The organism is Actinoplanes cyaneus (assembly GCF_016862095.1).
In the GTDB taxonomy this organism is placed as follows: Bacteria; Actinomycetota; Actinomycetes; order Mycobacteriales; family Micromonosporaceae; genus Actinoplanes; species Actinoplanes cyaneus.
The window spans coordinates 170,692-226,759 of sequence record NZ_BOMH01000028.1 but is presented as its reverse complement, the minus strand read 5'-3'; the positions used below and the strand labels follow the sequence as shown (position 1 = coordinate 226,759).

55 protein-coding genes and 1 pseudogene (2 of these 56 running past the window's edge) are annotated in these 56,068 nt (G+C 71.2%); 39 read left to right on the top strand and 17 right to left on the bottom strand.

Annotation, left to right across the window (positions count from 1 at the left end; genetic code table 11):
* Positions 1-427: the 3' end of a phytoene desaturase family protein gene (locus Acy02nite_RS18920; protein ID WP_203742304.1), read on the top strand. Its footprint begins 1,163 nt before the window's first position; the window shows 427 of its 1,590 coding nt (coding positions 1,164-1,590); its start codon lies beyond the left edge, outside the window; it ends in the stop codon at positions 425-427.
* A 46-nt stretch (positions 428-473) separates the two neighbouring features.
* Here Acy02nite_RS18920 and Acy02nite_RS18915 read toward each other — a convergent pair whose 3' ends face one another.
* Positions 474-902, bottom strand: coding sequence for an SRPBCC family protein (locus Acy02nite_RS18915; RefSeq protein ID WP_307872285.1), 429 nt, complete (start codon positions 900-902; stop codon positions 474-476).
* A 232-nt stretch (positions 903-1,134) separates the two neighbouring features.
* Between Acy02nite_RS18915 and Acy02nite_RS18910 the strand changes: the two genes are divergently transcribed.
* From Acy02nite_RS18910 to Acy02nite_RS18890, 5 genes are all read left to right on the top strand, one after another.
* Positions 1,135-2,328, top strand: a complete 1,194-nt coding sequence (locus Acy02nite_RS18910; RefSeq protein ID WP_203742300.1) for a glycosyltransferase — start codon at positions 1,135-1,137, stop codon at positions 2,326-2,328.
* An 88-nt stretch (positions 2,329-2,416) separates the two neighbouring features.
* Positions 2,417-3,319, top strand: coding sequence for an ABC transporter ATP-binding protein (locus Acy02nite_RS18905; RefSeq protein WP_203742298.1), 903 nt, complete (start codon positions 2,417-2,419; stop codon positions 3,317-3,319).
* Between the two features lie 2 nt (positions 3,320-3,321).
* Positions 3,322-4,062 carry an ABC transporter permease gene (locus tag Acy02nite_RS18900; RefSeq protein WP_203742296.1) on the top strand — a complete coding sequence of 247 codons (741 nt, stop codon included), beginning with the start codon at positions 3,322-3,324 and terminating at the stop codon, positions 4,060-4,062.
* A 70-nt stretch (positions 4,063-4,132) separates the two neighbouring features.
* Positions 4,133-5,380 (top strand): sensor histidine kinase, encoded by a 1,248-nt coding sequence (locus Acy02nite_RS18895; RefSeq protein ID WP_203742294.1) that lies wholly within the window; start codon positions 4,133-4,135, stop codon positions 5,378-5,380.
* Positions 5,377-6,009, top strand: coding sequence for a response regulator (locus Acy02nite_RS18890; RefSeq protein ID WP_203742292.1), 633 nt, complete (start codon positions 5,377-5,379; stop codon positions 6,007-6,009). The genes Acy02nite_RS18895 and Acy02nite_RS18890 overlap by 4 nt, the downstream gene beginning before the upstream one ends.
* On the opposite strand, the gene Acy02nite_RS18885 is transcribed toward Acy02nite_RS18890, so the two are convergent.
* Positions 5,992-8,799 (bottom strand): NACHT domain-containing protein, encoded by a 2,808-nt coding sequence (locus tag Acy02nite_RS18885; RefSeq protein ID WP_203742291.1) that lies wholly within the window; start codon positions 8,797-8,799, stop codon positions 5,992-5,994. The genes Acy02nite_RS18890 and Acy02nite_RS18885 overlap by 18 nt on opposite strands.
* Before the next feature lie 117 nt (positions 8,800-8,916).
* Here Acy02nite_RS18885 and Acy02nite_RS18880 point away from each other — a divergent pair, with 117 nt between their 5' ends.
* Complete coding sequence (locus Acy02nite_RS18880; RefSeq protein ID WP_203742290.1) at positions 8,917-9,777, top strand: AraC family transcriptional regulator; 861 nt, start codon at positions 8,917-8,919, stop codon at positions 9,775-9,777.
* Complete coding sequence (locus tag Acy02nite_RS18875) at positions 9,770-10,183, top strand: VOC family protein (protein ID WP_203742289.1); 414 nt, start codon at positions 9,770-9,772, stop codon at positions 10,181-10,183. The genes Acy02nite_RS18880 and Acy02nite_RS18875 overlap by 8 nt, the downstream gene beginning before the upstream one ends.
* A 161-nt stretch (positions 10,184-10,344) precedes the next feature.
* Here the strand turns inward: Acy02nite_RS18875 and Acy02nite_RS18870 are convergent, their stop codons facing one another.
* On the bottom strand, positions 10,345-10,848 hold the full coding sequence (locus tag Acy02nite_RS18870) for a hypothetical protein (RefSeq protein WP_203742288.1): 504 nt from the start codon (positions 10,846-10,848) through the stop codon (positions 10,345-10,347).
* Between the two features lie 286 nt (positions 10,849-11,134).
* Positions 11,135-12,184, bottom strand: a complete 1,050-nt coding sequence (locus Acy02nite_RS18865; protein WP_203742287.1) for a class I SAM-dependent methyltransferase — start codon at positions 12,182-12,184, stop codon at positions 11,135-11,137.
* Positions 12,185-12,280: 96 nt separating this feature from the next.
* Between Acy02nite_RS18865 and Acy02nite_RS18860 the strand changes: the two genes are divergently transcribed.
* The gene (locus tag Acy02nite_RS18860) at positions 12,281-14,821 is read left to right on the top strand and encodes an ATP-binding protein (protein WP_239174990.1); all 2,541 of its coding nucleotides are present in this window, start codon (positions 12,281-12,283) and stop codon (positions 14,819-14,821) included.
* Between the two features lie 57 nt (positions 14,822-14,878).
* Positions 14,879-15,502 carry an MBL fold metallo-hydrolase gene (locus Acy02nite_RS18855; RefSeq protein WP_239174989.1) on the top strand — a complete coding sequence of 208 codons (624 nt, stop codon included), beginning with the start codon at positions 14,879-14,881 and terminating at the stop codon, positions 15,500-15,502.
* A gap of 122 nt (positions 15,503-15,624) precedes the next feature.
* Here Acy02nite_RS18855 and Acy02nite_RS18850 read toward each other — a convergent pair whose 3' ends face one another.
* On the bottom strand, positions 15,625-17,262 hold the full coding sequence (locus tag Acy02nite_RS18850) for a RecQ family ATP-dependent DNA helicase (RefSeq protein ID WP_203742286.1): 1,638 nt from the start codon (positions 17,260-17,262) through the stop codon (positions 15,625-15,627).
* An 18-nt stretch (positions 17,263-17,280) separates the two neighbouring features.
* Positions 17,281-17,427 (bottom strand): hypothetical protein, encoded by a 147-nt coding sequence (locus Acy02nite_RS18845; protein ID WP_203742285.1) that lies wholly within the window; start codon positions 17,425-17,427, stop codon positions 17,281-17,283.
* Between the two features lie 140 nt (positions 17,428-17,567).
* On the opposite strand from Acy02nite_RS18845, the pseudogene Acy02nite_RS18840 reads away from it, so the two are divergent.
* Positions 17,568-18,827 (top strand): annotated as a pseudogene (locus Acy02nite_RS18840) (glycoside hydrolase family 3 protein); the annotation flags it as partial.
* 944 nt (positions 18,828-19,771) lie between these two features.
* Here the strand turns inward: Acy02nite_RS18840 and Acy02nite_RS18835 are convergent.
* Complete coding sequence (locus Acy02nite_RS18835; RefSeq protein WP_239174987.1) at positions 19,772-20,059, bottom strand: GNAT family N-acetyltransferase; 288 nt, start codon at positions 20,057-20,059, stop codon at positions 19,772-19,774.
* A 61-nt stretch (positions 20,060-20,120) separates the two neighbouring features.
* On the opposite strand from Acy02nite_RS18835, the gene Acy02nite_RS18830 reads away from it, so the two are divergent.
* The 7 genes from Acy02nite_RS18830 (at position 20,121) to Acy02nite_RS18800 (ending at position 24,422) form a co-directional block, all read left to right on the top strand.
* The gene (locus Acy02nite_RS18830) at positions 20,121-20,429 is read left to right on the top strand and encodes a hypothetical protein (protein WP_203742283.1); all 309 of its coding nucleotides are present in this window, start codon (positions 20,121-20,123) and stop codon (positions 20,427-20,429) included.
* Between the two features lie 44 nt (positions 20,430-20,473).
* Complete coding sequence (locus Acy02nite_RS18825) at positions 20,474-21,298, top strand: DUF1206 domain-containing protein (RefSeq protein WP_203742281.1); 825 nt, start codon at positions 20,474-20,476, stop codon at positions 21,296-21,298.
* A gap of 166 nt (positions 21,299-21,464) precedes the next feature.
* Positions 21,465-22,649, top strand: coding sequence for a mechanosensitive ion channel family protein (locus Acy02nite_RS18820; protein WP_425548148.1), 1,185 nt, complete (start codon positions 21,465-21,467; stop codon positions 22,647-22,649).
* A 66-nt stretch (positions 22,650-22,715) separates the two neighbouring features.
* Positions 22,716-23,147 carry a phage holin family protein gene (locus tag Acy02nite_RS18815; protein WP_203742279.1) on the top strand — a complete coding sequence of 144 codons (432 nt, stop codon included), beginning with the start codon at positions 22,716-22,718 and terminating at the stop codon, positions 23,145-23,147.
* Positions 23,148-23,208: 61 nt separating this feature from the next.
* Entirely contained in the window at positions 23,209-23,592 is a 384-nt protein-coding gene (locus Acy02nite_RS18810) for a DUF3618 domain-containing protein (protein WP_203742277.1), read from the top strand.
* The gene (locus Acy02nite_RS18805) at positions 23,592-23,864 is read left to right on the top strand and encodes a DUF4235 domain-containing protein (RefSeq protein ID WP_203742275.1); all 273 of its coding nucleotides are present in this window, start codon (positions 23,592-23,594) and stop codon (positions 23,862-23,864) included. Before Acy02nite_RS18810 ends, Acy02nite_RS18805 begins: the two co-directional genes overlap by 1 nt.
* 354 nt (positions 23,865-24,218) lie before the next feature.
* Positions 24,219-24,422 carry a cold-shock protein gene (locus Acy02nite_RS18800; RefSeq protein WP_011905669.1) on the top strand — a complete coding sequence of 68 codons (204 nt, stop codon included), beginning with the start codon at positions 24,219-24,221 and terminating at the stop codon, positions 24,420-24,422.
* A 145-nt stretch (positions 24,423-24,567) separates the two neighbouring features.
* Here Acy02nite_RS18800 and Acy02nite_RS18795 read toward each other — a convergent pair whose 3' ends face one another.
* Together Acy02nite_RS18795 and Acy02nite_RS18790 are read right to left on the bottom strand one after the other, a co-directional pair.
* Positions 24,568-24,816 carry a hypothetical protein gene (locus tag Acy02nite_RS18795; RefSeq protein ID WP_203742273.1) on the bottom strand — a complete coding sequence of 83 codons (249 nt, stop codon included), beginning with the start codon at positions 24,814-24,816 and terminating at the stop codon, positions 24,568-24,570.
* Positions 24,810-25,787, bottom strand: coding sequence for an aldo/keto reductase (locus tag Acy02nite_RS18790; protein ID WP_203742272.1), 978 nt, complete (start codon positions 25,785-25,787; stop codon positions 24,810-24,812). The genes Acy02nite_RS18795 and Acy02nite_RS18790 overlap by 7 nt, the downstream gene beginning before the upstream one ends.
* A 71-nt stretch (positions 25,788-25,858) precedes the next feature.
* Here Acy02nite_RS18790 and Acy02nite_RS18785 point away from each other — a divergent pair, with 71 nt between their 5' ends.
* On the top strand, positions 25,859-26,596 hold the full coding sequence (locus tag Acy02nite_RS18785) for a trans-aconitate 2-methyltransferase (protein ID WP_203742271.1): 738 nt from the start codon (positions 25,859-25,861) through the stop codon (positions 26,594-26,596).
* Positions 26,597-26,606: 10 nt separating this feature from the next.
* Complete coding sequence (locus Acy02nite_RS18780) at positions 26,607-27,632, top strand: adenosine deaminase (RefSeq protein ID WP_203742270.1); 1,026 nt, start codon at positions 26,607-26,609, stop codon at positions 27,630-27,632.
* 329 nt (positions 27,633-27,961) lie between these two features.
* Here Acy02nite_RS18780 and Acy02nite_RS18775 read toward each other — a convergent pair whose 3' ends face one another.
* The 4 genes from Acy02nite_RS18775 to Acy02nite_RS18760 all read right to left on the bottom strand — a co-directional run bounded on the left by Acy02nite_RS18775 (position 27,962) and on the right by Acy02nite_RS18760 (position 32,729).
* Positions 27,962-28,105 (bottom strand): hypothetical protein, encoded by a 144-nt coding sequence (locus Acy02nite_RS18775; RefSeq protein WP_203742269.1) that lies wholly within the window; start codon positions 28,103-28,105, stop codon positions 27,962-27,964.
* 55 nt (positions 28,106-28,160) lie between these two features.
* Positions 28,161-30,374: an RICIN domain-containing protein gene (locus tag Acy02nite_RS18770; protein WP_203742268.1), complete on the bottom strand. Its 2,214-nt coding sequence runs from the start codon at positions 30,372-30,374 to the stop codon at positions 28,161-28,163.
* Positions 30,375-30,642: 268 nt separating this feature from the next.
* Positions 30,643-32,037 (bottom strand): HAMP domain-containing sensor histidine kinase, encoded by a 1,395-nt coding sequence (locus Acy02nite_RS18765; RefSeq protein ID WP_203742267.1) that lies wholly within the window; start codon positions 32,035-32,037, stop codon positions 30,643-30,645.
* A gap of 2 nt (positions 32,038-32,039) precedes the next feature.
* Positions 32,040-32,729 carry a response regulator transcription factor gene (locus tag Acy02nite_RS18760; protein ID WP_043525920.1) on the bottom strand — a complete coding sequence of 230 codons (690 nt, stop codon included), beginning with the start codon at positions 32,727-32,729 and terminating at the stop codon, positions 32,040-32,042.
* Between the two features lie 96 nt (positions 32,730-32,825).
* Between Acy02nite_RS18760 and Acy02nite_RS18755 the strand changes: the two genes are divergently transcribed.
* From Acy02nite_RS18755 to Acy02nite_RS18745, 3 genes are all read left to right on the top strand, one after another.
* The gene (locus tag Acy02nite_RS18755; RefSeq protein ID WP_203742265.1) at positions 32,826-33,737 is read left to right on the top strand and encodes an ADP-ribosylglycohydrolase family protein; all 912 of its coding nucleotides are present in this window, start codon (positions 32,826-32,828) and stop codon (positions 33,735-33,737) included.
* Positions 33,738-33,790: 53 nt separating this feature from the next.
* Positions 33,791-35,788 (top strand): threonine--tRNA ligase, encoded by a 1,998-nt coding sequence (thrS, locus tag Acy02nite_RS18750; protein ID WP_203742264.1) that lies wholly within the window; start codon positions 33,791-33,793, stop codon positions 35,786-35,788.
* A gap of 91 nt (positions 35,789-35,879) precedes the next feature.
* On the top strand, positions 35,880-36,404 hold the full coding sequence (locus Acy02nite_RS18745) for an HIT family protein (protein WP_203742262.1): 525 nt from the start codon (positions 35,880-35,882) through the stop codon (positions 36,402-36,404).
* Here Acy02nite_RS18745 and Acy02nite_RS18740 read toward each other — a convergent pair.
* Entirely contained in the window at positions 36,367-36,963 is a 597-nt protein-coding gene (locus tag Acy02nite_RS18740; RefSeq protein ID WP_203742260.1) for a TetR/AcrR family transcriptional regulator, read from the bottom strand. The genes Acy02nite_RS18745 and Acy02nite_RS18740 overlap by 38 nt on opposite strands.
* A gap of 54 nt (positions 36,964-37,017) precedes the next feature.
* Between Acy02nite_RS18740 and Acy02nite_RS18735 the strand changes: the two genes are divergently transcribed.
* Positions 37,018-38,187: an FAD-dependent monooxygenase gene (locus tag Acy02nite_RS18735; protein WP_203742258.1), complete on the top strand. Its 1,170-nt coding sequence runs from the start codon at positions 37,018-37,020 to the stop codon at positions 38,185-38,187.
* Here Acy02nite_RS18735 and Acy02nite_RS18730 read toward each other — a convergent pair.
* Positions 38,180-40,339 (bottom strand): elongation factor G-like protein EF-G2, encoded by a 2,160-nt coding sequence (locus tag Acy02nite_RS18730; RefSeq protein WP_203742256.1) that lies wholly within the window; start codon positions 40,337-40,339, stop codon positions 38,180-38,182. The genes Acy02nite_RS18735 and Acy02nite_RS18730 overlap by 8 nt on opposite strands.
* A 171-nt stretch (positions 40,340-40,510) precedes the next feature.
* Here Acy02nite_RS18730 and pgsA point away from each other — a divergent pair, with 171 nt between their 5' ends.
* The 4 genes from pgsA to Acy02nite_RS18710 are packed head-to-tail and all read left to right on the top strand — an operon-like array spanning position 40,511 to position 43,725.
* Positions 40,511-41,131, top strand: coding sequence for a phosphatidylinositol phosphate synthase (gene pgsA, locus Acy02nite_RS18725; protein ID WP_203742254.1), 621 nt, complete (start codon positions 40,511-40,513; stop codon positions 41,129-41,131).
* Positions 41,128-42,000, top strand: coding sequence for a phosphatidylinositol mannoside acyltransferase (locus Acy02nite_RS18720; protein ID WP_203742252.1), 873 nt, complete (start codon positions 41,128-41,130; stop codon positions 41,998-42,000). The genes pgsA and Acy02nite_RS18720 overlap by 4 nt, the downstream gene beginning before the upstream one ends.
* An 8-nt stretch (positions 42,001-42,008) precedes the next feature.
* Entirely contained in the window at positions 42,009-43,145 is a 1,137-nt protein-coding gene (locus tag Acy02nite_RS18715; RefSeq protein WP_203742251.1) for a glycosyltransferase family 4 protein, read from the top strand.
* A gap of 43 nt (positions 43,146-43,188) precedes the next feature.
* Positions 43,189-43,725 (top strand): hypothetical protein, encoded by a 537-nt coding sequence (locus tag Acy02nite_RS18710; RefSeq protein WP_203742250.1) that lies wholly within the window; start codon positions 43,189-43,191, stop codon positions 43,723-43,725.
* Positions 43,726-43,792: 67 nt separating this feature from the next.
* Here Acy02nite_RS18710 and pdxS read toward each other — a convergent pair whose 3' ends face one another.
* A complete protein-coding gene (gene pdxS, locus Acy02nite_RS18705) occupies positions 43,793-44,689 on the bottom strand; it encodes a pyridoxal 5'-phosphate synthase lyase subunit PdxS (RefSeq protein WP_203742249.1) in 897 nt (298 codons plus the stop codon).
* 186 nt (positions 44,690-44,875) lie between these two features.
* Here pdxS and pdxT point away from each other — a divergent pair, with 186 nt between their 5' ends.
* The 3 genes from pdxT (at position 44,876) to Acy02nite_RS18690 (ending at position 46,994) form a co-directional block, all read left to right on the top strand.
* Entirely contained in the window at positions 44,876-45,481 is a 606-nt protein-coding gene (pdxT, locus tag Acy02nite_RS18700) for a pyridoxal 5'-phosphate synthase glutaminase subunit PdxT (RefSeq protein WP_203742248.1), read from the top strand.
* 15 nt (positions 45,482-45,496) lie between these two features.
* Positions 45,497-46,249, top strand: coding sequence for a YebC/PmpR family DNA-binding transcriptional regulator (locus Acy02nite_RS18695; RefSeq protein WP_203742247.1), 753 nt, complete (start codon positions 45,497-45,499; stop codon positions 46,247-46,249).
* A 175-nt stretch (positions 46,250-46,424) separates the two neighbouring features.
* Positions 46,425-46,994 (top strand): Uma2 family endonuclease, encoded by a 570-nt coding sequence (locus Acy02nite_RS18690; RefSeq protein ID WP_239174986.1) that lies wholly within the window; start codon positions 46,425-46,427, stop codon positions 46,992-46,994.
* Here Acy02nite_RS18690 and Acy02nite_RS18685 read toward each other — a convergent pair.
* A complete protein-coding gene (locus Acy02nite_RS18685; protein ID WP_203742246.1) occupies positions 46,991-47,530 on the bottom strand; it encodes a hypothetical protein in 540 nt (179 codons plus the stop codon). The genes Acy02nite_RS18690 and Acy02nite_RS18685 overlap by 4 nt on opposite strands.
* 96 nt (positions 47,531-47,626) lie before the next feature.
* On the opposite strand from Acy02nite_RS18685, the gene ruvC reads away from it, so the two are divergent.
* From ruvC to Acy02nite_RS18645, 8 genes are all read left to right on the top strand, one after another.
* Positions 47,627-48,154: a crossover junction endodeoxyribonuclease RuvC gene (ruvC, locus tag Acy02nite_RS18680; protein ID WP_203742245.1), complete on the top strand. Its 528-nt coding sequence runs from the start codon at positions 47,627-47,629 to the stop codon at positions 48,152-48,154.
* Positions 48,151-48,753: a Holliday junction branch migration protein RuvA gene (gene ruvA, locus Acy02nite_RS18675; protein WP_203742243.1), complete on the top strand. Its 603-nt coding sequence runs from the start codon at positions 48,151-48,153 to the stop codon at positions 48,751-48,753. Before ruvC ends, ruvA begins: the two co-directional genes overlap by 4 nt.
* A complete protein-coding gene (ruvB, locus tag Acy02nite_RS18670; protein ID WP_203742240.1) occupies positions 48,750-49,808 on the top strand; it encodes a Holliday junction branch migration DNA helicase RuvB in 1,059 nt (352 codons plus the stop codon). The genes ruvA and ruvB overlap by 4 nt, the downstream gene beginning before the upstream one ends.
* Positions 49,809-49,964: 156 nt before the next feature.
* Positions 49,965-50,348 (top strand): preprotein translocase subunit YajC, encoded by a 384-nt coding sequence (gene yajC / locus Acy02nite_RS18665; RefSeq protein ID WP_239174985.1) that lies wholly within the window; start codon positions 49,965-49,967, stop codon positions 50,346-50,348.
* Between the two features lie 164 nt (positions 50,349-50,512).
* Complete coding sequence (gene secD, locus Acy02nite_RS18660; RefSeq protein ID WP_203742236.1) at positions 50,513-52,438, top strand: protein translocase subunit SecD; 1,926 nt, start codon at positions 50,513-50,515, stop codon at positions 52,436-52,438.
* A gap of 1 nt (position 52,439) precedes the next feature.
* Positions 52,440-53,588: a protein translocase subunit SecF gene (secF, locus tag Acy02nite_RS18655; RefSeq protein ID WP_203742235.1), complete on the top strand. Its 1,149-nt coding sequence runs from the start codon at positions 52,440-52,442 to the stop codon at positions 53,586-53,588.
* Positions 53,589-53,654: 66 nt separating this feature from the next.
* Complete coding sequence (locus Acy02nite_RS18650) at positions 53,655-54,218, top strand: adenine phosphoribosyltransferase (RefSeq protein ID WP_203742233.1); 564 nt, start codon at positions 53,655-53,657, stop codon at positions 54,216-54,218.
* Positions 54,219-54,393: 175 nt separating this feature from the next.
* Positions 54,394-56,068: the 5' portion of a RelA/SpoT family protein gene (locus tag Acy02nite_RS18645; RefSeq protein WP_203742231.1), read on the top strand. 785 nt of this gene lie beyond the right edge of the window; only the first 1,675 of its 2,460 coding nucleotides appear in the window; it begins with the start codon at positions 54,394-54,396; its stop codon lies beyond the right edge, outside the window.

Below are 56,068 nucleotides of genomic sequence, written 5' to 3'. Positions count from 1 at the left end.
GTGGGCCTACACCCACCTCCCGCACCGCAGGGACTGGCCGGCCGACCAGATCGCGGCGCACGTCGAGCGGATGGAAGCGGTCGTCGAGGAGCAGGCGCCCGGGTTCCGCTCGCTGATCGTGGGACGCAACGTCTTCGCTCCCGGCGACCTGGAGCGGGAGAACCCGTCCCTCGTGGGCGGCGCGCTCGGCGGGGGGACGTCGGCGGCGTTCCAGCAGCTGTTCTTCCGGCCGATCCCGGGGCTGGGGCGCGCGGACACGCCTGTCGACCGCCTGTTCATGGGCAGCTCGTCGGCGCACCCCGGGGGTGGCGTGCACGGGGCGCCGGGCGCGAACGCGGCCCGGGCGGCGCTGGCCCGGGACCGCGGGCTGACCGGCGACGCGTACCGGATGGTGATCAGCGGCCTGCAGCGGGCGATCTACCGGTAGGGGCGGCGTCCTGCCGGTGGGGGCCGAGCCCCTGCCGGCAGGAGCGTCAGGCCCGTGACTCGGCGATGTCGGCGAGGCGGCGCAGGGCTTCGACGTTGCGCTGGTGCAGCACCAGGTCGTTGATCTTGTTGCGGACCCAGAGCAGGGGACCCGACTGGAAGTCCTCGTGCATCACGACCCGGGTGCGGTTTCCGGCCTCCGGCTCCAGGACGATGTTGACGATCGCCTCGCCCAGCGGCCACAACCCGGCCCGGATCTTGAGCTGCCGATCGGGGACGCACTCCAGGACGGTCGAGGAGTCGTGCAGCGAGAGCGGCCACGGGCCGGCCTTGTGGTGCAGGCGGGAGCCGACCTTCGGCCAGGACTCCTCGACGTTGCGGATGTGGGTGGTGCCGACCACCCAGTCGCTGTACGTCCAGCCGTCGGCGAGGACGGCGAAGACGCGCTCGGGCGGGGCCTGGATGGTGCGGGTCACGATAGCCACCCTGTTGTCTTACCCGGCGGATCCGCGTCGTAACGGCCGCGGTGCACGACGCGGGCCGGAGCCGTCGCCGGCGGGAGCCGTCCGCCACGGCGAGCACCGTGCCGGGCCGGTGGCTGAGCGCGAACCACCGGTCGTGACTGGTCGGGATGTTTACGCTGGAGGTCGACGGGCAACGAAACACGCCGTTGTCACCGTTGCTTTTCCCGTCGCCTTAGGAGACCCCGTGCGGATTGCGATGATCTCCGAGCACGCCAGCCCGCTCGGCGGGGGCGACCAGCACGCCCACGTCGCCGACCTGTCCAAGGCGCTCGCCGATCTCGGGCACGAAGTGCGGGTCTACACCCGCCGGACCGATCCCGGCCTCGTCGAGGTCGCCCCGGGCACGGACGGCGTGCGGGTCATCCAGATCACGGCCGGCCCGCCCCGCCCCGCGCCCTCCGAGGAACTGCTCCCGCACATGGCGGAGTTCGCCCGCCGGCTCGAGGAGCACTGGCAGCGCGACGGCTGGACGCCGGACGTCGTGCACGCCCACTACTGGACCAGCGGCCTGGCCGCGGTCACCGCAGCCAAGCAGCTCAACATCCCGGTCGTGCAGTCGTTCCACGAGATCGGCGCGATCCAGCCGAGCACCGCCGGCCCGTCGCGCACCGGTTACGAGCGGGCGCTGGGCCGCGCCGTCGACCGGGTGGTCGCGCAGAGCCAGGACGAGTTGCTCGGCCTGGTCCGGATCGGGGTGCCGCGGGCCCAGCTGACCGTCGTCCCGGCCGGCGTCGACAGCGAGCGGTTCACCCCGGAGGGGCCGGCCGCGCCGCGCGACCCGGAACGCCCGCGCATCCTGTCGGTCGGCAAACTCGTCGAGCACAAGGGGTACGGCGACGTCATCCAGGCGATGCGCTACGTCCCCGGCGCCGAGGTGGTCGTGGTCGGCGGCCCGCCGGCCGATCAGCTCAGCGGTGACCCGGGCGCGAAGTCGCTGCGCGCGCTGGCCGAGAAGTTCCAGGTCGCCGACCGGTTCCGGCTGGTCGGCGCGGTGCCGCACCGGGACATGCCGAGCTGGTACCGATCGGCCGACCTGCTGGTCGCCGCGCCGTGGCAGGAGCAGTTCGAGCAGTCCGCGCTGGAGGCGATGGCCTGTGGCGTGCCGGTGATCGGCACCGCGGTCGGCGGGCTGACCGAGACCGTCGTCGACGGCCTGACCGGCGATCTGGTGCCGGCCCGCGACCCGCGGGCGCTGGGCGGCGCGGTCCGCCGGCTGATCAACGACAAGGTCCGGCGATTCACGTACGCGACGGCGGCGCTCGACCGGGCCCGTCAGGCGTACTCGTGGAAGCGGGTGGCCGCGCAGGTCGGCTCGGTCTACTCAGCGGTCACCGGGCTGCGCCGGCCGGCCGAGGCGGAACCGGAAGCGGTGGCCTGAGTCCTACTCCTCCATCCACCGGTTGGTGGATGGAGGAGCTCGCTCGCTGGTCGATTCGCGGCGCCCGCTGGTCCGCGACGCTGAATGCATGGCAGTCATCGAGGTCAGCAACCTCAGCAAACGTTACGGGGACACGGTCGCGGTGCGCGACGTGTCGTTCGCCGTCGAGCCCGGCGAGATCTTCGGCATTCTGGGCCCGAACGGCGCCGGTAAGACCACCACCGTCGAGTGCGTCGCCGGGCTGCGGACGCCGGACAGCGGCGACATCACGGTGCTCGGCCGCTCGCCGCGCGATCCCGCGCTGCGCGCCGAGGTCGGGGTGCAACTCCAGGAGTCCCAGCTCCAGGAGAAGCTGACGGTCCGGGAAGCCCTCGATCTCTACAGCGCGTTCTACCGCGACCCGGCCGACTGGCGGGCGCTCGCCGCCGAGCTCGGTCTCGCCGACAAGCTGCGTACGCCGTACGGGAAACTCTCCGGGGGTCAGAAACAGCGTCTCTCGATCGCCCTGGCGCTGATCGGCAACCCGCGGGTCGCGATCCTGGACGAGCTGACCACCGGGCTGGACCCGGCCGCCCGCCGCGACACCTGGGACCTGATCGAGTCGGTCCGCGACCGCGGCGTCACGGTCGTGCTGGTGACGCACTTCATGGAGGAGGCCGAGCGGCTCTGTGACCGGATCGCGGTGATCGACAGGGGTGCCGTCATCGCGCTGGACACCCCGGCCGGCCTGGTCGAGCACGCCGAGGCCGAGCAGACGATCCGCTTCCGCCCGGACAAGCCGCTCGACGACACCCTGCTCACGGCACTTCCCGAGGTGCGGGAGGTGCGTCACACGGGCGGCCGCGTCGAGGTGGTCGGCACCGGCAACCTGCTGCACGCGGTGAGCACGGTCCTCGCCGTCCACCAGATCGTCGCGAAAGAGTTGCGCCTGGAACAGGCCAGCCTCGACGACGCTTTCGTCCGCCTGACCGGCCACACCGACGGGGAGTGACCATGACCATCTTCGCCAAGCTCACGCGTACCGAGATCAAGCTCTTCCTCCGCGAGCCGGTCGGCGCCTTCTTCTCACTGCTGTTCCCGACGATCCTGGTCGCCATCCTGGGCAGCATCAAGGTCTTCCGCGATCCGTCGCCGGAGCTGAACGGCCTGCGCACGATCGACGTCTACGTCGGCATCGCGGTCGCCCTGTCCCTGGCCATGATCGGTCTGCAGGTCCTGCCGATGGTGCTGGCCACCTACCGCGAACGGGGTGTCCTGCGCCGCATCGCCACCACCCCGGTCCGGCCGATCACCCTGCTCGCCGCGCAGTTGACGGCGTCGGTGCTGATAGCGCTGGTGTCCTCGGCGCTGTGCATCACGGTCGGGTACGCCGTCTACGACGTGCCGCTCGCCGAGAACTTCCCCGGCTTCGTGCTGGCCTTCCTGCTCTGCGCCCTCGGGGTGTTCGCGATCGGGCTGCTGATCGCCGCGCTGGTTCCCACCGGCAAGGCCGGCAACGCCGTCGGCACGCTGCTGTTCTTCCCGTCGATGTTCTTCGCCGGGCTGTGGACGCCGCGCGAGTTCATGCCCGACTGGGTGCAGCGGATCGGCGACTTCACCCCGATGGGTGCCGGCGAGCGGGCCCTGCACGACGCGATGAGCGGGACCTGGCCGAACTGGCTCTCCGCCGTCGTCCTGCTCGGCTACCTGATCCTCTTCGGACTCGGGGCCGCGCGTCTCTTCCGCTGGACCTGACCGGACTCCGGGCCGCGCGTTCCTTCCGCTGGACCTGACAGACTGGACGGACGCAGAAGGGGGAGCGTCGATGCAAGAGAGCATCCGGACCGAGTGGAACACGCAGAAACTCACCGCGGTCTCGTTCGCTCTGCTGGCCGCCGCGACCGTGCTCGCCTGGATCGCCCAGGGCTCCGGGCTGAACCAGGAGCGGATGCCCACGACCCTGGTCGTGGTCGCGCTCAGCATGCTCTGGGTCCTGACGTTCCGCCTCCTGCCGATCGCGTTCTACCGCCGGTGGCCGTCGGCAGTGCTCTTCGCGTTCCTGATCCTGCTGAGCGCGGCACTGGTCTGGTGCAGCCCGCTCTTCGGGTTCTTCGTCTGGACCGGCTACCTCTACACCGTCTACGCGCTGCCGGGCTGGTGGCAGGTGGTCGGCGCGGGGTTCGTCGCGGTGACCACCGCGGCGTCCCAGTCCGGCGGCTGGGTGAGCCTGCAATCCACCGGCGGAATGGTCCTCTTCGGCGTCCTGTTCCTGCTCAACGCGGGCATCTCGGCCACCATGACGGTGCTGGAAGGCCGGAAGATGGACAACGCCGTGAGACGTGACCAGACGATCGACGGCCTGGCCGAGGCGAACGCGAAGCTCGAGGAGGCGCTCAAGGAGAACGCCGGCCTGCACGCCCAGCTGCTCGTCCAGGCCCACGAGGCCGGCGTGCTCGACGAGCGGCAACGGATGGCCGGCGAGATCCACGACGTGCTGGCGCAGGGCCTGACCGGCATCGTCACCCAGCTCGAAGCGGCCGAGGCGCACCCCGGTGAGCGCGAACGGCACCTGACCGCGGCGAAACGCCTCGCCCGGGAGAGCCTCGCCGAAGCACGCCGCTCGGTGCAGGCGCTGCGCCCGCAGCAGCTCGACGGCGCCGGCCTGCCCGCCGCGCTCGGCGAGGTGGTGGAGACCTGGTCCGGCCTGCACGGGGTCAGGGCGGACCTCGTCCTCACCGGCACGGCACGGCGACTGCTTCCCGAGATCGAGACGACCCTTCTGCGTACGGCGCAGGAGGCCCTCGCCAACGTCGCACGGCACGCCAACGCGGGACGGGTCGGGCTGACCCTGTCGTACATGGAGGATCTGGTGACCCTGGACGTGCGCGACGACGGCGACGGCTTCGAGCCGGAACAGCCGCGGGAGGTCACCGAGAACGGCGGGTTCGGGCTGAGGGCGATGCGGGAGCGGCTGGCCCGGATCGCCGGGACGCTCGCGGTGGAGTCCGAGCCGGGCAACGGGACCGCGCTGTCGGCCTGCGTGCCGGCAATCGCGATCGGTGGTGCGGCGTGATCGGGCTGCTGATCGTCGACGATCATCCGGTCGTCCGGGACGGGCTGCGGGGCATGTTCGCCGGCGACGACCGGTTCACCGTGCTCGGCGAGGCCGGCGACGGGCGGGAGGCGCTCGCCGTGGCCGCGTCGGTGAACCCCGACGTGATCCTGATGGACCTGCGGATGCCGGTGATGGACGGGGTGAGCACGATCCGGTCGCTCAAGGAGAGCGGGTCGGCGGCCCGAATCCTGGTCCTGACCACGTACGACACCGACAGTGACGTGCTCCCGGCGATCAAGGCGGGAGCGACCGGTTACCTGCTCAAGGACGCGCCCCGCGAGGAGCTGTTCCGGGCGGTCGTGGCCGCCGACCGCGGCGAGTCGGTGCTGTCACCCGCGGTCGCGGGACGGCTGATGGGGCGGCTGCGGGCCCCCGCCCCCGACAAGGAACCGCTCAGCCAGCGGGAGCTCGAGGTGCTGACACTGATCGCTCGCGGCTGCAGCAACCGGGAGACGGCCGGGAAACTGTTCATCAGTGAGGCCACCGTGAAGACGCACCTGCTGCACGCGTACGCGAAACTGGGGGTCAGGGACCGCGCGGCGGCAGTGGCCGCGGCCTTCGAGCGGGGACTACTCGGCCGGGACTGACCGCTCGGTGATCAGCCGGGCGATCTCGTCGAGCGTCGTCTGGCTCGGCTCCACCCGGCAACCGTCCGGGTCCAGCGTCCGTAGCTGCTCGACGGCGGTGGCCGAGGCCGTGAACTGACCCCGGCGCAGGCCGCGCACCAGGAAGAACAGGCCGCGGTCGGTGCGCAGGCCGGTGAGCAGGGCGCGCATGCCGGCGGCGTCCAGCGTGCCGGCCTCGGCGATCCGCCGCCGGTCCCGGCGGGCACGCACCCGGGTGGTGGACTCCTGCGCCGCCCAGGCGACGCCGACGGACAGGATGACGATGGCCATCATCCGCAGGGACTGACGTTCGATCGACTCCGCCGAGACCACGGAATACCAGGTGGAGAGGCCCATGCAGATCAGCAGCGGGATCAGCGTGACGGCCGCCCGCCTCGGCTCCCGCCGCATCCAGCCGACGTTGTCCCGCCAGTCGCTCAGCTCCCGGAGCCACCGGGCCGCCCAGACCACCGGCGCGGCCACGAACCCGGGCAGCGGCAGCGGGCGCGGGCCGGCGGCCACCGCCAGGTAGGTGTGGAAACACAGCGCCAGATAGCCGTAGCCCAGACCGGGGAGCAGGCGCCAGCCGCAGAACGCCGTGACCATCGTGCCCAGCGTCCACACCCGCACCACCGTCGCGGCCACTGCCACCGCCTCCAGCACGTCACGCCACGAGCGCCAGCGGCCGGCCACAGACTCTGCCGCGGACATGCTGACGGCCAGGCACGGGACGAGAACGCCGAGCAGAGCCACCGCCCCGGCGCCCGCCGCGATGATCGGCAGCCGCCACGTCGGGGTGCCGGTGACCAGCACGAACACGACGAACAGCGCCACCACCGCGGCGTCCAGGACCGGAGCGCCCAGCAGCACCGCGATCAATTGGGTGAACGGGCGCGGATCGCGCAGCCGCCGGATCCCGGCCAGGACCGCGTGCCGGTCACGCCACAACCGTCCCCGGCCGGCCCGGCCGATCAGCACCCCGCGGACCTGCCGGGCCAGCGACGGCGGCATCACCCGCAGCCGGCCGACCTGGGCCAGCGCAGACTCCTGCAGGAGCAGGCTCGGGCTGCCGGCCGCGTGGTCCAGCAACTCGTCGCGGTCCGCGTCGGGGGCCGGCATCACGTTCTCGATCGCCCACACCTGGTCGGCGCGGGAGCCGCTCTCGTACGCCCGCCTGAGCAACCGGCCGATCCGCGCGCGCACCCGTGGATCGAGCCGGGTCACCGAATCCTCGTCCAGACCCGCATTGAGCAGCGACAACAGGTGCAGCGCGCCGGTGGGCCAGGTGAACCGGCGGGCCCGCGAGCGAGCCGGGACGACCTCGCGCAGCAGACGTTGCGCCACCTCGAGGAGACCGGCGTCCGGCCGGGTCTGCAGCAGCGTCACCGCCGTCTCCCGCCACTGCCCGGCGGTGAGCAGTCGCTCGGCCGGCACCGAGCCGTCCTCCTGCAGCACCCGGGCCGTGGCGAAGAACTCCTGGAAGCGGCGATGCGCGAAGCTGAACACGGTCCCGCCCGAGGCGAGCTTGACGAAGGCGAGCGCGTCCAGACCGGCCCGCAGGTCCGGCTGCGGGCCGAACCGCCGGACGACCGCTGCCGTCAACTCCTCGTACGACGGGGACAGGCCGAGACCGGGCGACTCCGCCATGCAGAACGCGGCCGTCTCCGCCGCGGACCGCAGCGCGTCCGGGTTCAGGCCGAACCGTCGCAGGACCCGCTCCCGATCCCGGTGCAGCCGGCCGGCGACGAAATCGGAGAACACCTCGTGCGAGGTCCGGGGCAACGCGTCGTTGCGGACCATGTAGTCGGTGAGCAGGCTCAGCAGCAGCGGGTTGTCGGAGAACGGTCCCAGCGTGCTCTCCGTCGAGGTGATGCCGCCGAGCAGCAGCCCCTCCTGTGCCGGGGTGAGCCCGGCCAGCCGGATCAGCCGGCGCTTCTGCCGGGCGGTCAGCCGCAGGACGGTGAAGCGCGGCCAGTCGAACCGTCGCGGGCCGCGGAACTCGCGGGAGGCGACGATGCCCCGGCAGGCGCTCATGGTGTGCAGGAAGGAGTGGATCGCGTCGGCGTACTCCTCCACCATCGGCTCCACCTCGGTGGCGGTCAGGATGTCCGGGATCTCGTCGAACGAGTCGAAGAGGAACAACCAGGTGCCGTCGCGCATGCCGGCGTCCAGCTCGGTGGCGAGGAACTCGGCCACCCCCTCGCTGCGGGACCGGTTCAGCGACGCCAGGACGAACCGCCGGATGGTGGTCGCGTCGACCGGTTCGTCCCCGGCCCGGCGCAGCTCCTTCAGATTCAGGTAGAGCGGGACGACCCCGCGATGCTCGCGCAGCGCCAGGTGCCGCAGCGCGACGGACTTCCCGGCCCCCGGCTCACCCTGCAGCAGGATCAGGCGGTCCCGGCTGCGCCGCAGCGCGCGGGTCAGCGACCGCACCCGGCGTGGCCCGCGACGACCGCTCGTGACCTCCAGTTCCGCCCGCAACTCGGCGAACCGCTCGTCCCGCCAGTTCTCCCTCGCGCTGATCCGGGTGACCTCGGCGGCCAGCGCACCGGCGAAGAGGCGGCGCTGACGCGCCAGATCGGGAGACGGCCGATGGCGTACGCGATCGATCAGCACCGCCGCCACGAACAGCACCGCCAGGACCGCCCAGAGGCGCGGCAGCCACGAGGCCGGCGTGCTCATCGCATTGGTGATCAGGTTGCCGACCAGGGCGAGCGCGATGGTCACGGACGCCGCCGCCAGCGCCCGTGACAGCGAAGGCCGGTTCTCCATCCCACCCCCGTTCGGCCGTCCACGCCGGACATCGAGGATGGTAATCGAGAAGGCCTACCCGGCCGGATCCTCCGATGGCTTGACTCTGTCCCTGGGGGAGGGTGCAGCCTTGGTTCCATGGTGCTTGACCAGACTGTGCTGGATCAATACGTGCAAGGCAGGCCGGCTTCCCCGTTGCGTGGGCACGTGGCGTTCTACTCCGGCTATCGGCAGCGCGGTGTGCCGCCGGGGCGGCATCGGGGCCTGCCGTCGCCCTACCTGACGCTGATCTTCACGATGGACGAGCCGCTGGTGATCGCCGAGCACCCGGACCGGCGGCAGGCGCCGGGCACGTTCGGCGCGCTGCTCGGCGGGCTGCACCGCAGGCCGGCGACCATCACCCACGACGGGCGCCAGTCCGGGGTGCAGGTCGCCCTGCATCCGCTGGGCTGCCGGGCGCTTCTCGGCCTGCCCGCCGGTGAGCTGGCCGACCTCGACGTGGACCCGGCGGCGATCCTCGGCGAGGGGTTCGTCGCCGAGGTGCGGGAGCGCTTGTGCACGGCGCCGGACTGGCCGGCCCGGTTCGCCATCCTCGACACCGTGCTGGCCGGGCTGCTCGGGGCGGCGCCGGCCCCGGCCGGGCTGGAACGTGTCGCCCACGTCTGGGGCCGGCTCCACCGTGGGGGCGCCTCGATCGGCGACCTCGCCGGGGAGGTCGGCTGGAGCGCGCGTCACCTCACCGACCGCTTCCGGGCCGAGCTGGGCCTGCGGCCGAAGGAAGCGGCCCGGATCGTCCGGTTCGACCGGGCCCGCCGCGCGCTGCGGCCCGGGGTCCGGCTGGCCGACCTCGCCGCCGAGCAGGGCTATGCCGACCAGTCCCATTTCGTGCGGGACTTCCAGGCGTTCGCCGGGTGTGCCCCGTCCCGGTGGTTGTCCGACGAGTTCGGTTTCGTCCAAGCGGCCGCGGCCGCCGACGCCCACGATGAGGTGCATGACTGATCAGAAGACAGCACCACCTCCGCAGGTGTGGCCCACGCTGCAGGCGCACGACGCACGCTCGCTGATCCGCTTCCTGGTGGAGGCGTTCGGTTTCGAGGAGACGGTCGTCTACGGCGAGGGTGACCGGGTCGACCACTGCCAGCTCGACTGGCCGCTGGGCGGCGGGACCATGCTCGGCTCCGCGGCGAACCGGGGCCCGGATGATCCATGCTCGCTGCAACCGGGCACCTTCGGGGCCTACGTCGTGACCGACGAGCCGGACAAGCTGGCCGAGCGGGCGCGGGCGGCCGGGGCGAGGATCGTCAGGGAGCCGTTCGACACGGATTACGGCTCGCGTGACTTCGCGGCGCGCGACCCGGAGGGCAACCTCTGGTCGTTCGGCACCTACCGCGGCGCCCCGCGCTGACCGGCTCGTTCCGTCGCGCCGGGCCTGGCCTGTGGTCCTGGCCAGTTCTGTCGTGCCGGGCCTGGCCTGTGGTGCCGGCCCGTTCCGTCGCGCCGGCCCTGGCCTGTGGTGGTGCGGGCTTGCTGTGGTGGCCCGGGCCGGAGCGCCCGGGCCACCCGTGATCAGGCAGCCAGCGCGCTGGCCAGGTGGTCACGGAACGTGCGCTCGTCCTCGGTGACGGCCTCGCCGCCGATGCCGAGCAGGCCACCGCTGGAGGCGGCGCCGACAACCGCGTCGGCCACCTCCAGCAGCCAGTGGCGGTAGGTCTCGGCGTCGGCGACCGAAGCCTTCGACGCGAGCAGGCCGGCGGCCTCGGTCGCGCGACCCAGCACGTCCTTCGAGTAGGCAGCGGGGTCCGCCGGTTCGATGACCGGCGGCTCCTCGCCCAGCTCCGGGTCGCCGGCCTCGGCCACGGCGGCCGTGGCGACCGCAGTGACCAGGGTGCTCGCCGAGGCGCGGGCGTCGGAGATGCGGCTCAGCCCGGCCGCACTCTCCGCCCGGGTCTTGCGGGCACTGTCATGGGTGGCGGCGCTTGCCGCCGTGAGCACCGCGTGCGGAAGGCCGACCAGCAGCCCCCATTCGGCGTCGGTGAAGCCCAGCCGGGCGTAGAGCGGTTCGTCCGTCACTCGGGGTTTCCTTTCGCATCCGTCGGCGGCCGACAGCGCATTCTTACGCACCGGCGGACCGCTCCGGTCCTCACCACCCCTCTACCCGATCATGTCGTTGCTCACCCCAGGCCTGTGTTAAGTCCGCGTTGCGGTTCCGGGACCGGTCGGCTGCGCGGTGACGGCCCGCCGGCTGGTTCCCACGGTGGTCGTTCGTGCCTCCTGACCACCGTGAGAACCAGCCTGCGAGCCGCGGCCGCGCCGCTGCCGTGCCCACCCGCGGGCTGGGAAGATCGGCCGCCGGGCCTCAGGGGCGGGCCTCGTAGACGATGTTGAACGGTGTCTCGGCCGCCCGCCGGAACCGGGTGAAGCCGGCGTCCGCCGTCAGCCGCCGGATCGGCTCCTCGCCCGCCTGCGCGCCCAGCGAATACCCGCCCTCCTGCGACAACGCGCTGGGCACGCACAGGAACGCGGAGAACGAGTAGTAGACCCGCCCCACCGGGTTGAGGTTCGCCGACACCGAGTCCCCCGCGGCCGGCTCCACGATCATCCACGTGCCGTCCGGCGTGAGCTGCGACCGCACGTGCCGGGCAGCGCCGAGCGGGTCGCCCATGTCGTGCAGCGCGTCGAACGTCGTGACCAGGTCGTACGGCCCGCCCGAGAACTCCTGGGCACCGGCGACGGCGAACCGTGCGCGCGATTCCAGCCCGGCGTTCCCGGCCCGCTTGCGCGCCTGCTCGATCGAGCCGGCGTGCGGGTCGGATCCGGTGAAGACGGACGCCGGGTACGCGCCGGCCATCAGCACCGTGGACGCCCCGTGCCCGCAGCCGATGTCCGCGACCCGCGCGCCCGCCTGCAGCCGGGAGACCACTCCGTCGAGGGACGGCAGCCACGACGAGATCAGGTTGGCGCTGTACCCGGGCCGGAAGAACCGCTCGCAGCCACTGAACACGTCCTGGTCGTGCTCGTGCCAGCCGAGCCCGTCCCCGGACCGGAACGCCGCCTCGATCCGCTCCCGCGACTGCAACGCGCCGAGCGCGAGCTGGAACGCCCCGGGCGCGAAGATCGGCCCGTCCGGGTCGGTCAGCGCGAACGCCTGCTCCTCGGTCAGCGAGTACCGGCCGCTCTCCGGGTCGTATTCGACGTACCCGCCGGCGGCCTGCCCCCGCAGCCACTCCTCGACGTAGCGTGGCGCCGTCCCGGTCCGCTCGGCGAGTTCCTCGGGCAGCGACGGCCCGGCGGTCAGCCCGCGGTAGAGGCCCAGCCGGTCCCCGAGGACGACCCCGCCGGCGCCGATCGTGGCGCCCAGGTCTCCGACGAACTTGTGCACGAACTCCATCAGCTTGTTCTCATCCATGCCCCTGTTTCTACTGACGTGCCCGACCGGGCGAATCCGTGTCGGCTACCTACCTTGACGAGCCGATTCACCTAGTTCAGCTCCTAGACTCCGCAGATGGCGCTGCTGGAGCGTGACCACGAGCTGGCCGAGCTGGCCACCGCCGCCCGCGCGGCGCGGGCCGGGCACGGCTCGGTCGTCCTGGTCACCGGCGAGGCCGGGATCGGCAAGTCCAGCGTGGTGGAGGCGGCCCGTGCGGTGCTGCCGGCCGAGGGGCGGCTGCTCACCGGCTGGTGCGACGACCTGGCCACGCCCCGGGTGCTGGGCCCGCTGCGCGATCTGACCGGCCGGGTCGGCACGGCGCTGACCGACGCGCTCGCCGCCGGTGACCGCGGCCGGGTGCTGGAGGCGCTCCGGGCCGAGCTGGACTGGCCGGGTCACCCCACGGTCCTGGTCGTCGAGGATGTGCACTGGGCCGACGACGCGACCCTGGACGTGCTGCTCTTCCTGGTACGCCGGATCGCCGCGCTCCCGGTCGTGCTGGTGCTGACGTACCGCGACGACGAGGTGGCCGCCGGGCATCCGTTGCACCAGGTGCTCGCCCGGGCCGCGCCGGTGCGCCGCCTGCCGCTGGCCCGGCTCTCCGCCGACGCCGTACGCGCCCTGGCGGGGTCCGGTGCCCTTGATCCTGACCGGATCTTCGAGGTGACCGACGGTAACCCGTTCTTCGTCACGGAGGTGCTCGGCGCGGGTGATGCCGAGGCGGTTCCGGCGACCGTCACCGAGGCGGTGCACGCCCGCCTCCAGGCCTTGGACGAGCCGTGCCGTGCCGCTCTGGGGACGCTCGCCGTGGTGCCGCACGCGGTGGAGCGCTGGCTGGTCGAGGCGGTCGTGCCGGGGGGACTGGGCACGCTGGCCGAGGCCGAGCGCCGGGGGATGCTCAGCGTGACGCCGAGGCGGGTCGCGTTCCGTCACGAGCTGATGCGCCGGGCGGTCGGGGCGGCCCTCACGGCGTACGAGAAGATCGTGGCGAATCAGACGGTGGTGAGCGCCCTCCGGGATCGTGGTGGCGTCGATCTGTCCCGGCTGGTGCATCACGCGGCCGAGGCGGGCGACGACGAGCTGATCATCCGGTGGGCGCCGCTCGCGGCGGCCGAGGCGGCCCGGGCCGGGGCTCATCGCGAGGCCGCGGCGCACTACCGGCTGGCGCTGGAGCACGCCGGGAGGTTCGCCCCGGCGGCGAGGGCCGACCTGTTCGAGGGGTACGCCGAGGAGCTGTACCTGCTGGGCGACGCGTCCCGGGCGGTGCACGCGCAGCGGGCGGCCCTGGCGCTGCGCCGGGCCCTGGACGACCCGGCGCGGCTCGGGCTCGCGTTGCGGCGCCTGTCCCGCCTGCACTGGTGGGCCGGCGAGCGACCACACGCCGAGCGGTGCGCGACCGAGGCGGTGTCGGTGCTGGCGGCCGCCGGTGATCCGGGAGCGCTCGCCTTCGGGCTCAGCAACCAGTCCCAGCTGTACGTCCTCAACGGCCAGGCCCACGAGGCGATCGACGTCGGTGAGCGCGCGATCGCTCTCGCCCGATCGTCCGGCGCGGCCGGCGTGCTGTCCCACGCGCTGAACAACGTCGGGTTCGCGCGCTGGGAGGCCGGCCAGGACGAGGCCGGTCACGCGCTGCTCACGGAGAGCCTGGCGGTCGCGCTGGCGGCGGGCGAGACCGATCACGTGTGCCGCGCGTACACGAATCTTGCCTGGCTGATGGTCGACTACCTGCGCCTCGACGAGGCGGACGAGGTGCTGACCGCGGCGATCGACTTCGCGGAGCGCAGCGAGGTGCTCGGGTTCTTGCGCTATCTGCACGTCGGCCGTGGCCGCCTGCACCTGGCCCGCGCCCAGTGGGCGGACGCCGAGCGCGAGGCCGGCTGGGCGCTGGGCGCGCCGCCGAACATGCGCTGCCCCGCCCTGGTCGTGCAGGGGCTGTGCCGGGTGCGGACCGGCCGCCCGGGCGGCGAGGAGTTGATCGCCGAGGCGTGGGAAATCGCGCTGGGGATCGGTGAGGCGCAGCGGATCGGCCCGGCCGGGGCGGCCCTGGCCGAGGCCGCCTGGCTGCGCGGATCCCCGGCGGACGACTCGTGGCGGCGGGCCTATCGCCCGGTCTTCCGCGAGGAGGGCTTCGGTTACTGGCTGCGACGCCTCGGCGTGCCGGTCGAACTCCCCGAGAAGTCCCACTTCTACGGCCTGCAACTGCGCGGCTCGGCGCGCGAGGCGTCGTCGCGATGGGCCGGGGCCGGTTTCCGGTACGAGTCGGCGCTCGCCCTCGGTCACAGCGACGACCCCGCCGATCTGCTCACCGCGATCGCCGCCCTGGACGCGATGGGCGCCGCCCCGCTGGCCCGCCGGTTCCGGCACCGGCTGCGGGAGCGTGGCGTGACCAGGATCCCGCGCGGTCCACGCGCTGCCACCCGTGACAACCCGGCCGGGCTCACCGGTCGCCAGCTGGAGGTGCTGCGCCTGCTCGCCGCCGGCCGGAGCAACCCGGAGATCGCGGCCGAGCTGGTCCTCTCCGTCCGGACCGTCGACGCGCACGTGGCGGCGGTGCTGTCCAAACTCGGGGTCCGCACCCGCAAGGACGCCGTCGTCCGTTACCGCGGCGGCTCTTGAGAGAGCGCAAGGACGCCCTCGTCCGTTACCGCGGCGGCTCTTGAGAGACTGTCCGGTGTGCGCGAAGTGGTCGACGGAGTCTTCGAGCTCCGCCTCGGAATCGTCAACGTCCACCTGATCGTCACCGACGACGGGGTGGTCCTGGTCGACACCGGCCTGCCCGGCCAGGCCGCGGCGATCGAGCGGGCGGCGCGCCCCCTCGGCGAGCTGCGGGCGATCCTGCTCACCCACGCCCACCCGGATCACGCCGGCAGCGCCGCGGCCCTGCGGACGCGCACCGGCGCCCGCCTGATCGCGCACGCGGCCGAGGCGCCGTTCCTGACCGGGCACTTCCAGCCCGCCGAGCCGGAAGGACGGCTGCGCAAGTTCCTCTTCCGGCGGCTCGCCAAGGTCGAGCCCACCAAGATCGACCAGCTGGCGGGGGACGGTGCCGAACCGCTGCCCGGCCTCACCGCGATCCACACGCCCGGGCACACCCGCGGCCACCTGTCGTTCCTGCTCGACCGCGCCGGCGGCGTCCTGTTCACCGGCGACGCGGCGACCAGCAAGAACGGTCAGGTCACCGGCGCCGTGCAAGAGCTCGCCGGGCGCGACTTCGACCACGCCGTCTTCGGCCACGGCCCCGCCATCTCCGGCGACGCCGCCGCCCGCTTCCGGGAAGCCGCACCCCGCCCCGAGTGAGCGCAGGCCGCACCCCCGGGCCGGAATGACGTCGGGCCGCACCCCGGCCGCCTGAGCCCGGGCCGTGATCAGGCCGGTCCGGGCGCGGGCCGGGGTCAGGCCGGTCCTGGCGCGGGCCGGGGTCAGGCCGGGGTGAGCAGGTTCTGGTTCACGACCACGGGCACCGACAGCGTCTTGTACCCGACGGTGTCGAAGAGGACCGTCATCTTCTCCTCCTCGTAGCCCATCACCATCCCGGTGCCCCACTCGGCGTGGCTCACCTTGCTGTGGATCGGGAACGGGCCCTCCTCCTCGACCGCGTTCACCTCCTCCGCGCTGCCGTCGGCGCAGTTGTCGCAGTGCCCGCACATCCGCCGGATCTCCTCGCCGAAGTACGCCAGCAGCGTCTCGGTCCGGCACTGCCGGCTCTCGGCGAACCCGCGCATCATGTCGGTGCGCGACTTGATCACGGCCTGCTGGCGTTCGAACTCGGCGACCGCGGCCGTTGCGGCCTTCGCCGGGAGGGGCGCGCCGGTCGGTGCACTGATCTTGCTGCCTTTTCCGGTACGGGCGGCGCCCACCTGTTCCAGCAGCGCCAGGTACTGCCCGATGCGGCGCGGGCCGAGCCCGGTCTTCTCGGCCAGCGCCGTCTTGGTCGCCGGTCCCTTGTGCAGCACCTTGGCGAGTTCCCGCAGCTCGGTCTCGTCGGGCCCGCCGCCGTTGAAGAAGCGCTGGATCGCCTCGTCCTCGGCGCGCCACAGCAGCAGCACGCGCCCCGGCTCCCCGTCGCGCCCGGCCCGGCCGATCTCCTGGAAGTAGCTGTCCGGCGAGTCGGGCAGCGCCATGTGCGCCACCCAGCGGATGTTCGCCTTGTCGATGCCCATGCCGAACGCCGACGTGGCCACCATGATGTCGACCTTGTCGTTGATGAAGTCCTCGTGGCGCTGCTCACGCAGGCCGCCGGCCATCCCACCGTGGTAGAACTCGGCCGGATAACCCGCCTGGGTCAGCTTCTCGGCCAGTTCCTCGGCGGCCCGCCGGGTGGCGACGTAGACGATGCCCGGCCGCTGCCCCTCGTCGAGCAGCGTGGTCAGCCGCCGCCACCGGTACGCCTCGTCGGGGCAGTGCGTCACCTCGATGAACAGGTTCTTCCGGTCCAGCCCGGACACGTGGATCTCGGGGTTGCGCAGCTGCAACCGGTTGATGATGTCCTCGCGGACCGGCGGTGACGCGGTCGCGGTCAGCGCCAGCACCGGCGGCCGGCCCAACTCCTTGATCATGTCGCCGAGCGCCAGGAAGTCCGGCCGGAAATCCGGTCCCCACGCCGAGATGCAGTGCGCCTCGTCGATCGCGACCAGACCCGGCTTGAGCGCCTTGACCTCGGCGAGCCGTTCCGGGTTGGCGAGCTGCTCGGGCGTGATGAAGAGGAACTCCGCCTTGCCGGAGCGCAACTCCTCGATCGCCTCCTGCTGCTCGCGCGGCGTCTCGGCGGAGCTGACCCGGACCGCCCGGATCTTGGGGTCGGCACGCTCGTTGAGCGCGGCGATCTGGTCCTGCTGGAGGGCGAGCAGCGGGGAGATGACCACTGTCGGGCCGGGGAGCAGCACCGCCGGGATCTGGTAGATCGCCGACTTGCCGGCGCCGGTCGGCAGCACGACGAGCGCGTCCTTGCGGCGCAGCACGGCGCGCATCGGCTTGAACTGGCCGGGGCGCAGGGACGGCCATCCGAAGTGGGTGCGGGCCACCTTGCGCAGGCGGGGCCCGTAGATAGGGAGTTTCATCGGGCCGCCTGTGTACCCCTATTTGCCGCCGAACATGCGACGTATGGCCCAGAGCAGGAAGAGCAGGCCGAGCGCGACGCCGAGCAGCTTGACGGCGTGCACCTCGGACCAGTCGACGGTGCTTTCCGCAAGAGGGGTGGCTTCCGCGAGGAGGGTGGACGGCACGTCGCCACTCTAACGGCTATCGGCCACGGCTAATAGAAAGGTTTGTTGACTAAATGCGGCGGGTGGTGTGACCATAGGTCCCCGGACGGAAGAGAACGTTCACATAGACGTTTGTATATACATTCGGAGGTACGGGGGCCATGTCGAAGCACGGCGAATTGCCGGAACTTGCCGCCGCGGTTCTACAACCCGGATTCGTCGGGACGACCGCGCCGGACTGGATCCGCCGCCGGCTCGCCGAAGGGCTCGGCGGGGTCGCGCTCTTCGCCCGCAACGTCGAATCGCCCGCCCAGGTCGCCGCGCTCACCGCCCAGCTGCGCGCCGAACGGCCCGACGTGATCGTGGCCATCGACGAGGAAGCCGGCGACGTCACCCGGTTCGAGTCGCGCGACGGCAGCTCCCGCCCCGGCAACCTGGCACTCGGCGCGATCGACGACCCGCTGCTGACCGAAGCTGTCGCCCGCGACCTCGGCTGCGAACTGGCCGCGGCCGGCATCACCCTCGACTACGCGCCCGACGCCGACGTCAACAACAACCCCGACAACCCGGTCATCGGCGTACGGGCATTCGGGGCCGAACCGCACCTGGTGGCGCGCCACGCCGCCGCCTTCGTGCGGGGCCTGCAGACCTACGGCGTGGCCGCCTGCGCCAAGCACTTCCCCGGCCACGGCGACACCGCGGTCGACTCGCACCACGACGTGCCGCTGATCGACCGTACCGCCGAAGAACTGGCAGCCAACGAGCTCGTGCCGTTCCGAGCCGCGATCGCGGCCGGCGCCAAGGTCGTGATGACCGGCCACCTGCTCGTCCCCGCCTACGACAACGACCTGCCCGCGACGCTGAGCCCGCGCATCCTCACCGGACTCCTGCGCGACGAGCTCGGCTTCGACGGGCTCATCGTCACCGACGGCATCGAGATGCAGGGCGTACGCCGCCGCTTCGGTCTCGCCGGCGCCACCGTCCGCGCCCTCGCCGCCGGCGTCGACGCGATCTGCGTGGGCGGCGACCACGCCGACGAGGAGACCGCGCTCCACCTGCGCGACGCGATCGTGGCCGCCGTCCTCTCCGGCGAACTGCCCGAGGCGCGGCTGCGCGACGCCGTGGCGCGGGTGCGCGCGCTCGGGGCGTGGACCACCCGTACGCAGAAGGAAGCCGGAGTGGTCCGCGGCCCGCAACCCGCCTCGGAGATCGGCTTCAATGCGGCCCGGCGCGCGGTGCGGGTCACCCGCGCCGAGAGCGGTCCCGAACTGCCCGTCGCCGGAGTGCCGCACGTCGTCGAGTTCGCCCCGCCGCGCAACATCGCGATCGGCGAGGAGACGCCGTGGGGGATCGGGGCGCCGCTCGCCGCACTGCTCCCCGGCACCACCGCCATCCGCCTCTCCGCCGACGACCACCCCACCAGCACCCTCTCCCTCACCGCCCTCCTCCCCACCAGCGGCTTGTCCAACGGCAGCCTGTCCAACGGTCATTCGTCCGCCGACGGCTTGTCCGCCGACGGCTTGTCCGGCGGTGGTTTGCCCGCGGACGGCCTGCCCGCAGACGGCCTGGCTGTCGACGGCCTGTCCAACGGTGATTTGTCCGCGGACGGCCTGTCCAACCGTGGCCTTTCCGCGGGTGACCTTTCCGCCGATGGTCTGGCGGGCCCGGCCGACGCGGCGAGCCTTGTCCTGGCCGGGGCGGCAGGTCGCCCGCTGATCCTGGTGGTCCGCGACGTGCACCGGCACCGCTGGATCGCGGACATCCTGGATGTCGTCCTGGAGACCCGGCCGGACGCGATCGTGGTCGAAATGGGCATCCCGGTCAAGGTCCTCGGCGGCGTCCACGTGGCGACCTTCGGCGCGACGCGCGCGTGCGGCCAGGCCGCAGCCGAGCTGATCGCCGGCGCCAACATCCCCGAGCCCGTAGCCGCCTGACCCACCCCTGACCGCCAGCCCGATCCCGCCAGTCGGCGCTGACCATCAGAATCCATCTCCAACACACCCCTCAGCACCAGCCCGTTCTCCCCAGCTGGTGCTGACGGTTGTGATCCGTCTCCAACGCAGCCCTCAGTGCCAGCTCGTTGTCGCCGGCTGGTGCTGGCGGTTGTGTTCCGTCTCTGACGCAGCCCTCAGCACCAGCTCGTCGTTGCCGGCTGGTTCTCTGGGGTGTTTCGGCGGCTTGATGCACCCGGGAGCGCCAGCCGACCCGTCCTCAATGGCGCTCCGCCCGCCGATGCACCTCTGAGCCCCGGCCGCAAGTTGTCCACACTGGCCGCTCGTCCACAGGCACCGACCTGATCTTGGGCCTTCGCGGGACAATGGCTGTGGGTCGCCCCCCAGGGTGGGTGGGGGTGTGAGTAAGGGAGCTAGTGAGCCACCAACTCCGCGTATTCCGGATGTTCGCTGATGTAGTGGGCGAAGAACGGACAAGCCGGAACGATCCGCTGTCCCCGCTCCCGCAACTGCTCGAGCGTCTTCCGGGCCAGTTCGCCCGCCAGTCCCTGCCCGCGCATGTCCGGGTCGGTCTCGGTGTGCAGGACGACGACCACGTCATCGCCGCGCATCCGGTAGGACGCCAGTGCTCCGACCGAGCCGTCGACTGCCAGCTCGAAGCGGTGTGCCGCAACGTTGTCGTGGACCAGGTGGTCGCTCACGAAGGCCTCCTCGGGGTCGATCCACAGCCTAGGGTGGCTTCGACCTCGTACCGTGGAAAGGGTGTTGATCTTTAAGTCACTTGTCGTCGCGGTGTTCGGCGCCGCATTGTTGACCGGCTGCAGCAGCGACGGCGTCAATTGTGGCGTCGATCAGTGCACGGTCACCATCCAGCGGGAGACGAACGCGAGCGTCGAGGTCCTGGGCGTCGAGGCGGAGTTCGTCAGCGCGGATGACAACACCGTCACTCTTCAGGTCGCCGGTCAGCAGGTGACCTTGACCAAGGGCCAGCAGGCGGTCGAGGTCGGCGGTCTGCAGCTGTCGCTGGAGAGTGTGACGCAGAGCGCGATCCAGGTGCAGGTGTCGCGCTGACACGCGGAGTTTGACGAACGTCGCGTCCGGTCACATTGAGGGGCATGTCCTCGACTGCCTCGAACGTCAAATACCGTGCGTCACGCGCGGCCGACAGCAAGCCCTTGGAGTTCCTGGCCCGGGGCGGCTTCGTCGGCTACGGCATCATCCACCTGCTCTTCGCCTGGATCGCGCTGCAGGTCGCCTTCAGCGGCTCCGACAAGGAGAGTGACCAGTCCGGCGCCTTGCAGGAGCTGGCGAGCAAGCCGTTCGGCAAGACGCTGCTCGTGATCATCGCGATCGGCCTGTTCGCGATGGCGATCTGGCAGCTCTTCGAGGCGATCGTCGGGGAGAGCGGCGAGCAGACCAGGTCCGCGATCGCCGAGCGGGTGTTGTCGGGCGTCCGCGCGGTCCTCTACGTCTACCTCGGCTGGATCGCGATCAAGGTGGTCCAGGGCACGAACGCGTCGATGGGCGACAAGTCGGAGAGCAAGTCGGCGGGTCTGATGGAGTCCACCGGTGGCCGCTGGCTGGTCGGGTTCATCGGCCTGGTGGTGCTCGGCGTCGGCGTCGGCATCTTCGTCTACGGCCTGCGCAAGAAGTTCACCAAGCACCTGAACACGCAGGACATGCCGATGAGCACCCGCAAGCCGATCATCCGGCTGGGCATGGCCGGCTACATGGCCAAGGGCGTCGCGTACACCGTGGCCGGTGTCCTGTTCGTCACCGCCGCGGTCACCTTCGACGCGAACAAGGCGCGCGGCCTCGACGCCGGCTTGAAGACGCTGGCCGGGCACCCGTGGGGTGTCTGGCTGCTGGCGCTCGTCGCGGCCGGGATCGCCGCGTTCGGCATCTACTGCTTCGCCCAGTCCCGCTTCCGCAAGATCTGAGGTCAAAGGCCGATTTCGCCGTACGGCCGCGGCAGTCCCGAAGCGGGTGCCGCGGCAGTGGCCCGGTGTGACGTGTGTCCGACATCCGCCGTAGGGGTGTGTGCGGGCCGTCGATGCGGGCAAGTTGGAGCGCTGGCACAGCACTCGATCGTGGAGAGGAAAGTTCGTGTCCAGCGTTCTGACTGCCGTGCTCGGTGTCACGGGGGCCGCCGTCGCGGCCATCGTGGTCGTCGAGGCGTCGCACTGGGCGATGATCCGGATCGGCCGCCGGTCCGCGCTCGCCGCCGACCTCGCCAAGAACATGCACAAGCCGTTTCTGGTGACCCTGACCCTGATCGCGATCCAGCAGGCCCTCCGGGTCTACGCCGGTGAGTTCCCGGGGCGCGCCGGCGTGATCCACGCGCTCGTCCTGGGCTGCATCGGCGCCTTCGCCTGGTTGATGGCCGAGCTGCTGCTGGTCTGCGAGGACATGGCCCTGGCGCGGTGGAGCACCGACGTGCCGGACAATCTGCGCCGCCGCCGGTTGAAGACCCAGGTGGTGATGCTGCGCCGGGTGACCGTCGCGACGATCGTGGTCCTGACCGCCGGCGTCATGCTGATGACCTTCCCGGGGATCCGCGCGCTGGGCGCCAGCGTGCTGGCCTCGGCCGGTCTGGTCTCGGTGATCGCGGCGCTGGCCGCGCAGAGCACTCTCGGCAACGTCTTCGCCGGCATCCAGCTCGCGTTCAGCGACGCGATCCGGGTCGACGACGTGGTGGTCGTCGAGGGCGAGTGGGGCCGGATCGAGGAGATCACCCTGACCTACATCGCGGTGCAGATCTGGGACGACCGGCGGTTGATCCTGCCCACGTCGTACTTCACCACCAAGCCGTTCCAGAACTGGACCCGCAGCAGCTCCGCGGTGCTCGGCACGGCCGAGGTTGACGTGGACTGGTCCACGCCGATCGAGCCGTTGCGGGCGGAGCTGCGCCGGGCGTGCGAGGGCTCGGACCTGTGGGACCAGCGGGTCTGCGTGCTGCAGGTGACCGAGGCGATCGGCGGGACGATCCGGTTGCGGGCCCTGGTCAGCGCGGCCGACGCCGGCGCGTTGTGGGATCTGCGCTGCCTGGTCCGGGAGCGCCTGGTCGCCTGGATGTGGGAGAACCAGCGCGGTTCGCTGCCGCGGATGCGTACCCAGCTGGACGAATCCGACGACGGGGTGGCGCCGCTGCGGCACACTCGGCGGTCGGACGCGTCGCCGGATGCGCGCGTCTTCAGCGGCGGTGACGACGGCGAGGCCCGCGGCGCGGCGTTCGGCGGCGTGGACGGGCACGCCCCGGCGCCGGGCGATCCGGTTTCCGCCGGGCGGTGACGCGCCCGGGAGGATTGAGTTACCGGTGATCAGGGCATACACCGGACACACCGAAAGGGGGACACGATGGCCGATGTGCTCAACGGCAGGACCGGAACGTTGTCCGATCAATCCACCGCGGAATTGGTCCAGCGTGCGAGCGAACAGCTCAGCAAGCTGGTCCGGGACGAGCTGACCCTGGCCAAGGCGGAGCTTGCCGAGAAGGGCAAACACGCGGGCATCGGGGTCGGCCTTTTCAGTGGCGCGGGCGTGCTCGCGATGTACGGTGTCGGTGCCACGATCGCCACCGCGATCATCGCGTTGAGCCTGGTCTGGCCCCTGTGGCTGGCAAGCCTGGTGATCACCGCCGTGATCTTCGTGGTGGCGGGCGTGCTGGCGCTGATCGGCCGTTCGCAGTTCCGCCGCGCCGTGCCGGCCGAGCCGAAGGCCGCTATCGAGGGCTTCAAGGCCGATGTCGACGAGGTCAAGCAGGCGGTCAGGGATCGAGGCCGGGCATGAGGAACACATTCAGCTCAGTTGGATACTCACGGCGACGCCGGAAGGAAGCGGAGGTGACGGCGTGAGCGAGAACGACGCGACGACCGGGAAGCCGGATCTGGTGGCGCTGCGCGCCGAGATCCAGCAGACCCGGGCGGACTTGGGGGAGACGGTGCAGGCTCTGGCCGCGAAGGCGGACGTCAAGGCCCGCGCGCGCGAGCAGGTGACGCAGACCAGGCAGCGCCTGCTGGAGCAGGCCGCGTTCGCCACGGGCCGGCTGCGCGAGGCTGCCGGGCACGCGACGGCGAACGTGAAGGACGCTGCCGGGCAGACCGTTGTCGCGTCCGAGGACGCGGCCCACGACGTGGCTGTCCGGGTGCGTAACAACCAGCTCCCGGTGCTGCTCATCGCGGCCGGTCTGGCCGCGGTGGCCGGGGTGATCCTGATCGTGCGGGGGAGGCGCTGATGGCGGGGAAACTGGGCAAGGTGGCGTTGAAACCGGTCAACGTGGCGCTGGGCTTCGCAGCCGGCGCCGTGGCCGGGGCGCTGTTCAAGCAGCTGTGGAAGATCGCCTCGGGTGACGACGACGCGCCCGACGCCGGTGACGAGGAGCGCGGCTGGGGCGAGATCCTCGCCGCCGCGGCGCTGCAGGGCGCGATCTTCGCGGTGGTGAAGGCGGCCGTCCATCGTGGCGGTGCGATCGGCACGAAGCGTCTCACCGGGACCTGGCCGGACTGAGTTCCTAGATCATCACCGGTATAGACAGGTGTCGTGACGGCTCCCCACTTCGTAACCATGAAGTGGGGAGCCTTTTCCATATCTGCCACGCTTTATTGGATTCCTACGAGGGGCAGCTTTGCGGGCTGTTTTTCGGGTACAGTGTGGCCAGTTTTTGCGTACGTGGTTCGCTGCTTCCGCCAGGCGGCGCGACACCGACCCGATCCCGGGAGGGTCACAGGTGTCGCAAAGCCGAACGGAGGGGACGTCCTCTGAAAGGGCCGCCTCGCGGCGCCGCTGCTCGAAAACGGTCATCGGCCCCGCGCACCGCTGCCGCGGTCGGGCGGGCCGGCATTTTCAGAAGGAGAGTTCAGCATGGCGCAAGGAACCGTGAAGTGGTTCAACGCAGACAAGGGCTTCGGCTTCATCACCGTCGACGGCGGGGGTGCTGACGTGTTCGTCCACTTCTCGGCCATCCAGACGAGCGGTTACCGCACTCTGGAGGAGAACCAGCGGGTCGAGTTCGAGATCGCCCAGGGCCAGAAGGGCCCGCAGGCGGAGCAGGTTCGCCCGCTCTGAGACCAATCCGCCGGTCGCGAGACCGGCATGCCGGCCGCCTGGCGGAGGCCGGCCTGACCGTGGCCCCGCATCCTCGCCGAGGTTGCGGGGCCTCTTTTTCCCGCCGCGGCCACCGGCCACCGTGCTGCCGCAGGAAGGCCGCTGGTCAGGAAGCCGGTTTGCCGCTGCTGCGCCGGCGCATGCCGATCACCACGAGCGCCAGGCCGATCCCGGCGATCGCCCCGCCGGCCGCGGCCCAGACCGGCTGATCGCTCATCAGCTCGTTCTCGAAGACGTTCAGCCCCTGCAACGTCCACACCGCGCCCAGCACCATGCCGAGCAGACCGAACGACATCGCCAGCCAGCCGCGCAGCCGGACGGGCTCAGCCGGTGCTTCGGTTTCATTGTTCACCATTTGTCGTGCACCTGGGGGCGAATCAGCTCATCGTAGACCGCGGCGATCTTTTCCAGGGTTTCCGGCGAAAGCGGTGCGAGATCGGCGGCGTGCGCGTTTGCGCGCGCTTGCTCGGGATTACGCGCACCGGGGATCACGACGGTGACGGCCGGCTGTTCCACGATCCAGCGGAGTGCGAATTGCGCCATCGTCACCCCATCCGGAACGAGTGGCAGCAGCCGGCGAACTGCTTCCAATCCGGTAGAGAAGTCGACTCCGGAGAACGTTTCACCGACGTCGAACGACTCGCCGTGCCGGTTGTAGTTGCGGTGGTCGTCCGCGGCGAACGTGGTGTTCTCGTCATAACGCCCGGAGAGCAGGCCACTGGCGAGCGGCACCCGCGCGATGATCCCGACGCCCGCCTCGGCGGCGGCCGGCAGAACCCGCTCCAGGGGCTTGAGGCGGAACGCGTTGAGGATGATCTGGACACTGGCCACGCCCGGGCGCGCGATCGCGGCGAGCGCCTCGTCGACCTTCTCGACGCTCACGCCGTACGCCGAGATGCGCTTCTCCTGAACGAGGACGTCGAGCGACTCGAAGACCTCGTCACTGTGGAACACCGGTGTCGGCGGGCAGTGCAGCTGGACCAGATCGAGGGTCTCGACGCCGAGGTTGGCGCGTGAACGGTCCGTCCAGGCGCGGAAGTTGTCGAGCGAGTAGTTCTCCGGCACCTGGGGGAGGCGGCGGCCCATCTTGGTGGCGACCGTGAGGCCGGGCTTGCCCTTCACGAACGAGCCGACGATCTGCTCGCTGCGACCGTCGCCGTAGACGTCGGCGGTGTCGATGAAGGTGACCCCGGCGTCGACCGCGGCCTGCAGGGTGGCGTGCGCGTCGGCCTCGCTGACATCGCCCCAGTCGGCGCCGAGCTGCCAGGCGCCCAGGCCGATCACCGACGCGTCGCGGCCCATTCGGCGAAAGCTTCGTTTTTCCACGTGGAGACCCTACCGCCAAGCTGATAGCGTGCAAGCAAAACGTACGTACGGTTTGGCAAACTGGAGGCGTCATGTGGGATCCGGCCGTCTACCGGCGTTTCGGCAACGAGCGCTCGCGTCCGTTCATCGACCTCACCGCACGGATCGGCGCCACCGCACCCCGCGCGGTCGTCGATCTCGGCTGCGGCTCCGGTGAGCTGACCCGCACCCTCGGCGAACGCTGGCCGGCCGCGCGGGTGACCGGCATCGACTCCTCGCCCGAGATGATCGCGAAGGCCGGCGACGGCGACTTCCGGGTCGGTGACCTCACCGGCTGGCAGCCCGGCCCGGACACCGACGTCGTCGTCACCAACGCGGCCCTGCAGTGGGTTCCGGGACATCAGGATCTGCTCGTCCGGTGGGTGGCCGCGCTGCCGTCCGGAGCGTGGCTCGCCATGCAGGTCCCGGGCAACTTCGACGCGCCCTCGCACCGGCTGCTGCGGGCGGTGGCCGGTGACTTCGGCGTCGGTCACGTGCTGCGCGAGTCGCCGGTGGACGACCCCGCCGACTACGCGGAGCTGCTGGCCGCCGCCCGGGTCGACGCCTGGGAGACGACGTATCTGCACCTGCTGCCGGCGGACGGGCCGGATCACCCCGTGCTGCGCTGGATGGAGGGCACCGCGCTGCGGCCGGTGCGGGCCGCGCTCGACGACGACGCGTGGGCGCGATTCCGCGCTGAGCTGGGCGGACGCCTCGCCGGGGCGTATCCGGCGGGACACGGCCGCGTGGCGTTCCCGTTCCGCCGTATCTTCGTGGTGGCTGCTATCTAGGGAGATCATCGTGAGTGACCTGACCTCGTTCATCGCCGGCCTGCCCAAGGCCGAGCTGCACGTCCACCACGTGGGGTCGGCCTCCCCGCGGATCGTGGCCGAGCTGGCCGCGCGGCACGAGGGCAGCTCGCCGGTGCCGGCCGACCCGGAACTGCTCGCGAAGTACTTCGAGTTCCGCGACTTCGCGCACTTCATCGAGATCTACCTGAGCGTGGTCGACCTGATCCGCGACGCCGGGGACGTGCGGCTGCTCACCTACGAGATCGGGCGGGAGCTGAGCCGGCAGCAGGTGCGGTACGCGGAGCTGACCATCACGCCGTTCTCCAGCGTGCGCCGTGGCATCCCGGCGCCGGCGTTCTGCGAGGCGATCGAGGACGCGCGCGCCGGCGCCCGCCGCGACTTCGGCGTGGACCTGGCGTGGTGCTTCGACATCCCGGGCGAGGCGGGGCTGCCGGCGGCCGAGGAGACGCTGCGGATCGCCCTGGAGGAACGGCCCGACGGGCTGATCAGTTTCGGGCTCGGCGGGCCGGAGATCGGGGTGCCACGGGCGCAGTTCAAGCCGTACTTCGACCAGGCCCGCGCCGCCGGGCTGCACAGCGTGCCGCACGCGGGGGAGACGACCGGGCCGGAGACGATCTGGGACGCGATCCGGTCGCTGGGCGCCGAGCGGATCGGTCACGGGATCGCGGCGGCTCAGGACGAGCGGCTGATGGCGTACCTCGCCGAGCACCAGATCCCCCTCGAGGTCTGCCCGACCTCGAACCTGCGCACCCGGGCCGTGGCCGACCTCGCCGGCCACCCGATCGCCACGCTGGCCGCCGCCGGTGTTCCGCTGAGCGTCAACTCGGACGACCCGCCCATGTTCGGCACGACGCTGGAGCAGGAGTACGCGGTCGCGGCCGAGCTGCTGAAACTCGACGCCGCCGGCGTGGCCGGGCTCGCCCGCGCCGCCGTCCACCACAGCTTCCTGCCTGCCGGCGGCAAGGCCACCCTCCTGGCCGAGATCGACACCTACACCGCCGCCCACGCGCTCTAGCCGGCTCGCCCTCCGCGCCCCGGTCGATGGCCGGCCCGGTGCGCCGACGCGGGATCCCGGCTGGCGCTCAGAGGTGTTTCAGGCTCGGGAAGCACCCGTGAGCGCCAGCCCGTGGTCGGCGACGGTCAGCTCCGCGCGTCGCGGTGCTCGGCTGGCACTGAGGGTTGGTCGAGGGCGTTGACGCAGCCGTGAGTGCCAGCTCGCGGTGCTCGGCTGGTGTTCAGGGCTGTGAGGGAGCTCGGATACAGCCGTGAGTGCCAGCCGAGCCCGACGCCGCCGGGCCGGGTGAGGTGCCGGGTCAGGGGCAGCGGGCCGGGTGCGGAGCCGGGTCAGGGGTAGAGCGGGTCCTGCCAGACCGCCAGCATGGACAGCGTTCCGATGGTGAGGATGACCGCCCAGCGGATCAGCCTCCGGCGGTTGAAGCGCGCCGGGGGCTCCTCCTCGGTCTGCCGCTCGCTCAGCATGTCGCGCATCGCGGTCTCCTGTCGTTCCTCCGGTGCTCGCCGGGGTGGGGTCGGGGGAAAAGGGTCAGCTGGGCACCGCGGTCCAGCTCTGGTGGCGCTGGTTCGTGTCCGGCTCCAGGGCCAGGACGCGGTGCCAGCCGAAGCGCTGCCCGCCCACGCCGACGGCGAGGTCACCGGTCTCGCTGCGCAGCGTGAAGCCGAACGCGGAGGCCTGCAGCCGCCACCGGGTGCCGGCGGCCGAGCAGTCGCCCTGGACGAGCGGCGCGCCGGCGACCGGTGTCCCGCCGAGCGGCATCAGGCATTTGCCGCTGGCGCGGGAGATCAGCGTGTACGTGTTGACGGCGCCCGGCGCCGGCGCCAGCTGCCACTGCTGCTGGTTGCCGCGGTCGGCGGTGCTGAGCGTTGCCGGGGTGCCGTCGGCGGCGCGGGCCGCGTAGAGGTCGGCGGCACCACCGGTGAGCGAGTTGGTGAGGACGAACCACGAGTTCTGCACCGGCCGGGCGGCGGGGGCGGTGCGGGCCGACCCCTTGGCGCGGTAGTTGCCGGTCTTGCTGGTGACCTCCACCTGGTAGACCGAGTCGGGCTTCAACCCGATGAGCCGCGCCCGGGTCGCCTTGGTGGTGGCGACCGGCTTGCCGCCGACGGACACCTGATAGGTCGCGTCGTCGGAGGCGGCGGTCCAGATCAGCCGGACCGACATGCTGGTGGCGTCGCGGATCTCCAGGGCGGCCTGCCCGTCCCCGCTGGACGGCGCGCCGGCGTCCTGGTCGCCGGACCCGCCGGCGCCCGACTCGGCGTGGAACGCGGCCTGCTCGGCGTCGAGCCCGGCGTCCGCGCTCGCCCCGGGCAGGGGCGCGGTGGAGACGCCCGGAGCGGTGCTCGGTGCGACCGGGACGGTGCTCGCGCTGGTGCTGGGGGACGGTGACGGTGTCCCGGCCGACGGCTGGGGCCGGGCCGGCGGGACGGAGGCCGCGGCGCTGGGCGCCGCCGTGACCGCGCCGGGGACGTCCGGGATGTCGTCGCCACCGTCGCTGCGCAGCAGGAAGTCGCTGAGCGCCACGTTCCAGTGGCTGTCGAGGTAGCTGCCCGGCTTCGGGTTGGTGTCGAAGTAGTCGTCGTGCCCGCAGTCCAGCCGCACCTCGTGCGCCTTCGGGCAGGTCTGCCGCAGCGCCCTGCCGGAGCGGTCCGGCCCGCAGAGCAGGTCGTAGCCGTCGGTGCAGCCACCGGCGCCGGTGCCGTTGGGTGCGCCGTTGAGCACCGCGCCGAGGACGTGGGTCAGCTCGCGCGCGGCCATCGCCGAGCTCCAGCAGCCGGAGTCGACCCGGGCGTACGACGGCCCGGCGTTGTTCCGGTTGGTCCGCCCCGGCCGGTTGTCGTCGACGTACGTGCCGATGCCGCAGTAGACGTTGGCGTCGGAGAACATCAGGTACTTGCGGTCGGCCCGGTTGTATCCCAGGTTGCCGAGCGCCTTGACGGTCGCCGCGAACGAGTCGAGCGAGCCGGCCGGCAGCTCCACCTCGGAGACCGCGACGGTGCACTCCGGCGTGGTCACGTACCGCACGTGCCGGGAGCCACCGGTCTCGCCGGCGCTCGCGTCGTAGATCGCGTCGACGCCGGCGGCCCAGGTGCGGAACGAGTTGACGTACTTGTTGTAGCGGGTGGTGGTGCCCGCGGCGTAGAGGTAGAGCAGCTGGACCCGCTTGCCGCTCTGCCCGTCGTCGGAGCAGGCCACGCCGGCCGGGCCGAGCACGAAGTCGGCGTTGCCGGGCGCCGGGTCGGCGATCAGGGCCGGCGCGTCCGGGGTGAGCGCGCTGCCGCCCAGGTCACGGGCGATCTCCGCGTCGGCCGGGACGACCACGGGCTGCATGGTGCGGACCGTGCTGGGCAGCTGGGTGGCGGCGGTGACCGGGGCGACGTCCCGGCGGACCGAGAGGCCGGTGGGCGCCCGGTCCGGCCCGTGCGTGCACGTCTCGTCGAAGAGCAGGTAGGAACCGGCGCAGAGCGCGTTCGTGGCGGCCGGCTCCAGTCCCTCGTAGACCAGTCCCTCGTCGGGCGCGTCCTTGGGGAGCGCGGTCAGCTCGAACTTCGCCGGGTCGTCCTTGGAGGTCGCGCCGATCACGCTGGGCCCCACCACGCCGCCGATGCCGAGCAGCGCCAGCCCGAGCGCGACCGGAAGCAGCCGGGTGGTGACGGAGCGTGTCGGCTTGCCCTGCTCCTCTCCGGCACGGCGCCGCCCGGTGGGCGACCCGCGGAACGCTGACCGGCGATGCGCGGACAAAGCGTCTCCTTGTCGGAACTGTCGAGCAGGTCCAGCAGGTCGTGCAGATCTTGCCGGCGCGCGGTGGGAGGGGGCCATGGGGTGCCCGCCCCCCACCGCGCCGGGGCTCCGCCGGCCGCGGCGATGGGGACGTGCGGTAGGCGAGCCGGGGAGCCGGATGGGATCGAAGCGAACACTGCCAGCCCGGACGAGCCAGGGGAACACTCTTAAAACAGATCTAAGCAACTTCTGTTCCGTACGGGGGAAGGTTCGTCATCGGTCTTGATTCTCAGCTCCGACGTCCCAGCCGGCCACGGCCGACCAGTCCGAAGCGGCTCGGTGTCCTGGGGGTGGCCTCGGCGTCGGCGATCAGCATGACCACGCTGGCGCCGCCGAGGGTGGCCCGGTCGAGGCTGACCGAGCCGCCGGTGGACTGCGTCATCCGCCGGGCGATGTCCAGGCCCAGGCCGGTCGAGCCCTGCTGGCTCTGGCCGCGGCGCAGGGCCTTCTCCGGGTCGGGAATGCCCGGGCCGGCGTCGTCGACCCGCAGCGCCACCCAGCCGTCGCGGCGGGAGAGCGCCACCTCGAACGCGGTGCCCTGCGGGGTGTAACGGAACACGTTGCCGAGCACCGCGTCGAGCGCGGCGGCCAGCTCGGCGCGGGGCACCGGCACCGGGATGCGCAGGTGCGCGCCGATCACCCGGTACTGCCGGTCCTGGTCGCCGGCGAGCGCGGACCAGAACGTCATGCGTTCCCGGACCACCTCGCTGGCGTCGCAGACGCCCTCCTCCGGAGTGGACGCCACCTGCGCGGCGACCGCCTGCCGGGTGGTGTTGATCAGCGAGTTGACCTCGTCGTCGAGCGAGGCGATGGCCTGCCGGATGCGCCGGATGCCGCGCCGCCGGTCGACCTCCTCCGCGGTCAGGTCGATGATCTGGGTGTCGTCCGGGTCGAGCGCCTCGGCGTCGAGCCGCAGCGCGGTCAGCGGGGTGCGCAGCCGGTGCGACAGGTCCGCGACCAGCTCCCGCTCGTCGGTGCGCGACGTGATCAGGCGGTCGGCCATCCGGTTGAACGCGTAGCCCGCCTCGGCCAGCTCGCGCGGCCCGGAGGGGTGGATGCGCACGCCCAGGTCGCCGTCGCCGACCGCGAGGGCCGCCTCGACCAGGTTGTTCGCCGAGTTCACCGCGCCGCGGGCGAGCCGGTCCACCACGATCACCGAGCCGCCGACCAGCACTATCGCCAGCCCGAGCAGCAGCCACCAGTCGCGGGCGGTGTTCGCGCCGAGCTCGGCGTCCGGCACGAACGCCTCGACGACCCACGCCTTGCCGTTCGCGCGGACCGGCTCCAGCCGGGCCAGGCCGCCGGGAACCTCCACGAGGGTCGCCTCGCCGGCGGTCGCGGCCTTGTCGATCTCGGTGGCGGTGACCCGGCCGCCGTCGCCGGGCGCGAGCCCGGGGGTGTGCACGACCGGGGCGCCGGACGGGACCCGCGCGGCGGCGACGGCCGCGGCCAGGCCCTTCTCCCCGGCGCCGGCGACGAGCGCGCCGGCGACCGTGGCGGTCTCCTGCGCGGCGGCCGACAGCGCCTCCTCCCGGTGGTCGGAGCGCAGGCCCCAGCCCAGCGGCACGAGGAACACCAGGGCGGCGACGGCGGTGGTGGCGGCGGTCGTGTACGCCAGCCGCAACCTCAGTCCGGCGCCACCAACCGGAATCCGACCCCCCGCACGGTGCGCAGGTAACGGGGCTTCGCCGCGGACTCGCCCAGTTTCCGGCGCAGCCAGTACAAATGCACGTCGATGGTCTGGTCCTCGCCGACCGAGGGCTGCCGCCATACCTCCTCCAACAGCTCACGACGGGAAACCACCCGGCCAGGGCGGGCGGCGAGGTACGCCAGCAGGTCGAACTCCTTGCGCGTCAGCGCGAGTGGCTGGTCGCCGAGCGTAGCGCTGCGCTCGCCCACGTCAACCCGTAGTTCACCCACCTCGTGAACGGCGGGCTGGGCGGCGCGGCTGGCCCGGCCCACGCGGCGCAGCACCGTGGCGATGCGCGCGTCCAGATGGGCGCCGGTGAACGGCTTCACCATGTAGTCGTCGGCGCCGGCCCGCAGCAGCCGCACCACGGTCTGCTCGTCGTCGCGCGCGGTGGCGATGATGATCGGCACATCGGTGATCCCGCGCAGCATGCGCAGCGCGTCCGAACCGTCCAGATCGGGCAGCCCGAGGTCGAGAACGACGAGGTCGGGGGTCTCCGCGGCGACCCGCCGGAGAGCCTCCAGCGCGGTGCCGACGGCGTGCACGGCGTGCCCCCGGTCGGCGAGCGAACGGAGCATGGCGCCACGCACGACATGGTCGTCCTCGACGAGCAACACCGTGGCCATGCGAAGACCGTACCGACTCCGGCGGGCAGAACCTAAAGGGTGATGCAGCGAGATGCTTTGATGACCCTCAGTGATGGAATACGATCCGAAGTACCGATGTCATTCACTCTCTTTCCCGATACGCGACTGACGCTGGCCCTGGACAGCCTGGCCGGCCTGAGTGTCGGCGACGCGCTCGGCGCCCAGTACTTCGTGCCCGGCAACAAGCCCTCCGACCTGCTCGACGCCCGCGTCCCCGACCCGCCGTGGGAGTGGACCGACGACACCGAGCAGGCCTGCTGCCTGGTCGCCACCCTCGACGACGGTGACTTCGACCGGGACGCCTTCGCCCAGCTCCTGGGCAGCGTCTTCGAGCCCTACCGGGGGTACGGGCCGGGAGCGGTCGTGATGCTCCGGCAGATCCGCGAGGGGCTGCCGTGGCCGATCGCGGCGGCCGCGGCGTTCGACGGCCAGGGCTCGTGCGGCAACGGCGCGGCGATGCGGGCCGCCCCGCTCGGCGCGTGGCACGCCGACTCCCTGCCGCACGCGGCCGCCCAGGCCGTGCGCGCCGCCGAGGTGACCCACGCGCACCCGGAGGGGATCGCCGGTGGGGTGGCGGTGTCGGTGGCCGCGGCGTTCGCGGCGGCCGCCCGGCTCGACGGCCACCGCCCGGACCGGGGTCAGCTGCTGCGCGCCGCGGCGGCACACACCGCGGCGAGCGTGGTCCGCGACGGGCTGACCTCGCCTTACCCACGGAGTGTCGCGGAGGCGGCCGAGCGGCTGGGCAACGGCGGGCAGGCGACCGCGCAGGACACCGTGCCGTTCGCGCTCTGGGTCGCCGACCGTTACCTCGACGACTATCCGGCCGCCGTGGCGGCGTGCGTGGTGGCCGGCGGGGACGTCGACACCACGGCGGCGATCGCCGGGGGCGTCGTGGCCGCGTACACCGGAATCGAGGGAATCCCCCGCGGGTGGCTGGCGAACCGGGAGACGCTCCCGGCGTGGCTGCCCGCCGCGAGCGGAGAGTAATCCGCAGGCGGATAGCATCAGGACATCAAGTCGCTTTCTGAATGGAGATCACCGTGTCCGCACCTCGTACACCCGCTGTGGCCGACCCTCTAGTCGTCCCGGCCGGGACGACGGCGGCCGACGCGGTGGCCGCGGCCGGGCTGCCCGCCAACGGGCCGAAGGCGATCGTCGTGGTCCGTGAGGCCGACGGGCGGTTGCGTGACCTGGCCTGGGCGCCGGCCGCCGACACCGAGGTCACCCCGGTCGCGATCGACACCCCGGACGGCCTCGACGTGCTGCGGCACTCGACCGCGCACGTGCTCGCGCAGGCCGTGCAGGACGTGTTCCCGGAGGCCAAGCTCGGCATCGGCCCGCCGATCCGGGACGGGTTCTACTACGACTTCGACGTCGAGAAGCCGTTCCAGCCGGACGACCTGGGCAAGCTCGAGAAGCGCATGCAGGAGATCGTCAAGGCCGGTCAGACGTTCCGGAGGCGGGAGTACTCGTCGCTCGACGAGGCCAAGGCCGAGCTGAAGAACGAGCCGTTCAAGCTGGAACTGGTCGACATCAAGGGCGACGTCGACGAGGAGGCCGCCGCGGTGGGCGCCGGCGAGCTGACCCACTACGACAACCTGAACAAGGACGGCGAGCGCGTCTGGGGCGACCTGTGCCGCGGCCCGCACCTGCCGTCGACCCGGCTCATCCCGGCGTTCAAGCTGATGCGCTCGGCCGCCGCCTACTGGCGCGGGTCGGAGAAGAACCCCCAGCTGCAGAGGATCTACGGTACGGCGTGGCCGTCGCGGGACGAGTTGAAGGCGTACCTCAATCGTCTTGCCGAGGCCGAGCGCCGGGACCACCGCAAGCTGGGCACCGAGCTCGACCTGTTCTCGTTCCCCGACGAGATCGGGTCGGGTCTGGTCGTCTTCCACCCCAAGGGTGGCGTGATCAAGCGCGAGATGGAGGACTACGTCCGCGCCCGCCACATCGAGGAGGGTTTCCAGTACGTCGGCAGCCCGCACATCTCCAAGGAGAACCTCTTCCTCACCTCGGGTCACCTGCCCTACTACAAGGACACGATGTTCCCCCCGATGCAGTTGGAGGGGGCGGACTACTACCTCAAGGCGATGAACTGCCCGATGCACAACCTGATCTTCAGGTCGCGCGGGCGGTCCTACCGTGAGCTGCCGATGCGGCTGTTCGAGTTCGGCACGGTCTACCGCTACGAGAAGTCCGGCGTGGTGCACGGCCTGACCCGGGTGCGTGGCCTGACCCAGGACGACTCGCACTCGTACGTCACCGCCGAGCAGGCCCCGGGCGAGATCAAGCACCTGCTGAACTTCGTCCGCTCGCTGCTCGACGACTTCGGCCTGGACGACTACTACCTGGAGCTGTCGACCCGCGACCCGAAGAGCGACAAGTTCATCGGCACGGACGAGCAGTGGGAGACCGCCACCCGCGTGCTGGAGGACGTGGCGAAGGAGTCCGGCCTCGAGCTGGTGCTCGACCCGGGCGGCGCGGCGTTCTACGGCCCGAAGATCAGCGTGCAGGCCAAGGACGCGATCGGCCGCACCTGGCAGATGTCGACGATCCAGTACGACTTCAACATGCCGGCCCGGTTCGGTCTGGAGTACCAGGCGGCGGACGGCAGCCGGCAGGAGCCCGTGATGATCCACTCGGCGAAGTTCGGGTCGATCGAGCGGTTCTTCGGCGTGCTGGTCGAGCACTACGCGGGCGCGTTCCCGGCCTGGCTGGCGCCGGTGCAGGTGGTCGGCATCCCGATCCGCGACGACCACGCCGACTACCTGGCCGAGTTCGTCGCCAAGCTGCGGAAGGCCGGCATCCGCGCCGAGGTGGACTACTCCACCGACCGGATGCAGAAGAAGATCCGCACCGCGCAGCAGCAGAAGATCCCGTTCATGGCGATCGCCGGCGACGACGACGTCAACGGCGGCACCGTGTCGTTCCGCTACCGGGACGGCTCGCAGCGCAACGGCGTCACGATCGACGAGGCGGTGGCGCACGTCGTCGAGGTGGTTCGCTCCCGGGTCAACACCGGGCCGTCGGCGGTCTGACCCGCCGGGTGTGCGGGCAGTGGCCGGCCGCGACGCGGGCCGGCCGCTGCCGTACATGATGCCGGGGACGGCCACCGCATAGGATGCGGTGATGGAGTCGACAGGCGAGCCGGACGGTCTGGAACGGCTCTGGACTCCGCACCGCATGGCGTATGTCACCGGTGCGGACACGTCCGACGGCTGTGCGTTCTGCCTGGCGCCGGGGCTGCCCGAGCCGGAGAGCCTGGTCGTCGCGCGCGGCGAGCTGGTCTTCGCGGTGCTGAACCTGTATCCGTACAACCCGGGCCACCTGATGATCTGCCCGTACCGGCATGTCGCGGACTACACCGACCTGACCGAGCAGGAGACGGCCGAGGTGGCCGCCTTCACCAGGACCGGCATGCGGGTGCTCCGCTCGGTGAGCCGGCCGCACGGCTTCAACCTGGGGATGAACCAGGGCGCGGTGGCCGGCGCCGGGATCGCCGAGCACCTGCACCAGCACGTGGTGCCGCGCTGGGGTGGCGACGCGAACTTCATGCCGGTGATCGGCCGGACGAAGGTGCTGCCGCAGATCCTCACCGACACCCGCCTGCTGCTCGCTAAGGCGTGGCCGGCGGACGGGGAGCCGCCCCGCTGAGCGCGGCCAGCGCGCGGATCCCGGCGACGATGTCCTCCGCCGACGGCGCGTTCGCCGGGTCGGTGAGCCACTGCGTGAGCACGCCGGACATGAGGGCCATCTGCACCGAGCCGAGCGAGCGCACCGTCGCGTCGTCGAGCTGATCCTCGGGCACGCCGCTGAGCATCGCTGCCATTCCGGAGCGGCCGGCCCGGACACCCCCGGCCAGCTGCTCGCGCAACGCGGGGTTGTGCTCGGCCTGCAGCGCCACCTCGACGCTGGCCAGCCAGAGCGGCCGGTCGGTCCGGATCGACCGGATGACCCGCCGCCAGAAGTCGAGCATCGGATCGTCGTCACCCTCACCGGGTTCGCCCAGCGCCCGGCCCAGAGCGTCGCCCCACTCCTCCATGGCGCTCAGCATCGCGGCGGTCATCAGCGCGTCCGTAGAACCGTAGTGATAGCCGATCGAGGCCAGGTTGGTACCGGAGAGCGCCACGATGTCGCGGGCCGTCGTCCGGGCATACCCCTTCTCCAGCAGCGCTTTCTTCGCGCCCTTCAGCAGCTCCTCGCGATGCCCCATGTTGTGGATCCTAACTTCTATACAAACGTATAAGACGTTTGTATAGTAACTCGCATGACGAACTCACGGGTACTGATCTCCGGCGCCGGCATCGGCGGCCCCGCCCTCGCCTTCTGGCTGGTCCGGCGCGGCTTCGAGGTGACCGTCGTGGAGCGCGCGGCCGGCCTGCGCGAGGGCGGCTACAAGGTGGACGTGCGCGGCTCGGCCACCGAGGTGCTCCGCAAGATGGGCCTGCTGGCCGCGGCCCAGGCCGCCGACACCGGCATGCAGCAGATCACCTACGTGAAGAAGGACGGCGCCCCGATCGCGAAGCTGCCGGCCGACCTGCTGATGGGCCGCCGCGGCGACGACCTGGAGATCATGCGCTGGGACCTCAGCCGGATCCTGCACGACGCCACCGAGGGGCAGGTGGAGTATGTGTGGGGCGACTCCGTCGCCACGCTGACCGACGGTCCGGACGGTGTCGACGTCACCTTCGAGAAGGGCGCGCCCCGCCGCTTCGACCACGTGGTCGGCGCCGACGGGCTGCACTCCGTGACCCGCCGCGTGGTGCTCGGCGAGACACCGCTGAAGCACCTGGGCGCGTACATCTCGATCTTCTCGGTCCCGAACGACCTGGGCGTGGTCCGTGAGGAGCTGTTCTACTCGCGGCCCGGGCGGCTGATCTTCGCCTACGCCATGGAGCCGGACCAGCCGGCCCGGGTCGGCATGGTCTTCGCGTCACCCGAGGTGGCCTACGACCGCCGCGACCCCGCCGCGCAGAAGCGCCTGGTGCGCGACGCGTTCGCCGGTCAGGGCTGGCGCTCCGACGAGTTCCTGGCCGCCATGGACACCGCGCCCGACTTCTACTTCGACTCGATGAGCCAGGTGGAGCTGCCGTCCTGGTCGTCGGGGCGGCTGGCGCTGCTCGGCGACGCCGCGCACTGCCCGTCACCGGCGTCCGGTCAGGGCACGAGCCTGGCGCTGGTCGGGGCGTACGTGCTGGGTCAGCACCTCGGTGAGCCGGGCGGCTACGCGGCCTACGAGAGCGCGATGAGGACGTACGTCGAGAAGAATCTTGCCTTCGGCCGGAAGATGGTCAAGGACATGGTGCCCGGTGGCCGCCTCAACATCGCCTTCCGCAACTACGGGATGCGGACCCTCAAGTTCCACCCGCAGAAGGAGAAGGTGATCGACAAGGTGCTCGCGCCGATGCACGAGGCGGCCAACGCGATCACTATCTGAGCGCGTGCTCCTTGCGGACCTGGTCGGCCAGGTGCGCCGGCATCGGCTCGTGGCGCAGGTAGGAACGGGAGAACGTGCCCGCTCCCGAGGAGAGGGCACGCAGCTCCACCGCGTACCGGACCAGCTCGATCGCCGGCACCTCGGCCCGGACCAGACTGTGCCCGCCGTCGCCCTCGGTGTCCGTGCCGAGCGGCCGGCCCCGGCGCCCGGAGAGGTCGCTCATCACCGCGCCGACGTAGGAGTCCGGCACCCGCACCACGATCTCGTCCACCGGCTCCAGCAGCGCCATCTGCCCCGCACCGGCCGCCTCGCGCAACGCGAGCGCCCCCGCGGTCTGGAACGCCGCGTCCGAGGAGTCGACGCTGTGCGCCTTGCCGTCGGTGAGCGTGACCTTCAGGTCGACGACCGGATAACCGGCGACGATGCCCTTCTCCAGCTGCGCGCGGACCCCCTTCTCCACCGACGGGATGTAGTTGTGCGGCACCGCGCCGCCAACCACCTTGTCGACGAACTGGAAGCCGCTGCCGCGGGGGAGGGGCTCGATCTCGAGGTCGCAGACCGCGTACTGCCCGTGGCCGCCGGACTGCTTGACGTGCCGCCCGTGCCCCTTGGCCTTCGCGCCGAAGGTCTCCCGCAGCGACACCTTCACCGGCTCGGTGTCCAGCTCGACGCCCCCGGCGCGCAGCCGGTCGAGCACCACGTCGGCGTGCGACTCGCCCATGGTCCAGAGCACCAGCTGATGCGTGTCGGCGTTGCGCTCCAGGCGCAGCGTCGGGTCCCCGGCGACCAGGCGGCCCAGGTTCTTGGCGAGCGCGTCCTCGTCGGAGCGGGTCTTGGCGACCACCGCGATCGGGAGCAGCGGCTCCGGCATCGACCAGGGCGCCATCAGCATCGGGTCGTCCTTGCCGGAGAGCGTGTCGCCGGTCTCCGCGCTGCCGGACTTGGTGATCGCGCAGATGTCGCCGGCCACGCACTGACCCACCTCGCGCAGCGTCGCGCCCAGCGGCGTGTAGACGTGCGCCACCCGCTCGTCGGCGTCGTGGTCGGGGTGGCCGCGCTCGGCCATCCCGTGCCCGGAGACGTGCAGCGTCAGGTCCGGCCGCAGCGTGCCGGAGAAGACCCGGACCAGTGACACCCGGCCGACGTGCCGGTCGATCGTGGTGCGGACCACCTCGGCGACCAGCGGGCCGTCCGGGTCGCAGGTCAGCGGCGGCCGCGGCGAGCCGTCCACGCCGGTGACCACCGGCAGGTCGTGCTCCAGCGGTGACGGCGCGGCGTCGGTCAGGCCGTCGAGCAGCGCGTCCAGGCCGACCCCGGTGCCCGCGCAGACCGGGATGACCGGGTAGAAGTTGCCCCGGGCCACCGCCTTGTGCAGGTCCGGGATGAGCGCGGCGGTGGAGATCAGCTCACCGGCGATGTACCGGTCCATCAGGGTCTCGTCCTCGCTCTCGGCGATGATCCCCTCGATGAGCTGGTTCCGGTCGTCGGCGATCGGGTTGAGGTGCTCGCGCTCGGCCTCGCCCTCCCGCGGCGGATATCCGGCCGAGTAATCCAGGACCCGCAGCGACACCAGGCCGATCAGGCCGACGACCGACTGCCCGTCGTCGCCGAGCATCGGCTGGTAGGTGGGCATCACGTTCTCGCCGAACGCCTCCTGGCAGTCCTGCAGCGTCTGCTCGTAGTCGGCGCGCGGATGGTCCAGCCGGGTGATCGCCACGGCGCGGGGCATCCCGACCGCGGCGCACTCCTCCCACAGCCCGACCGTCGCCTCGTCGACGCCGTCGACCGCGGAGATGACGAACAGCGCCGCGTCCGCCGCGCGCAGCCCGGCCCGCAGCTCACCGACGAAGTCGGCGTAACCGGGCGTGTCCAGGAGGTTGACCTTCACGTCGCGGTGCAGCAGCGGGGCGCAGGACAGCGCCACCGAGCGTTGCTGCCGTACCGCGGCCGGATCGTTGTCGGTGACCGTGGTGCCGTCCGTCACCGTGCCGGCCCGGGGGATCGTGCCGGTGGCCGCGAGCAGCGCCTCCACCAGCGTGGTCTTCCCGGCGCCGGAGTGGCCCACCAGCACCACGTTGCGTACCCTGCCGGGCTCTGTCACCACCGGCGCGGTGGCGCCGGCAAGCCCTTTCTCCGAAGTCTTCTGCGCCATGCCGAGCGCTCCCGTCGTTTCCGGTTCGTTACGCGTCCATAAATCCCACACCCGGGGCTGTCCCGGTCGCAAGGACCGGAAGCCACCAGAGGATGCCGGATGGTGACGATCCGGCCAACCGGGGGGCGAGCCGTACCGAGACCTGGCCCCCGCCGTTATGGTGGGACGGCCATGGCAAAGATCGTTCAAGTAACGGCCCGTGCCGTCGTCTCGTACGGCGTCAACCCGGTCGCACGTTTCCTACTCCGGCTCGGCGTCTCACCGGACGCCGTCACCATCGCGGGCACCGTGGGGGTGCTGGTCGGTTCGTACTTCGGTGCGAAGGGTCAGCTCTTCTGGGGCACCGTGATCGTAACCGCCTGCGCGCTCACCGATGTGCTCGACGGCACAATGGCCCGCCTTCGTGGCGGTTCCAGCAAATTCGGGGCGCTGCTCGACTCCTCGATGGACCGGATAGCCGACGGCGCCGTATTCGGTGCGGTCGTCTACTACCTGGCCACCGAGGACAATCCGTACGGTGGTGTCGTCGCCGCCCTGATCAGCCTGGTCTTCGGCCAGGTGGTGTCGTACGTCAAGGCCCGCGCCCAGTCGCTGGGCCTGAACGCCGACGTCGGCATCGCCGAGCGCCTCGAACGGCTGCTGATCGTCGGCGCCGGTGGGCTGCTCGGCGCCGCGGGCCTGGACTGGGGCCTGCCGGCCGCGCTCTGGGTGCTGGCCGTGCTCTCCGTGATCACCGCCGCCCAGCGGCTGATCCACGCGCGCGCCACCGAGCCCAAGGTCGCGGCCGAGTGAAGGACCGGCTGACCACGCTCGGCTTCACCGCCGGGTGGCGCCTGGTCCGCGCGATGCCGCTGCCGATGGCCCGCGCGCTGTTCACCCGGGTCGCGGACCGCACGTGGAAGAAGAACGGCCCGGCCACCCAGCGACTGCGCCGCAACTACCAGCAGATCGTCGGCGCGGACATGCCGGAGACGCTGGTGCGCGACGGGCTCCGGTCGTACGCGCGGTACTGGATGGAGGCGTTCCGCCTCCCGTCGCTGAGCCGGGAGCAGCACGCCGCCGGCTTCCACATGCGCGCCGACTGCTACGACGAGATGAAGCAGCTCATCGCCGAGGGCAACGGCATCGTCCTGGCCCTGCCGCACGTCGCGAACTGGGACGCGGCCGCCGCCTGGGTGGTCGCCAACGGCTGGCAGATGATCACCGTCCAGGAACGGCTCAAGCCGGAGGCGGTCTTCCAGAAGTTCCTGGAGTACCGGGAGAGCCTGGGCATGCGGGTGCTGCCGCTCACCGGCGGGGAACGTCCGCCGTTCGACGTGCTCGCCGAGCATCTCAAACAGGGCTGGGTCGTGCCGCTGCTCGCCGACCGGGACCTGTCCCGCAGCGGCGTCGAGGTCGAGTTCTTCGGTGGGCGGACCCGGATGCCGGCCGGCCCGGCGATTCTCGCCATCAGCACCGGCGCGCCGCTGTTCGCGGCCGACCTGTGGTACACCGAGCACCGCGTTGAGGCGCGACTGCGCAGGATCACGCCGCCCGCCGAGGGGCCGCTCGACGAGCGGGTCAAGCGGACCACGCAGCTGATGGCCGACGCGTTCGCGGCCGGTCTCGCCGAGCACCCGCAGGACTGGCACATGCTCCAGAAACTCTGGATCAAGGCTTAGGAGGACGAGTGCGGATCGGGATCGTCTCGCCGTACTCGTTCGACGTCCCCGGCGGGGTGCAGAACCACATCATGGACCTGGCCGAGGCGCTGATCGAACTCGGTCACCACGTCAGTGTCCTCGCCCCCGCGGACGAGGACGCGGAACTACCGGCGTACCTGGTGCCGGCCGGCCGCGCGATGCCGCTGCCGTACAACGGATCGGTCGCCCGGATCGCCTTCGGCCCGGTCTCCACCGCCCGCGTCCGCCGCTGGCTGGCCCGCGGCGAGTTCGACGTGCTGCACGTCCACGAGCCGCTCACGCCCAGCCTGTCGTTTCTCGCGGTGCTCTCCGCGCGCGGTCCGGTGGTCGCCACCTTCCACACCGCGATGACCCGCTCCCGCGCGCTCGCCGTCGCGCAGAACTTCCTGCAGCCCGTCATGGAGAAGATCACCGCGCGGATCGCGGTCAGCGAACTGGCCCGCAAGGTGCAGGTCGAACACCTCGGCGGCGGCGCGGTGGAGATCCCCAACGGGGTCGCGGTGCGCAAGTTCGCCTCGGCTGCGCCCTTGCCCGGATGGCCCGGCCAGGGCGGCGCTCTCGGTTTCCTCGGCCGCTTCACCGAGCCCCGCAAGGGCTTCCCTCTGCTGCGTACGGCGTTCGTCACGCTCGCCCGTGCGCGTCCCGGCCTGCGGCTGCTGGTGGCCGGCCCGGGTGACCGCGACGAGCTGTTCGACGGCATCCCGCCCGAGCTGCACGACCGGGTCGAGTTCCTCGGCCTGGTCAGTGAGCCCGACAAGGTGCGGATGCTGCGCAGCGTCGACGTCTACGTCGCCCCGAACACCGGCGGGGAGAGCTTCGGCATGATCCTCACCGAGGCGATGGCCGCCGGCGCCACGATCGCCGCGAGCGACCTCGATGCGTTCCGTCGGGTATTGGACGGAGGCCGCGCCGGCGCGCTCTTCCCCACCGGCGACGCCGCCGCGCTCACCACGCTCCTCGGCGACCTGCTGGACGACCCGGCCCGCCGCGCTGACCTGGCCTCCTGCGCACGTCACGTCGTCGGGACGTTCGACTGGCCGAGTGTGGCCGAGCGGGTCCTCGAGGTCTACACCACGGCGATCGAGGCCACCGACGGGCGCGTTTTCGACGACGACGAGGCCTGATCGGCTCGGGGCAGGTGACTGCCGGACACAATTCCGCACTACGATGCCCCGCATGTGGTGGGTGCTGGGTGTCGTCGTGCTGGCCGCGATCTTCTCGGCGTACCTCGGCTGGACCGCCCAGCGTGTCGAACGGGTCCACGCCCGCGCCCAATCCGCCGAACGCGCCCTCGACTCCCACCTGCTGCGCCGCGCCGCGGCCGCCGCGGTCGTCGCCGAGCACCTGGAGTCCGTCGAGCTCTACGCTGCGGCCCGGCTCGCCCTGGACGCCGAGCCCGACGAGCGCGAGTCCGCCGAGAACGACCTCACCCGCCAGTTGCAGGGCGTCGAGCTCGACCCGGTGGACCCGGCCGCCCGCGCCCTGATCGTCAGCAGCCGGCGGGTGGTGCTGGCCCGGCAGGTGCACACCGACCTGGTGCGGGACGCGCTGACCGCGCGGCAGCGCAAGCTGGTCCGGGTGCTGCGGCTGCCGGGGCGTTACCCGCGGCCGCGCTACTTCGACATCGTGGAGCCGGTGATGCCGCCGCTGCCGTCACCGGCGCCGGCCCCGGCCTCGGAAGCCATGCCGGTCCAGGCCGTCTGACCCCCGGGCGCTTCTCCGGCCCGCGAAAAGGGCCGCCCACCGGGGCGGCCCTTTTCGATCGAGGTGCTTACCAGCCGCGCTCGGCGAGCCGGTGCGGCTGCGGGATCTCGTCGACGTTGATGCCGACCATCGCCTCGCCCAGCCCGCGCGACACCTTGGCGATCACGTCCGGGTCGTCGTGGAACGTGGTCGCCTTGACGATCGCCTCGGCGCGCTGCCGCGGGTTGCCGGACTTGAAGATGCCGGAGCCGACGAACACGCCCTCGGCGCCGAGCTGCATCATCATGGCGGCGTCGGCGGGGGTGGCGATGCCGCCCGCGGTGAACAGCACGACCGGCAGCTTGCCCGCCTCGGCAACCTCCTTGACCAGCTCGTACGGCGCCTGCAGCTCCTTCGCGGCGACGTAGAGCTCGTCCTCCGGAAGCGTCTGCAGCCGCCGGATCTCGCCGCGGATCTTGCGCATGTGGGTGGTCGCGTTCGACACGTCGCCGGTGCCGGCCTCGCCCTTCGAGCGGATCATCGCGGCGCCCTCGGTGATCCGCCGCAGCGCCTCGCCCAGGTTGGTCGCGCCGCACACGAAGGGCACGGTGAACTGCCACTTGTCGATGTGGTTGGCGTAGTCGGCCGGGGTCAGCACCTCGGACTCGTCGATGTAGTCGACGCCCAGCGACATCAGCACCTGGGCCTCGACGAAGTGACCGATCCGGGCTTTGGCCATGACCGGGATGGAGACGGCGTTGATGATGCCGTCGATCATGTCGGGGTCCGACATCCGGGACACGCCGCCCTGGGCGCGGATGTCGGCGGGAACGCGTTCCAGCGCCATGACGGCGACGGCGCCGGCGTCCTCGGCGATCTTCGCCTGCTCGGGGGTGACGACGTCCATGATCACGCCGCCCTTGAGCATCTCCGCCATGCCGCGCTTGACGCGGGCGGTTCCGACGGCGGGCTGGTTCTCAGACATACGACTCCTCGTGCGAAGGTGCGGTAGGGCGATGCTACGAAGCGACGTGCGGTCACCTCGATAGCCAATCGACCCCCCGGTGGCCTGCATGAGGGACACGACCCAGGTCAAGAGCCTTCGCACGTACGTCATGAAGGTCTCCCCGGCCCGAATCGCACCCGGCGCGGCGCGTCCTAGAGTGAAGGTGTGAACATCGGAGTGCTGGCCCTGCAGGGCGACGTGCGCGAACACCTGTCCGCCCTGGCGGAGTCGGACGTGCTGGCCCGGCCGGTCCGCCGGCCCGAGGAACTGGCGGAGGTCGAGGCGCTGGTGATCCCCGGCGGCGAGTCCACGACGATGAGCAACCTGGCGATCACTTTCGGTCTGCTCGACCCGGTTCGGAAGCGCATCGCGGACGGCATGCCGGTGTACGGTTCCTGCGCCGGCATGATCATGCTGGCCACCACGGTGCTGGACGGGCGTCCCGATCAGGAGTCGTTCCAGGGGATCGAGATGACCGTCCGGCGCAACGCTTTCGGCCGGCAGGTCGACTCGTTCGAGGCGCCGGTGGGGATCGAGGGCATCGAGGGCGGCGAGTTCCACGCCGTCTTCATCCGCGCTCCGTGGGTCGAGCAGGTCGGTCCCGACGTGCGGGTGCTGGGCCGCGTCGCTTCCGGTGACGACGCCGGTAGGATTGTCGCCGTTCGGCAGGGCAACCTGCTCGCCACGGCATTCCACCCGGAGCTGACCGGCGACCTTCGCGTCCACCGGTACTTCGTCGAGATGGTCCGCCAGGCCGCACCCGCACGGTAGACACGGAGGTTACGCATGTCCGGCCACTCCAAGTGGGCGACGACCAAGCACAAGAAGGCTGTCGTCGACGCCAAGCGCGGCAAGATGTTCGCCAAGCTGATCAAGAACATCGAGGTCGCGGCCCGGACCGGTGGTGGTGACCCGGCCGGTAACCCCACGCTCTACGACGCCATTCAGAAGGCGAAGAAGTCGTCGGTTCCGAACGACAACATCAACAACGCGGTCAAGCGCGGCTCCGGTCTCGAAGCGGGCGGCGCCGACTGGCAGACGATCATGTATGAGGGCTACGGCCCGAACGGCGTGGCCCTGCTGATCGAGTGCCTCACCGACAACCGGAACCGCGCGGCCACCGAGGTGCGCACCCGGCTGACCCGCAACAACGGCACGTTCGCCGACGCGGGAAGCGTGTCCTACCTGTTCAACCGCAAGGGCGTCGTGATCGTCCCCAAGGGTGAGCTCACCGAGGACGACGTGATGCTCGCCGTCCTGGAGGCCGGCGCCGAGGAGATCAACGACCTCGGTGAGTCGTTCGAGGTGGTCAGCGAGCCGACCGACCTGGTCGCGGTCCGCACCGCGCTGCAGGACGCCGGCATCGACTACGACTCGGCGGAGTCGTCCCTGGTGCCGACGATGACGGTCGAGGTCGACGAGGACGCGGCCCGCAAGGTGTTCAAGCTGATCGACGCGCTCGAGGACTGCGACGACGTTCAGAACATCTACGCCAACTTCGACGTCTCCGACGAGGTAATGGCCCTCATCGACGCGTGACAGCTGAGGTTCTTGACGGGGCTGGTGCTTGTGCACCTGCCCCGTTCGCGTGTCCGAGGCCATCCGATTGCCGCTGGGCGATACTTGTGCCGTTGCCGGCGGGCGCATCTCGCGGAGGTGAGCAAGCAGGCAGTTGACCAGTGACATCCTGTCGTGCGACCAGTAGGATGAGGGAGTGTTGGCCAGCATGCCGAGCATCAATCTCCCGCCCATCGAGGACCTCGACGTCGATGATCTTGCTTCCCTTCCTGAGGGATACCGCTACGAACTGCACAGCGGAAATCTGGTCATCATGACGCCGTCCATCTACTGGCATAAGTGGATGGCTCGGCGGCTGGTGGACATGCTCTGCGTGGCCGGCTTGGAGGCACTCCAGGACACCGGGGTCCGTGGCGATCGGCCACGCGACAACCGCATTCCTGATGTCGGCGTGCTGACCGGTGACCTTGCCGAGGTGGCCGAAGACGCGAATCTCCCTGGCTCGGCTTTCCAACTGGTCGCCGAGGTTGTTTCGGAGAACTCGATGAATGGTGAGTACACCGACAAAGCCCAGTGGTATGCGGAGCGTGGCATCCCCGAGTACTGGATCGTCGATCGGACGCCCGCTCGGGCGCGCGACGACGCCTTGGTGCACCTTCACCGCCTTGCGCTCTCGGGTGCCGCCGCGCCCGCCTACGTTCGCGAGCGCACTGTCCGCCTTTCCGAGCTCGAGGCCGAGTATCGGGAGAAACGCGACGCAGGCTAGAGGCCGCTCGCGGCGAGCCAGGACATCGACTGGATGATGGCGGCGATCAGGAGCAGGCCGCCGACGATCACGCGGGCGATGTGGTGCTGCTGGGCGCGGCGCCACGCGTGACACCACGCGACGGCCGCGTCGGCGAGGGTCAGTAAGCCTGCTCGCGCCGTACTGTCAATCAAAGCGGCCTTGTGGAAAGCGATGCTGGCGGCCGGGCCGCCCACCTGGACCAGTTGCCTCTCCGGCGTGCGCAGCACGCGGACCTCGACCTCGTAGACCTGGTCGTCGCGCCACGCCTTGGTCCGTTCCAGGATGCGTTTGCGCAGGTAGATGCCGGGCGCGTCGGAGTGTGTGAGGCGACCCCGGAGGCGCAGGCGGCGCCAGTGCCCGGCCAGGTCGATCAGCGACTCCTGATAGATCTCATGACCGATCGGGTCGCCGCCGGTCAGACGCAGCGCCATGGGTCGCAGCTCGGCCTCGTGAGCGGCGACGGCATCGACGAACTCCGGTGGCGGATCCTCGTCCATCGGCGGTATGAGGTACATGGCGAACCTCCCGCTCCATCGTCGGAGCGTGTCGGCGGCGAGCGCAAGCGGTGACCGTACTAGGGTGTCGAACACACGTACGTGAGGGGAGGCCGTGTGCGCGTGCTCGGCATCGACCCGGGTCTCACCCGGTGCGGCGTCGGTGTGGTCGAGGGCGTGCCCGGCCGTCCCGGAACGCTGATCGACTACCACGTGGTGCGCAGCGAGCCGGACGAGGACATCGCCCTGCGCCTGCTGCACCTGGACCGGAGCCTCGCCGAGCTGGTCACCCTCCACAAGCCGGAGAGCGTGGCGGTGGAGCGGGTGTTCTCGCAGCACAACGCGCGTACCGTGATGGGCACCGCGCAGGCCAGCGCGGTCGCGATCCTGGCTGGGTCGCGCGCCGGCCTGCCCGTGCAGACGTACACGCCGAGCGAGGTGAAGGCGGCCGTCACCGGCTCCGGCACGGCCGACAAGGCACAGGTCACCGCCATGGTCACCCGTCTGCTGAGGCTGGACGCGCCGCCGAAGCCGGCCGACGCGGCGGACGCCATCGCCATCGCCATCTGTCACATCTGGCGCGGGGGCACCCGGGCCAGGATCCAAGCCGCGGCGATCGCCGCCGCCCGCAGGAGCAGCCGATGATCGCCAGCGTGCGCGGTGTCGTCACCGCGATCCTTCCGGACAGTGCCGTCGTCGAGGTCGGGGGTGTCGGCATGCGCGTGTTCTGCGCGCCGAACACGCTGGCCTCGCTGCGCAACGGTGCCGAGGCGCGGCTGGCGACCACGCTGATCGTCCGGGAGGACTCGCTCACCCTCTACGGTTTCGCCGACGACGACGAGCGGCAGCTCTTCGAGGTGCTGCTGACCGCGAACGGGGTCGGCCCGCGGATCGCCCAGGCGGTGCTCGCGGTGCATCAGCCCGATGCCGTGCGCCGGGCCATCGGCGGCGGCGACATCGCGGCGCTGACGCAGGTGCCGGGCATCGGCAAGCGCGGCGCCGAGAAGATGATCGTCGAGCTGAAGGGCAAGATCGGCCCGGTCGGCTTCGGCGACGGCTCGGGCACGAGCATGCTGGCCGGGGCGTGGCAGGAGCAGGTGCGGCAGGGTGTGCTCGCGCTCGGCTGGAGCGCGACCCAGGCCGATCAGGCGGTCGCCGCGATCGGCGAGACGATCGACGGTGAGGTGCCGCCGGTTCCGGTGCTGCTGCGCCAGGCGATCCGGCTGCTGGGCAAGACCCGATGAGCTCCTCCGAGGGAGACGACCTGGTCTCGCCGCTGGCCGAGGACACCGAGCTCGATGCCGAGGCCAGTGTCCGGCCACGGCGGCTGTCCGACTTCATCGCGCAGCACCGGGTCCGTGACCAGCTCGAGCTGCTGCTGAAGGCGTCGATGGGCCGCGGCACGCCGCCCGATCACATTCTGCTCTCCGGGCCGCCCGGGCTGGGCAAGACCACGCTGGCCAACATCGTGGCCGCCGAGCTGGGCACCGGGATCCGTACGACGAGTGGCCCGGTGATCGAGCGCTCCGGGGATCTGGCCGCGATCCTGACCGGTCTCGCCGAGGGCGACGTGCTCTTCATCGACGAGATCCACCGGATCGCGAAGCCGGCCGAGGAGCTGCTCTACAGCGCGATGGAGGACTTCCGGGTCGACGTGGTGGTCGGCAAGGGGCCGGGCGCCACCGCGATCCCGCTCGACGTGGAGCCGTTCACGCTGATCGGCGCGACGACCAGGGCCGGGCTGCTGACCGGGCCGATGCGTGACCGGTTCGGTTTCGTCGCGCATCTGGACTTCTACTCACCGGCCGATCTCGACGCGCTGCTGCACCGCTCCGCGCGCATTCTCGGGGTGCCGATCACGCCGGAGGGCGCCGCCGAGATCGCCGGCCGGTCGCGCGGCACGCCGCGTATCGCGAACCGTCTGCTGCGCCGGGTCCGGGACTATGCCGAGGTGCGCGGCGACGGCGTCGTCACCGTCGAGATCGCCAAGGCCGCCCTTCAGGTGTACGACGTCGACGCGCTCGGCCTGGACCGGCTGGACCGTGCCGTGCTGCGCGCGCTGATCGAGTCGTTCAAGGGTGGTCCGGTCGGCCTCTCCACGCTTGCCGTCGCGGTCGGTGAGCAGGCCGACACCGTCGAGGAGGTGTGTGAGCCGTTCCTGGTGCGGGCCGGGTTGCTCGCCCGGACCCCGCGGGGCCGGGTCGCCACCGAGGCCGGTTGGGCACACCTCGGCCGGACGCCGCCACAAGACGGCAGGTCCGGGGTGTTTCAGGGGGACCTGTTCGCACGAGATACATAAATATCCCTCGTGATGTGAACGTGACGTGTGCCGCATTCGTAGTCTCCAGGTTGACCGATTAGACTCGCCCCCGCTTCAACCCGGATGTTTTGACGCCCCGGCCCGATCTTCGAAGAGGGCGCGGGGGCCTACGGAAGGCTTCTTTTCGTGTTTAGCGTGGCCGAGTCCGCCGGCGGGGGTAACCCGCTGAGCCTGTTCCTGCCCTTCATCCTCATCATCGGCGTGATGTATTTCCTGGTGATGCGGCCGCAGCAGAAGCGGCGCCGGGAGGCGATGGAGCTGCAGAACAAGCTCGGCCCCGGCGACGAGATCGTCACCATCGGCGGCCTGCACGGCACCGTGGTGGCGATCGAGGACGACGTGGTGCTCCTGGAGATCGCGCCGGCGGTGCAGGTCCGCTTCGCCCGCCCGGCCATCGCACGGGTGGTCACCCGCGCCGAGGAGCCGGTCGCCGACACCGTCGACGAGCCCGCCACCAGCACGGAGACGGTCGTCGACGAGACGCCGAACCCGGTCGTCGACGTCCGCAAGCAGGACTGACAAGTTCCACCCGGACCGGCCCTCGGCTGCCCTGCCGGCGGGCCCGGTCCGTTCCGGCCGCCGTCCGAGAAGCCGACGGCCGGCCACCGATCGACAGCGCCGCGCGGGTCGCGCGGCCGAACGCAGGGAGACCTAACGCCGTGGCACGACCACCACAGGGACAGATGCATCCTGGACGCCAACTCGGCGTGCTCGGCCTGATCTTCGTCGTCCTGTATCTCCTGGTCTTCTTCGCCGGTGACGCCAAGGGCAGTTTCACCGACCGCCTGCAGCCCAAGCTCGGTCTCGACCTCAGGGGTGGCACGCAGGCCACCTACATCGCGAGCCAGGCCGGCGGGACGCCGACGACGGAGTCGATGGAGCAGGCCCGGACGATCATCGAGAACCGCGTCAACGCGCTCGGCGTCTCCGAGGCCGAGGTCGTGGTCCAGGGCAAGAACACGATCGTGGTCTCCCTGGCAGGTAAGGCCGACGACCAGCTCAAGGACCTGGCGCAGGCCGCGAACATGCGGTTCCGGCTGCTGACCGGCACGACCCCGGACGTCTCGGCGAGCGCGCTGAACCCGGCCTCGCCGTCGCCCAGTGTGGCGGCGAGCGGCGTGGCCCCGTCGGCCGCACCGTCCGGCGCCGCGAAGCCGTCGGCCGGCGCCAGCGCCCCGTCGATCACCACCGGCCCGTCCGCCGGCACCGGCGGCCAGGGTGGTGGCGAGGCGGTGCCGAGCGCCACCCCGTCGGCGAACCCGAGCCCGGCGGCCTCCGCGGCTGCCCCGGCGGCCACCCCGAGCGCCTCGGCGTCGGCCGCCCCGGTTCCGGCGAGCGTGCAGGAGCAGCGCGCGGCGGTCGCGAAGAAGGTCGGCGCGGCGCTCTGGGCGCAGGCCGAGAAGCTGACCGCCCCGGTCGACCTGAGCAGCGACCCCAAGGCCGGTCTGGCCTACAAGGCGTTCAACGCGCTCTCCCCGGCCGAGGTGGCCGCGCTCACCCCGCAGATGCAGTTCAACGTTCCGACGATCAGCTGCGACCAGCTCGACAAGCGGCCGAACGGCTCGATCGACGACGCGAACTCGCAGGTCGTGGCCTGCTACAGCGGCCAGGCCAAGGTCCTGCTGGACCAGGCGAAGGTGGTCGGCACCGACATCTCCAGCGCCAGCCCGCAGCTCGACCAGACGAACGGTCAGTGGGTCGTCTCCCTCGACTTCACCGGCGACGGCCAGAAGAAGTGGGCCGACCTGACCCGGGTGGCGTTCAACGCGACCTCCAGCGACCCGTGCTACACCGCCGTCCAGGCCCTCTACGGCTCCGCCGAGCACTGCGCGGTCGCTGTCGTCCTGGACAAGGAGATCCTGTCCGCGCCGCAGATCCAGGCGGTGCTGACCGGCTCGTCGCAGATCACCGGCAGCTTCACCGTCGACTCCGCGAAGCAGCTGGCGGACCAGCTGAAGTTCGGCGCGATCCCGGTCACCTTCGAGGCCGGCCCGGCGCAGACCATCTCCGCGACCCTCGGCCTGCAGCAGCTCGAGGCCGGCCTGATCGCCGCGGCGATCGGCATGGCGCTCGTGGCGATCTACGCGTTCTTCTACTACCGCCTGCTCGGCTCGGTCATCTTCCTGAGCCTGCTGCTCTCCGGTCTGCTCACCTTCGGCGCGCTGGTCTTCCTCGGCCGCACCATCGGTTACACCCTCACCCTGGCGGGTATCGCAGGGTTCATCGTGTCGCTCGGTGTGGCGGCGGACTCGTTCGTCATCTACTTCGAGCGGCTCAAGGACGAGATCCACGAGGGCCGGACACCACGCAGCGCCGTGCCACGGGCGTGGCACCGGGCCCGCCGGACGATCATCTCGGCGAACACGATCACCATCATGTGTGCGGTGGTGCTCTACATCGTGTCGATCGGCGCGGTGCAGGGATTCGCGTTCGCGATGGGTCTCGCGACGGTGCTCGACCTCATCGTGGTGTTCCTCTTCCGGCACCCGATCATGACCATGTTCGCCAACACGAAGGCGTTCATGTCGCCGCGGGTCAGCGGTCTCGGCCGTGTCCTGCGCCGCAACCCGACCGAGGAGTCCGTCTCCTCGCGTGTGAAGGAGGCCTGAGATGGCCAGTGCCGGTCTCGCGTCCCGCCTCTACGCGGGCGACGCCAACATCAACATCGTGGGCCGCCGGAAGATGTGGTTCACCATCGCGGCCGCGTTGGTGCTGATCTCGATCGGCAGCTTCCTGATCCGCGGCTTCGAGCTCGGCATCGAGTTCGCCGGCGGCACCTCGTTCAGCGTCCCGGCCGCGGCCGGCACCAAGACGCTGACCCAGGACGAGGTCTCCAGCGCGGTCGAGAAGGCCGTCAAGCAGGCGGCCCCGGAAGCCGCGATCACCACCACCCAGAAGGTGGGCGACGGCAAGGACGCCAGCTTCACGGTGCGCGCCTCGGCGCTCTCGACGGACGAGGCGAAGGAAGCCAAGGCGGCCATCGTCAACGACCTCGGGGTCGACGCGAGCAAGATCAGTGACGACCAGGTCTCGGCGGCCTGGGGCGGCCAGGTCACCCGGCAGGCCGTGATCGGCCTGATCGTCTTCCTGGTGCTCGTGGTGGCGTACCTGATCATCCGGTTCGAGGTGCGGATGGCGGTGGCCGCACTCGCCTCGCTGCTGTTCGACCTGGTGATGACCGCCGGGGTGTACTCACTGGTCGGCTTCGAGGTCACGCCCTCCACGGTGATCGGCTTCCTGACGATCCTCGGTTATTCGCTGTACGACGTGGTCGTGGTCTTCGACAAGGTGCAGGAGAACACCCGCGGGATCACCGCGGGCAGCACCCGCACCTACGCCGAGGCGACCAACCTGGCCGTGAACCAGACCCTGATGCGCTCGCTGAACACCGGTCTGGTGGCCCTGCTGCCGGTCGGTGGCCTGCTCTTCATCGGCGCCGGCCTGCTCGGGGCCGGCACGCTGAAGGACCTCGGCCTGGTGCTCTTCGTCGGCATGGGCTTCGGCGTGCTCTCCTCGATCCTGTTCGCGGCGCCCGTGCTGAGCGCCCTGAAGGACCAGGAGCCGAAGATCAAGGCGCACAACGCCCGGGTGCTGGCCCGCCGGTCCAAGGGCTCCGACGACGTGGTCCGCGACCGGACCCGCCCGGCGAACGCGACCGCTTCGGACGTCCCCGCGATGGCCGGCGGCACGACCCCGCGCCCGGGTGCCCGCCCGGCCGCTCGCCGCAACGCCAACCGCCCCGGCGGCCCCAAGCGGTAAGCATCCGTCCACGCAGCTGAAGGCCCGTCACCCGTACCCAGGGGGCGGGCCTTTAGGCTGTCGGCCGTGACTAGCGAGAAATCCTCCGTGACCGGCGACAGCGGCCCCGAGTTGGCCGCTCTGGTGGCCGGCGCGAGCGTCGACGTGCCGGACTTCCCGAAGCCGGGCGTGGTCTTCAAGGACCTGATGCCGCTGTTCGCCGACGGTGAGGTGTTCCGCCGGGTGATCGACGGGATCGTCACCCACCACGGGAGTGACTCGTTCGACGTGGTGGCCGGCGTGGAGGCGCGCGGGTTCGTGCTGGCTGCGGCGATCGCCTACGCGACCGGCAAGGGCCTGGTGCCGATCCGCAAGGCGGGCAAGCTGCCGCGCAAGGCGCTGTCCGCCTCGTACGCGCTGGAATACGGCGAGGCCACCCTCGAGGTGCACGAGGACGCGTTCATCGCGGGACAGCGCGTTCTGGTGGCCGACGACGTGCTAGCCACCGGCGGGACGGCAGCCGCCGCCATGGAGCTGGTGGAACGCGCCGGCGGCACGGTCTCCGGCTTCTCCGTGCTGCTGGAGCTGGGCTTCCTCGACGGACGGGCGAAGCTCGCCCCTCGCTCGGTGCACGCTCTCCTGACCGTTTGACCGGGATTCGCTGATCTTCGCCCGTTCGGTCTCGCTGAATCCGCTGGTTCGGCCGGGGCATTCGCGATGGCGGTGCGGGTAGGATGGTCGTTCCAGAGGGCCACCCCTGGGAGAAATCAACTTCGGCGGGCAACAGGCACCGGCGGGGTAATCGGCGAAGGCGATGAGGAGGCCGGTGTCCAGCGACGTCGTCCCTCCGGCGGAGGGCACGGTGCAACCGACCCAGGACCCGCGGACCGGCACGGGCGAGGTCACGCCCGATGACCAGGGCCGTGTTGACGAGACGGCTCCGGTCGACGGGGTCACTCCGGCGGCCTCCGGCGAGCTGGAGATCGCACAGCCACCCTCGACGGGAGAGACCAGCGGGTTCGGCTTCGCCAGCGCGCCCACCGGGCGGCGGGTTCGCGCCCGCCTGGCCCGGTTCAACGCGCCCTGGCAGAGCACCCAGGTCAGCGAGGTGCTCGAGCCGCTGATCGCCACCCACCGGGCGAGTCACCCCAAGGGTGACGTCCGCCAGCTGCAGAAGGCGTTCGACGTCGCCGCGCGCTGGCACTCCGGGCAGTACCGGAAGTCCGGCGACCCCTACATCACGCACCCGCTCGCGGTCGCGACGATCCTGGCCAACCTCGGGATGGACACCACGACGCTGGTGGCCGCGCTGCTGCACGACACGATCGAGGACACCGACTACGGTCTCGAGCAGATGCGCAACGACTTCGGCGCCGAGGTGGCGCTGCTGGTCGACGGCGTGACCAAGCTCGACCGGGTGAAACTCGGCGACGCGGCGAAGGCCGAGACGATCCGCAAGATGGTCGTCGCGATGGCCAAGGATCCGCGCGTCCTGGTCATCAAGCTGGCCGACCGGCTGCACAACATGCGCACCCTCACCTTCCTGCCCCGCGCCAAGCAGGAGCAGAAGGCGAAGGAGACGCTGGAGATCCTGGCCCCGCTGGCCCACCGGCTGGGTATGAACACGATCAAGTGGGAGCTGGAGGATCTGGCCTTCGGCACCCTCTTCCCGAAGCGGTTCGAGGAGATCAACCGCCTGATCGGGGAGCACCAGCCGCAGCGCGAGGCGCTGCTGCGCCAGGTGACGAACCGGGTGAGCCTCGACCTGAAGTCGGCGAAGATCAAGGCCGAGACCACCGGCCGCCCGAAGCACCTCTACTCGATCTACCAGAAGATGATCGTGCGGGGGCGGGACTTCAACGACATCTACGACCTGGTCGGCGTCCGCATCCTGGTCGACACGGTCCGCGACTGCTATGCGGCGCTCGGCGTGATCCACGCGAACTGGCAGCCCGTTCCGGGCCGGTTCAAGGACTACATCGCGATGCCGAAGTTCAACATGTACCAGTCGCTGCACACGACGGTGATCGGCCCGACCGGCAAGCCCGTCGAGATGCAGATCCGGACGTTCGCGATGCACCGCACGGCCGAGTTCGGCATCGCCGCCCACTGGAAGTACAAGGAGCAGAAGGGCGCGACGATCGTCGGCCCGCCGGCCCACATCGACGAGATGACCTGGCTGCGGCAGCTGCTCGACTGGCAGCGGGAGGCGAGCGACCCGTCCGAGTTCCTGGACGCGTTGCGCTTCGACCTCTCCAGCCAGGAGGTGTATGTCTTCACGCCGAAGGGCGACGTGATCCCGCTGCCCACGGGCTCCACGCCCGTCGACTTCGCGTACGCGGTGCACACCGAGGTCGGGCACAAGTGCATCGGCGCCCGGGTCAACGGCAAGCTGGTGCCGCTGGAGTCGACGCTCTCCAACGGCGACGTGATCGAGATCTTCACGTCCAAGTCCAGCACCGCCGGCCCGACGCAGGACTGGCTCGGCTTCGTCAAGAGCC

What these genes read in the sequence shown, in the direction of transcription:
- Acy02nite_RS18905 (WP_203742298.1), top strand. Translation starts at nt 2,417, where the DNA reads ATGGCAGTCATCGAGGTCAGCAACCTCAGCAAACGTTACGGGGACACG.
- Acy02nite_RS18900 (WP_203742296.1), top strand. Translation starts at nt 3,322, where the DNA reads ATGACCATCTTCGCCAAGCTCACGCGTACCGAGATCAAGCTCTTCCTC.
- Acy02nite_RS18895 (WP_203742294.1), top strand. Translation starts at nt 4,133, where the DNA reads ATGCAAGAGAGCATCCGGACCGAGTGGAACACGCAGAAACTCACCGCG.
- Acy02nite_RS18885 (WP_203742291.1), bottom strand. Translation starts at nt 8,799, where the DNA reads ATGGAGAACCGGCCTTCGCTGTCACGGGCGCTGGCGGCGGCGTCCGTG.
- Acy02nite_RS18880 (WP_203742290.1), top strand. Translation starts at nt 8,917, where the DNA reads ATGGTGCTTGACCAGACTGTGCTGGATCAATACGTGCAAGGCAGGCCG.
- Acy02nite_RS18875 (WP_203742289.1), top strand. Translation starts at nt 9,770, where the DNA reads ATGACTGATCAGAAGACAGCACCACCTCCGCAGGTGTGGCCCACGCTG.
- Acy02nite_RS18865 (WP_203742287.1), bottom strand. Translation starts at nt 12,184, where the DNA reads ATGGATGAGAACAAGCTGATGGAGTTCGTGCACAAGTTCGTCGGAGAC.
- Acy02nite_RS18860 (WP_239174990.1), top strand. Translation starts at nt 12,281, where the DNA reads ATGGCGCTGCTGGAGCGTGACCACGAGCTGGCCGAGCTGGCCACCGCC.
- Acy02nite_RS18850 (WP_203742286.1), bottom strand. Translation starts at nt 17,262, where the DNA reads ATGAAACTCCCTATCTACGGGCCCCGCCTGCGCAAGGTGGCCCGCACC.
- Acy02nite_RS18825 (WP_203742281.1), top strand. Translation starts at nt 20,474, where the DNA reads ATGTCCTCGACTGCCTCGAACGTCAAATACCGTGCGTCACGCGCGGCC.
- Acy02nite_RS18815 (WP_203742279.1), top strand. Translation starts at nt 22,716, where the DNA reads ATGGCCGATGTGCTCAACGGCAGGACCGGAACGTTGTCCGATCAATCC.
- Acy02nite_RS18805 (WP_203742275.1), top strand. Translation starts at nt 23,592, where the DNA reads ATGGCGGGGAAACTGGGCAAGGTGGCGTTGAAACCGGTCAACGTGGCG.
- Acy02nite_RS18800 (WP_011905669.1), top strand. Translation starts at nt 24,219, where the DNA reads ATGGCGCAAGGAACCGTGAAGTGGTTCAACGCAGACAAGGGCTTCGGC.
- Acy02nite_RS18795 (WP_203742273.1), bottom strand. Translation starts at nt 24,816, where the DNA reads ATGGTGAACAATGAAACCGAAGCACCGGCTGAGCCCGTCCGGCTGCGC.
- Acy02nite_RS18785 (WP_203742271.1), top strand. Translation starts at nt 25,859, where the DNA reads ATGTGGGATCCGGCCGTCTACCGGCGTTTCGGCAACGAGCGCTCGCGT.
- Acy02nite_RS18775 (WP_203742269.1), bottom strand. Translation starts at nt 28,105, where the DNA reads ATGCGCGACATGCTGAGCGAGCGGCAGACCGAGGAGGAGCCCCCGGCG.
- Acy02nite_RS18760 (WP_043525920.1), bottom strand. Translation starts at nt 32,729, where the DNA reads ATGGCCACGGTGTTGCTCGTCGAGGACGACCATGTCGTGCGTGGCGCC.
- Acy02nite_RS18755 (WP_203742265.1), top strand. Translation starts at nt 32,826, where the DNA reads ATGTCATTCACTCTCTTTCCCGATACGCGACTGACGCTGGCCCTGGAC.
- Acy02nite_RS18745 (WP_203742262.1), top strand. Translation starts at nt 35,880, where the DNA reads ATGGAGTCGACAGGCGAGCCGGACGGTCTGGAACGGCTCTGGACTCCG.
- Acy02nite_RS18740 (WP_203742260.1), bottom strand. Translation starts at nt 36,963, where the DNA reads ATGGGGCATCGCGAGGAGCTGCTGAAGGGCGCGAAGAAAGCGCTGCTG.
- Acy02nite_RS18735 (WP_203742258.1), top strand. Translation starts at nt 37,018, where the DNA reads ATGACGAACTCACGGGTACTGATCTCCGGCGCCGGCATCGGCGGCCCC.
- Acy02nite_RS18730 (WP_203742256.1), bottom strand. Translation starts at nt 40,339, where the DNA reads ATGGCGCAGAAGACTTCGGAGAAAGGGCTTGCCGGCGCCACCGCGCCG.
- pgsA (WP_203742254.1), top strand. Translation starts at nt 40,511, where the DNA reads ATGGCAAAGATCGTTCAAGTAACGGCCCGTGCCGTCGTCTCGTACGGC.
- Acy02nite_RS18710 (WP_203742250.1), top strand. Translation starts at nt 43,189, where the DNA reads ATGCCCCGCATGTGGTGGGTGCTGGGTGTCGTCGTGCTGGCCGCGATC.
- pdxS (WP_203742249.1), bottom strand. Translation starts at nt 44,689, where the DNA reads ATGTCTGAGAACCAGCCCGCCGTCGGAACCGCCCGCGTCAAGCGCGGC.
- Acy02nite_RS18695 (WP_203742247.1), top strand. Translation starts at nt 45,497, where the DNA reads ATGTCCGGCCACTCCAAGTGGGCGACGACCAAGCACAAGAAGGCTGTC.
- Acy02nite_RS18685 (WP_203742246.1), bottom strand. Translation starts at nt 47,530, where the DNA reads ATGTACCTCATACCGCCGATGGACGAGGATCCGCCACCGGAGTTCGTC.
- ruvA (WP_203742243.1), top strand. Translation starts at nt 48,151, where the DNA reads ATGATCGCCAGCGTGCGCGGTGTCGTCACCGCGATCCTTCCGGACAGT.
- ruvB (WP_203742240.1), top strand. Translation starts at nt 48,750, where the DNA reads ATGAGCTCCTCCGAGGGAGACGACCTGGTCTCGCCGCTGGCCGAGGAC.
- secD (WP_203742236.1), top strand. Translation starts at nt 50,513, where the DNA reads ATGCATCCTGGACGCCAACTCGGCGTGCTCGGCCTGATCTTCGTCGTC.
- secF (WP_203742235.1), top strand. Translation starts at nt 52,440, where the DNA reads ATGGCCAGTGCCGGTCTCGCGTCCCGCCTCTACGCGGGCGACGCCAAC.